The organism is Pelomonas sp. Root405, assembly GCF_001425165.1.
In the GTDB taxonomy this organism is placed as follows: Bacteria; Pseudomonadota; Gammaproteobacteria; order Burkholderiales; family Burkholderiaceae_C; genus Pelomonas.
On record NZ_LMDU01000001.1, the window covers coordinates 279,210 to 336,028 of the forward strand.

The 56,819-nt window shown below is 69.6% G+C and carries 51 protein-coding genes (2 of these 51 cut by a window edge); 30 read left to right on the forward strand and 21 right to left on the reverse strand.

All coding sequences use genetic code 11. The features are described from left to right. The 3 genes from ASC81_RS01300 to ASC81_RS01310 all read left to right on the forward strand — a co-directional run. A protein-coding gene (locus ASC81_RS01300; RefSeq protein ID WP_056261686.1) for a YgiQ family radical SAM protein crosses the window boundary here: on the forward strand, positions 1–70 show its 3' end. It extends 2,192 nt beyond the left edge of the window; 70 of the gene's 2,262 nt are visible here — the last part of the coding sequence; its start codon lies off the left edge, out of view; the stop codon is at positions 68–70. A 128-nt stretch (positions 71–198) separates the two neighbouring features. After that, on the forward strand, positions 199–2,415 hold the full coding sequence (locus ASC81_RS01305; RefSeq protein ID WP_056261689.1) for a bifunctional diguanylate cyclase/phosphodiesterase: 2,217 nt from the start codon (positions 199–201) through the stop codon (positions 2,413–2,415). A 215-nt stretch (positions 2,416–2,630) separates the two neighbouring features. Continuing rightward, on the forward strand, positions 2,631–3,848 hold the full coding sequence (locus tag ASC81_RS01310) for a 6-phosphofructokinase (RefSeq protein WP_056261693.1): 1,218 nt from the start codon (positions 2,631–2,633) through the stop codon (positions 3,846–3,848). 22 nt (positions 3,849–3,870) lie between these two features. Here the strand turns inward: ASC81_RS01310 and ASC81_RS01315 are convergent, their stop codons facing one another. Continuing rightward, positions 3,871–4,341 (reverse strand): YciI family protein, encoded by a 471-nt coding sequence (locus ASC81_RS01315; protein WP_056261695.1) that lies wholly within the window; start codon positions 4,339–4,341, stop codon positions 3,871–3,873. Positions 4,342–4,405: 64 nt separating this feature from the next. Between ASC81_RS01315 and ASC81_RS01320 the strand changes: the two genes are divergently transcribed. The 4 genes from ASC81_RS01320 (at position 4,406) to ASC81_RS01335 (ending at position 8,102) form a co-directional block, all read left to right on the forward strand. Then, the gene (locus ASC81_RS01320) at positions 4,406–4,858 is read left to right on the forward strand and encodes a glyoxalase/bleomycin resistance/extradiol dioxygenase family protein (RefSeq protein ID WP_056261698.1); all 453 of its coding nucleotides are present in this window, start codon (positions 4,406–4,408) and stop codon (positions 4,856–4,858) included. Between the two features lie 78 nt (positions 4,859–4,936). Then, positions 4,937–5,335 carry a BlaI/MecI/CopY family transcriptional regulator gene (locus tag ASC81_RS01325; protein ID WP_056261701.1) on the forward strand — a complete coding sequence of 133 codons (399 nt, stop codon included), beginning with the start codon at positions 4,937–4,939 and terminating at the stop codon, positions 5,333–5,335. After that, positions 5,332–7,608, forward strand: a complete 2,277-nt coding sequence (locus ASC81_RS01330) for a M56 family metallopeptidase (protein ID WP_056261704.1) — start codon at positions 5,332–5,334, stop codon at positions 7,606–7,608. The genes ASC81_RS01325 and ASC81_RS01330 overlap by 4 nt, the downstream gene beginning before the upstream one ends. Positions 7,609–7,679: 71 nt before the next feature. Beyond that, complete coding sequence (locus tag ASC81_RS01335; protein WP_162245841.1) at positions 7,680–8,102, forward strand: nuclear transport factor 2 family protein; 423 nt, start codon at positions 7,680–7,682, stop codon at positions 8,100–8,102. Here the strand turns inward: ASC81_RS01335 and ASC81_RS01340 are convergent. From ASC81_RS01340 to ASC81_RS01395, 13 genes are all read right to left on the reverse strand, one after another. After that, a complete protein-coding gene (locus ASC81_RS01340; protein ID WP_056261710.1) occupies positions 8,099–9,007 on the reverse strand; it encodes a hydroxymethylglutaryl-CoA lyase in 909 nt (302 codons plus the stop codon). The genes ASC81_RS01335 and ASC81_RS01340 overlap by 4 nt on opposite strands. Positions 9,008–9,014: 7 nt before the next feature. Continuing rightward, complete coding sequence (locus ASC81_RS01345; RefSeq protein ID WP_056261713.1) at positions 9,015–9,461, reverse strand: nucleotidyltransferase; 447 nt, start codon at positions 9,459–9,461, stop codon at positions 9,015–9,017. Next, complete coding sequence (locus ASC81_RS27325) at positions 9,406–9,603, reverse strand: hypothetical protein (RefSeq protein ID WP_162245842.1); 198 nt, start codon at positions 9,601–9,603, stop codon at positions 9,406–9,408. Before ASC81_RS27325 ends, ASC81_RS01345 begins: the two co-directional genes overlap by 56 nt. A gap of 10 nt (positions 9,604–9,613) precedes the next feature. Next, entirely contained in the window at positions 9,614–11,596 is a 1,983-nt protein-coding gene (locus ASC81_RS01350; protein ID WP_056261715.1) for an acetyl/propionyl/methylcrotonyl-CoA carboxylase subunit alpha, read from the reverse strand. A gap of 99 nt (positions 11,597–11,695) precedes the next feature. Beyond that, positions 11,696–12,739: a biotin synthase BioB gene (gene bioB / locus ASC81_RS01355; protein WP_056261718.1), complete on the reverse strand. Its 1,044-nt coding sequence runs from the start codon at positions 12,737–12,739 to the stop codon at positions 11,696–11,698. 2 nt (positions 12,740–12,741) lie between these two features. After that, a complete protein-coding gene (gene bioD / locus ASC81_RS01360; protein WP_056261721.1) occupies positions 12,742–13,413 on the reverse strand; it encodes a dethiobiotin synthase in 672 nt (223 codons plus the stop codon). Beyond that, on the reverse strand, positions 13,410–14,624 hold the full coding sequence (gene bioF, locus ASC81_RS01365) for an 8-amino-7-oxononanoate synthase (RefSeq protein ID WP_056261724.1): 1,215 nt from the start codon (positions 14,622–14,624) through the stop codon (positions 13,410–13,412). Before bioF ends, bioD begins: the two co-directional genes overlap by 4 nt. Then, a complete protein-coding gene (gene bioA / locus ASC81_RS01370) occupies positions 14,611–15,891 on the reverse strand; it encodes an adenosylmethionine--8-amino-7-oxononanoate transaminase (protein ID WP_056261726.1) in 1,281 nt (426 codons plus the stop codon). The genes bioF and bioA overlap by 14 nt, the downstream gene beginning before the upstream one ends. Beyond that, complete coding sequence (locus ASC81_RS01375; RefSeq protein WP_056261729.1) at positions 15,888–16,502, reverse strand: DUF4126 domain-containing protein; 615 nt, start codon at positions 16,500–16,502, stop codon at positions 15,888–15,890. Before ASC81_RS01375 ends, bioA begins: the two co-directional genes overlap by 4 nt. Positions 16,503–16,508: 6 nt before the next feature. Then, entirely contained in the window at positions 16,509–16,955 is a 447-nt protein-coding gene (locus tag ASC81_RS01380) for a hypothetical protein (protein ID WP_156391640.1), read from the reverse strand. A 60-nt stretch (positions 16,956–17,015) separates the two neighbouring features. After that, on the reverse strand, positions 17,016–17,804 hold the full coding sequence (locus tag ASC81_RS01385) for an enoyl-CoA hydratase/isomerase family protein (protein WP_056261735.1): 789 nt from the start codon (positions 17,802–17,804) through the stop codon (positions 17,016–17,018). Continuing rightward, the gene (locus ASC81_RS01390) at positions 17,801–18,328 is read right to left on the reverse strand and encodes a GNAT family N-acetyltransferase (protein ID WP_235533537.1); all 528 of its coding nucleotides are present in this window, start codon (positions 18,326–18,328) and stop codon (positions 17,801–17,803) included. Before ASC81_RS01390 ends, ASC81_RS01385 begins: the two co-directional genes overlap by 4 nt. 14 nt (positions 18,329–18,342) lie before the next feature. Beyond that, positions 18,343–19,950 carry a carboxyl transferase domain-containing protein gene (locus ASC81_RS01395; protein WP_056261741.1) on the reverse strand — a complete coding sequence of 536 codons (1,608 nt, stop codon included), beginning with the start codon at positions 19,948–19,950 and terminating at the stop codon, positions 18,343–18,345. Between the two features lie 160 nt (positions 19,951–20,110). On the opposite strand from ASC81_RS01395, the gene ASC81_RS01400 reads away from it, so the two are divergent. Continuing rightward, positions 20,111–20,809, forward strand: a complete 699-nt coding sequence (locus ASC81_RS01400) for a TetR/AcrR family transcriptional regulator (protein WP_056261743.1) — start codon at positions 20,111–20,113, stop codon at positions 20,807–20,809. Here ASC81_RS01400 and ASC81_RS01405 read toward each other — a convergent pair. Beyond that, on the reverse strand, positions 20,795–21,076 hold the full coding sequence (locus tag ASC81_RS01405) for a hypothetical protein (RefSeq protein ID WP_056261746.1): 282 nt from the start codon (positions 21,074–21,076) through the stop codon (positions 20,795–20,797). The genes ASC81_RS01400 and ASC81_RS01405 overlap by 15 nt on opposite strands. Before the next feature lie 86 nt (positions 21,077–21,162). Between ASC81_RS01405 and ASC81_RS01410 the strand changes: the two genes are divergently transcribed. The 6 genes from ASC81_RS01410 (at position 21,163) to ASC81_RS01435 (ending at position 34,748) form a co-directional block, all read left to right on the forward strand. After that, positions 21,163–22,791, forward strand: a complete 1,629-nt coding sequence (locus ASC81_RS01410; RefSeq protein ID WP_162245843.1) for a FecR domain-containing protein — start codon at positions 21,163–21,165, stop codon at positions 22,789–22,791. Between the two features lie 10 nt (positions 22,792–22,801). Next, on the forward strand, positions 22,802–25,183 hold the full coding sequence (locus tag ASC81_RS01415; protein WP_056261752.1) for a CHASE2 domain-containing protein: 2,382 nt from the start codon (positions 22,802–22,804) through the stop codon (positions 25,181–25,183). A 199-nt stretch (positions 25,184–25,382) separates the two neighbouring features. Next, positions 25,383–28,124: a TonB-dependent siderophore receptor gene (locus tag ASC81_RS01420; protein WP_056261753.1), complete on the forward strand. Its 2,742-nt coding sequence runs from the start codon at positions 25,383–25,385 to the stop codon at positions 28,122–28,124. A 111-nt stretch (positions 28,125–28,235) separates the two neighbouring features. Beyond that, the gene (locus ASC81_RS01425) at positions 28,236–31,991 is read left to right on the forward strand and encodes an ATP-binding protein (RefSeq protein ID WP_056261756.1); all 3,756 of its coding nucleotides are present in this window, start codon (positions 28,236–28,238) and stop codon (positions 31,989–31,991) included. Between the two features lie 65 nt (positions 31,992–32,056). Further along, positions 32,057–32,512: a (2Fe-2S)-binding protein gene (locus tag ASC81_RS01430; RefSeq protein ID WP_056261759.1), complete on the forward strand. Its 456-nt coding sequence runs from the start codon at positions 32,057–32,059 to the stop codon at positions 32,510–32,512. A gap of 10 nt (positions 32,513–32,522) precedes the next feature. After that, positions 32,523–34,748 (forward strand): xanthine dehydrogenase family protein molybdopterin-binding subunit, encoded by a 2,226-nt coding sequence (locus ASC81_RS01435; RefSeq protein ID WP_235533538.1) that lies wholly within the window; start codon positions 32,523–32,525, stop codon positions 34,746–34,748. Here the strand turns inward: ASC81_RS01435 and ASC81_RS01440 are convergent. Then, positions 34,745–34,960 (reverse strand): heavy-metal-associated domain-containing protein, encoded by a 216-nt coding sequence (locus tag ASC81_RS01440; RefSeq protein WP_235533539.1) that lies wholly within the window; start codon positions 34,958–34,960, stop codon positions 34,745–34,747. The genes ASC81_RS01435 and ASC81_RS01440 overlap by 4 nt on opposite strands. 28 nt (positions 34,961–34,988) lie before the next feature. Between ASC81_RS01440 and ASC81_RS01445 the strand changes: the two genes are divergently transcribed. After that, positions 34,989–35,543, forward strand: a complete 555-nt coding sequence (locus tag ASC81_RS01445) for an NADPH-dependent FMN reductase (protein ID WP_056261764.1) — start codon at positions 34,989–34,991, stop codon at positions 35,541–35,543. Then, entirely contained in the window at positions 35,540–36,442 is a 903-nt protein-coding gene (locus tag ASC81_RS01450) for a pirin family protein (RefSeq protein WP_056261768.1), read from the forward strand. The genes ASC81_RS01445 and ASC81_RS01450 overlap by 4 nt, the downstream gene beginning before the upstream one ends. Here ASC81_RS01450 and ASC81_RS01455 read toward each other — a convergent pair. After that, positions 36,439–37,458, reverse strand: a complete 1,020-nt coding sequence (locus ASC81_RS01455) for an STAS-like domain-containing protein (RefSeq protein ID WP_056914105.1) — start codon at positions 37,456–37,458, stop codon at positions 36,439–36,441. The two genes, ASC81_RS01450 and ASC81_RS01455, sit on opposite strands and share 4 nt — an antisense overlap. Positions 37,459–37,617: 159 nt before the next feature. Here ASC81_RS01455 and fba point away from each other — a divergent pair, with 159 nt between their 5' ends. From fba to ASC81_RS01490, 7 genes are all read left to right on the forward strand, one after another. Next, positions 37,618–38,682, forward strand: a complete 1,065-nt coding sequence (fba, locus tag ASC81_RS01460) for a class II fructose-bisphosphate aldolase (protein ID WP_056261775.1) — start codon at positions 37,618–37,620, stop codon at positions 38,680–38,682. A gap of 8 nt (positions 38,683–38,690) precedes the next feature. Then, positions 38,691–39,119, forward strand: a complete 429-nt coding sequence (locus ASC81_RS01465; RefSeq protein ID WP_156391644.1) for a gamma-glutamylcyclotransferase family protein — start codon at positions 38,691–38,693, stop codon at positions 39,117–39,119. Between the two features lie 96 nt (positions 39,120–39,215). Continuing rightward, positions 39,216–42,338, forward strand: a complete 3,123-nt coding sequence (locus ASC81_RS01470) for a PAS domain S-box protein (protein ID WP_056261777.1) — start codon at positions 39,216–39,218, stop codon at positions 42,336–42,338. Between the two features lie 3 nt (positions 42,339–42,341). Continuing rightward, positions 42,342–42,722: a response regulator gene (locus ASC81_RS01475; RefSeq protein ID WP_056261780.1), complete on the forward strand. Its 381-nt coding sequence runs from the start codon at positions 42,342–42,344 to the stop codon at positions 42,720–42,722. A gap of 11 nt (positions 42,723–42,733) precedes the next feature. Next, the gene (locus tag ASC81_RS01480) at positions 42,734–43,630 is read left to right on the forward strand and encodes a phosphoribosylaminoimidazolesuccinocarboxamide synthase (protein WP_056261782.1); all 897 of its coding nucleotides are present in this window, start codon (positions 42,734–42,736) and stop codon (positions 43,628–43,630) included. A gap of 14 nt (positions 43,631–43,644) precedes the next feature. Continuing rightward, entirely contained in the window at positions 43,645–44,760 is a 1,116-nt protein-coding gene (locus tag ASC81_RS01485; protein ID WP_056261786.1) for a hypothetical protein, read from the forward strand. A gap of 54 nt (positions 44,761–44,814) precedes the next feature. Further along, complete coding sequence (locus ASC81_RS01490; RefSeq protein WP_056261790.1) at positions 44,815–46,527, forward strand: serine/threonine-protein kinase; 1,713 nt, start codon at positions 44,815–44,817, stop codon at positions 46,525–46,527. Between the two features lie 22 nt (positions 46,528–46,549). On the opposite strand, the gene ASC81_RS01495 is transcribed toward ASC81_RS01490, so the two are convergent. Continuing rightward, entirely contained in the window at positions 46,550–47,506 is a 957-nt protein-coding gene (locus ASC81_RS01495) for a tetratricopeptide repeat protein (protein WP_056261793.1), read from the reverse strand. Between the two features lie 130 nt (positions 47,507–47,636). On the opposite strand from ASC81_RS01495, the gene purE reads away from it, so the two are divergent. Genes purE through ASC81_RS01515 form a run of 4 tightly spaced genes read left to right on the forward strand, consistent with a single transcriptional unit; the run spans position 47,637 to position 51,241 of the window. Further along, positions 47,637–48,101 (forward strand): 5-(carboxyamino)imidazole ribonucleotide mutase, encoded by a 465-nt coding sequence (gene purE, locus ASC81_RS01500; RefSeq protein WP_056264135.1) that lies wholly within the window; start codon positions 47,637–47,639, stop codon positions 48,099–48,101. Further along, the gene (locus tag ASC81_RS01505) at positions 48,098–49,261 is read left to right on the forward strand and encodes a 5-(carboxyamino)imidazole ribonucleotide synthase (protein ID WP_056261796.1); all 1,164 of its coding nucleotides are present in this window, start codon (positions 48,098–48,100) and stop codon (positions 49,259–49,261) included. The genes purE and ASC81_RS01505 overlap by 4 nt, the downstream gene beginning before the upstream one ends. Beyond that, positions 49,261–50,256, forward strand: a complete 996-nt coding sequence (locus ASC81_RS01510) for an L-threonylcarbamoyladenylate synthase (protein ID WP_056261799.1) — start codon at positions 49,261–49,263, stop codon at positions 50,254–50,256. The genes ASC81_RS01505 and ASC81_RS01510 overlap by 1 nt, the downstream gene beginning before the upstream one ends. 25 nt (positions 50,257–50,281) lie before the next feature. Next, a complete protein-coding gene (locus ASC81_RS01515; RefSeq protein WP_156391646.1) occupies positions 50,282–51,241 on the forward strand; it encodes an esterase in 960 nt (319 codons plus the stop codon). 28 nt (positions 51,242–51,269) lie between these two features. Here the strand turns inward: ASC81_RS01515 and ASC81_RS01520 are convergent, their stop codons facing one another. Together ASC81_RS01520 and ASC81_RS01525 are read right to left on the reverse strand one after the other, a co-directional pair. Beyond that, positions 51,270–53,021: a long-chain-fatty-acid--CoA ligase gene (locus ASC81_RS01520; RefSeq protein WP_056261805.1), complete on the reverse strand. Its 1,752-nt coding sequence runs from the start codon at positions 53,019–53,021 to the stop codon at positions 51,270–51,272. A 94-nt stretch (positions 53,022–53,115) separates the two neighbouring features. After that, positions 53,116–53,790 carry a hypothetical protein gene (locus ASC81_RS01525; RefSeq protein ID WP_056261808.1) on the reverse strand — a complete coding sequence of 225 codons (675 nt, stop codon included), beginning with the start codon at positions 53,788–53,790 and terminating at the stop codon, positions 53,116–53,118. Positions 53,791–54,089: 299 nt separating this feature from the next. Here ASC81_RS01525 and ASC81_RS01530 point away from each other — a divergent pair, with 299 nt between their 5' ends. Then, positions 54,090–54,956, forward strand: a complete 867-nt coding sequence (locus ASC81_RS01530; protein WP_082536173.1) for a triacylglycerol lipase — start codon at positions 54,090–54,092, stop codon at positions 54,954–54,956. On the opposite strand, the gene hppD is transcribed toward ASC81_RS01530, so the two are convergent. Continuing rightward, positions 54,908–56,047, reverse strand: coding sequence for a 4-hydroxyphenylpyruvate dioxygenase (gene hppD / locus ASC81_RS01535; protein WP_056261811.1), 1,140 nt, complete (start codon positions 56,045–56,047; stop codon positions 54,908–54,910). The genes ASC81_RS01530 and hppD overlap by 49 nt on opposite strands. A 118-nt stretch (positions 56,048–56,165) precedes the next feature. On the opposite strand from hppD, the gene ASC81_RS01540 reads away from it, so the two are divergent. Then, positions 56,166–56,648: an Lrp/AsnC family transcriptional regulator gene (locus ASC81_RS01540; RefSeq protein WP_056261813.1), complete on the forward strand. Its 483-nt coding sequence runs from the start codon at positions 56,166–56,168 to the stop codon at positions 56,646–56,648. A 43-nt stretch (positions 56,649–56,691) separates the two neighbouring features. Continuing rightward, positions 56,692–56,819: the 5' portion of an RNA polymerase sigma factor gene (locus ASC81_RS01545; protein WP_056261816.1), read on the forward strand. The gene runs 373 nt beyond the window's last position; the window shows 128 of its 501 coding nt (coding positions 1–128); it begins with the start codon at positions 56,692–56,694; the stop codon falls past the right edge of the window.

Genomic DNA, 56,819 nt, shown 5'->3' on the forward strand with positions numbered 1-56,819 from the left:
CCTTCCGCCGCGCGTCACGGGCGCGGCGCGCACCCCCGCCGCGCGTCCGGGCAAACCCGGTAAGCGTTGACGCGAACTGCGGGACATTTGCCCGCGCTTTTCGTGGCAGCCCCTGCGCGGATGCACTACGCTTGCGGCTCTTGACCGACGAGGCTGCCGCTGCCCTGGCTGGCGCCCGTGCCCGGAGTCCTCGCCCCCATGCAAGAAACGCCCGCCGCAGACGACGATCTGCTCGAATTGCTCGACGAGCCCGAGCACGCTGAAGGCGAACACCGCCCGCAGGATCGTCCCTGGCGCATCCTCATCGTCGACGACGACGGCGACGTCCACAAGGCCACCGAGCTGGCCATGCAAGGCCTGACCGTCGAAGGCCAGCCCCTGGTCTTCCTGCACGCCAGCTCCGCCGCACAGGCCCGACAGCTGCTGGCCAGCGAAGAAGACCTCGCCGTCGTGCTGCTCGATGTCGTCATGGAGAGCGAGGACGCCGGCCTGCAACTGGTGCGCCACATCCGCGACGAGTTGCGCATGAACGCTGTGCGCATCGTGCTGCGCACCGGGCAGCCTGGCTATGCGCCCGAGATCGAGACGGTGCAGGCCTATGACATCAACGACTACAAGACCAAGTCCGAGCTGACGCGCACGCGCCTGTACACGGTGCTCACCGCGGCCGTGCGCTCTTACCGCCAGATCTGCGCGCTGGAAGCCAACCGCCGCGGGCTGGAGATGATCGTCGAGAGCAGCACGTCGCTGTCGCGCATGCGCGGGCTGTCGCGCTTTGCTGAAGGCGTCGTCACCCAGCTCTGCGCGCTGCTGGGCATCCTGCCCGAGGGCCTGGTCTGCGCCCAGGTGGGCGGCGAGACCGGCGACGAGGTCCGCATCGTTGCGGCCGCAGGCCAGTACAGCGGCCTGATCGACCGACCGCTGGCCCAGGTCAAGATTGCCACCGTGCGTGACCGGCTAGAGCGCTGCCTGCAGGAGGAGCGCAACCTCTACGACGACGGCACCGTCCTCTACTTCGGCATGGGCCAGGGCCGCGCGATGGCGGCGTTGGTGGACGTCGGTCGCCAGTTGGACGAGCTCGACCAGCAACTGCTGCGCGCCTTCTGCTCCAACATCGCCGTCGGCTTCGAGAACGTGGTGCTGTACAGCCAACTGCTGGACCAAGCCTACAACGACCCGTTGCTGCGCCTGCCGAATCGCAACCGCTTCGTCGAACTGCTCGACAAGAACCTGAAGGACCCGGCCGGCGTCACGCTCGCGCTGATCGACATCGACGACTTCTCGGACATCAACGACGCCTTCGGCCACCACTTCGGTGACCAGGTCCTGCAGGCCGTGGTGCATCGCATGAGCGAGATGCTGGGCCTGAACACCGCGATGGCCCGCGTCGGCGCCGACACCTTCGGCGTGCTCGGGGAACACGCCAAGGTGTGTCCCGAGACCGTCAGCGGCGTCTTTGCCGAGCCCTTCATGGTCGCGGGTGAGCGCCTGCAGCTGTCGGCCACCACCGGCCTAGTTCGGCTGGGCGAATCCAAGGCCGTCGGCTCCGAACTGCTGCTTGATGCGCAGATCGCGCTCAAACGCGCCAAGCAGCAGCAGCGCGGCTCATCTCAGTATTTCTCGGCCGCCATGGGCAGCGATGCGCGCGAGCGCTTCAAGCTGCTCAAGGGCCTGCGCACGGGTTTCGAGGAGAGCCATCTTTTCGTCGTCTACCAGCCGCAGGTCGAGCTCAGCACCGGCCGCGTCATCGGCGCCGAGGCGCTGCTGCGTTGGAAGACGCTCGACGGCCGCTTCATCCCGCCCGACCAGTTCATCCCGCTGGCCGAGCAGAGTGGCTTGATCATTCCCATCGGCGAGTTCGTCATGCGCACGGCTTGCGCCCAGCTCAAGAAGATGCAGGCGCTGGGCCATGCCGACTTCCGCATGGCTGTCAATGTGTCGATGGCGCAGTTCCGCCACCCCGGCTTCATCGACATGCTGGACCGCTCCTTGGGCGACTGCAGCGTTGTCGGCGAGAACATCGAACTCGAGATCACCGAGTCGATGGCCATGGAGGATGCCGACCTCGTGCTGCGCGTGCTGGCCGACATCAAGCGCCTGGGTTTCAGCGTCGCCATCGACGACTTCGGCACCGGCTTCTCCTCGCTCAGCCAGTTGCGCCAGTTGCAGGTGGACCGCCTCAAGATCGACCGCGCCTTCGTGCAGGAGGCGCAGGCCTCTTCCGCCGGCTCGACCATCGCGCAGATGGTCATCAACCTGGGTCGCGGCCTGGGCCTGACCGTCATTGCGGAAGGCATCGAGACCGAGGAACAGCGCCAGTACCTGATCGGCCTGGGCTGCCACGAAGGCCAGGGCTGGCTGTTCGCCAGGCCCATGCCGGCCGATCAGCTCGAAACATTCATGGCAAGAACCTGAAACCCCTCGTCTGGTCACGCCGCGCTGAACGCGGGCGCACCCAGCCGGTCCCCGAGGGGACGGCGATGCTTGCGGCATTGAGCCGCGCGCACATCGCCAGACGGGCCGGCTTGGGAGCGGCCCGGCGCTCGGCCCACAAAGACCACTGAAGCCCTGATTGCGTCGTCGCGGTGGAGTCCTAAACTCCGCCGTCCTTTCGACTGCCAGGAGCGTTCATGAGTCTCGCCAAGATCCTCGTCGCCCAGGGTGGCGGCCCCACGGCCGTCATCAACCAGAGCCTCGTCGGCGTCGTGCTCGAGGCGCGCCGCCAGGCGGGGGTGGGCAAGGTCTATGGGGCGCGACACGGCGTGCGCGGCATCGTCAACGAGGACTTCGTCGACCTCACGCAGGAGACCAGCCACAACCTGGAGCTGGTGGCCAGCACGCCATCGTCGGCGCTGGGCTCCACGCGCGACAAGCCCGATGCCGCCTACTGCCACGAGATCTTCACGGTGCTGAAGGCGCATGGCATCACGCACTTCTTCTACATCGGCGGCAACGACTCGTCCGACACCGTGCGCATCGTCTCTGAAGAGGCGCAGGCCGCAGGCTATCCGCTGCGCTGCATCCACATCCCCAAGACCATCGACAACGACCTGGTGGGCAACGACCACACGCCCGGCTATGCCTCCGCCGCGCGCTTTGTCGCCCAAGCCTTTGCCGGCGCCAACCTCGACAACGCGGCGCTGCCCGGCATCTACGTCGGCGTCGTCATGGGCCGCCACGCCGGCTTCCTGACGGCCGCTGCGGCCCTGGGAAAAAAGTTCGACGACGACGGCCCGCACCTCATCTACCTGCCCGAGCGCCACTTCGACACCGAGCAATTCCTGCGTGACGTGAAGGCCACCTACGAGCGCTACGGCCGCTGCGTCATCGCCGTCAGCGAGGGCATCCACGACGCGAGCGGCACGCCCATGCTGTCCAAGCTGGCCGGCGACCTGGAGCGCGACGCGCATGGCAATGTGCAGCTCAGCGGCACCGGCGCGCTGGCGGACCTGCTGTGCGAGGAAATCAAGACCAAGCTCGGCATCAAGCGCGTGCGTGGCGACACCTTCGGCTACCTGCAGCGCAGCTTCCTTGGCTGTGTCAGCGACGTGGACCAGCGCGAGGCCCGCGAGGTCGGCGAGAAGGCCGTTCAATACGCCTTCCACGGCGACCGCGACGGCTCCGTCGCCATCAAGCGCGTCGGCTACTACTCGGTCGACTACGCGCTGCTGCCGCTGACCGACGTGGCCGGCAAGACGCGCACGATGGAAGACCACTTCATCACCGACAGCGGCACCGACGTGACCGACGCCTTCCGCCTCTACCTGCGCCCGCTGCTGGGCTCGGGCATGCCGGATGCGTTCAGGCTGCGGCCGAATCCGGTGGCCAAGGTGCTCAAGCGCGGCTGACGGACTGGGCGCGCCCAGGGCTTCATGGCTTGGGCTTCACCAGCCGCGGATGCCACTCGTTGACCGCCAGCAGCGCCGCCGAGCCCATATGGCGGTGCAGGTCAGCCACCATCTCACCATTGACGATGACGGGGTCGGTGTCCACCGCCTTGCGTGCGGCGTCCATGTCGGACGTCGCCAGGATGAACAGCCCGCGCAGGCCCTCCTTGCCGTCCAGCGGGCCGGCATACACCAGCAGCCCTTCCTTGGCCAGACGCGTCATGTTGGCGAAATGGCCCTTGAACATCTCGTCGCGGGCCGGGCCTGCGGCCATCGGCTTGGGGCCGGTCTTGAGCAGCACGAACACGTAGGACCGCAGGCCCTGGTCGCTGGCGCCCCAGGCCTGGGCCTTGGCGGCGTCGTAGGCGGCGGGCGTTTCCTGGGCATGGCTGGGCAGGGCGCTCAGCAGCGCGAGCAGGCACGCGGCGAGCTTGGCAAAACCTACGGTGTTCATGGTGTGGCGGTGCAGGAGTCGGAATGCGAGGATTGAACCGCACCCCAGCTCTGCGGAGACCGCGATGAAACCCACCCCACCCGGCTGGCCGCGCCTGGCAACGGCGCTTTACTGCGACGACGCGCGTGAGGCCATCGCCTGGTATGCGCAGGCCTTCGGCTTCGAGGTCCGGATCATGGTGGACGGGCCCGGCGGCAGCGTCGCGCACAGCGAACTCAGCTATGGCGAGGCCGTCATCATGGTGGCCGACAGCAGCGCCGAACGCGACGCCCGTTTCGGCGCCGCCGGCCGCAGCCCGCGCGACGTGGGCGGCGCCAACACGCAGAGCCTGATGCTCTATGTCGACGATGTCGACGCCCATTGCGCGCGCGCCCGCGCGGCCGGCGCACGCGTGACCTACGAACCGGCCGACAGCGACCACGGCCCCGAGTACTGGTGCGACCGCACCTACGCCTGCGTGGACCCCGACGGCCATCTGTGGTGGTTCAGCCAGCGGCTCAGAGACCCACCCACCTGACCCCTGCCGAAAGCCACTTGTGCCACTGCAGTTCGTTCAACTACATTTGTAGTACGACAACTGTAGAAGACGCAAGAAATGGACGACGACACCGGCAGCGGGGACGTGTCGCTGAGCGAGCTGCAGCTCAGCCTGATGCGCGTGTTGTGGGCGCGCGGCGAGGCCAGCACGGCCGACGTGGCCGAGGCGCTGCGCGGCGAGCGCGACCTGGCCCACACGACGGTGGCCACCTTGTTGACGCGGCTGGAGAAGCGCGGCCTGCTCAGCAGCCGCCGCGACGGCCGGGCGCTGCTGTACACGCCGCGAGTCAGCCAGGCCGACGTGCAGCGCTCCATGGTCGGCAGCCTCGTCGACAGCCTGTTCGCCGGCCGCGCCAGCGCGCTGGTCAGCCATCTGCTGGATGCGAAGGGGGTTGACGCCAGCGAGCTGGCGGAGCTGCAGGCGCTGCTGAAGCAACGCAAGGGAGAGACACGATGACCGATGGGCTGTTGACCTGGCTGTGCAGCTATCTGCTGCACAGCAGCTTGTTGATCGGCGGCCTGTGGGCGGCGGAGCGTGCTCGTCTGCTGGTGAGGCTGGCCACGTCGACGCAGGAGACGCTGTGGCGCATAGCGTTGCTGGGCGGCTTGCTGAGCGCCAGCCTGCCGCTGTTGCCGGCGCTGCCGCTGCCGCATTGGTCTGCCGACATCGCACGGCCGCAATTCGCCGCGCAAGGCCTGGCCCCGACGTCGGTCAATGCAACGTCCACGCTCATCGAGGCGCCTGCTGCAGCGCGACCCGCGGCGCAACTGGGCGCGCTGCCGCTGGCGACGGGCATCGTGTCGCAGGCGCAGGACATCGCCATCGGCTTCGTCGCGCTGTGGCTGGTCGGTGCGGCGGTGATGCTGGCCGCGCTGGCGCTGCAATGGGCCTGGCTGGGCCGCACGGTACGCCGCCTGCCCGAGTTGGCCGATGCGCGCTGGCGCCGCCTCGCCGCGGCGCTGGCCGCCGACCTGGGCCTGCCGGTGCCGGCGCTGCGCCATGCCCGCGTCGGTTGGGCCAGCCCCCTGATCGCACCCGGCCGCGTGCTCTGCCTGCCGCGCTGGTGCCTGGACCTGCCCGACGACGAGGCCAGAGCAGTGCTAGGGCATGAGCTGGCCCACCTGCATCGTCGCGACCCTGCGTGGCGGCTGCTGACTGCGACCCTGCAGGCCCTGCTGTGGCCGCAGGTGCTGAACCGCGTTGCGCTGCGGCGCCTGGACCTGCTGGCCGAGCTGGCTTGCGATGCCGCCGCCGCGGCGCCGGGCGGCCAACGCCTGGCACTTGCGCAGAGCCTGCTGCGTTGCGCCGAGGCGCTGAAGCTGCAGGGCGCCGGTCATGGGCCGGCTTTGGCCTGCGGCGCGGCCAGCGCGGGCTCGCCGTTGCTGACCCGCGTGCGCCGCCTGCTGAAGGCCGATGGCGATGCGCCGCGCGAACGCCGCGGTGTGCGCTGGGGCCTGGTGGCCGTCATGCTGGCGGCACTGGTCGCGTTGCCGGCCGTGGTCGTCAGCAACACCCATGGCGGCGGGCTGCTGGAGCGCCTCGAATTGGGCGGTGTCGCCGATGCCATCGACCTGCCCGGCTTCGTCAACAAGAGCGGTTCCAAGCGCGTCTACAGCCGCTATCCCGGTGGCAGCTTCGCCATCACGCTGGACGGCAGCGTCAGCTTCAACGACGCCGAGGACGACGTGCAGGCGCTGTCCGGCAAGCTGCGGGTGCGCGAGCGCGAAGGCGGCGTGACGCACGAGATGACGCTGACCTCCCTGGGCGAGGGCCGCATCCAGCGCGACTACCGCCCGGGTAAGGAAAGTCGGCCGATGGACGACGCGGCACGCCAGTGGTGGGCCCGCGCCGCGGCACGCATGGCGGAGCACCTGGCCGACCCGCTCGTGCGCGCGCAGCGCCTGTTTGCGCGTGGCGGCGTGGATGCCGTGCTGGCCGACATGGAACGCGCGAGCGACGACTTCCCTCGCCGCCAGCGCGTGGAGGCGCTGATGCGTCTGAATCAGACGTTGCCGGCGGCGGCGCAGGACCGCCTCATTGCCGTGGCCGGCCGCATCGGCGGCGCATTCGAGCGGCGCCAGGCGCTGCAGGCCATTGCCGGCCAGGTGCTGGCCGAGCCGCAGCAATTGGCCTGGCTGAAGGCCGCGGGCGGCATCGACGGCGACTTCGAGCGCCGCGAGGCCCTGGGCGCGCTCGCCCCGCGGCTGTTGACCAGCCCCGACGTGCTGGCGGCCTGGCGTGACGCGCTGGGCCGCATCGGCGGCGACTTCGAACTGCGTTCGGCCATCGAGGCGCAGGTGGCCGCCACGCCGCAGCCCGCCGTGCTCGGCGCGGCGGTGCAGGCCGCCAGCAGCATTCGGGGCGACTTCGAGAAGCGTGAGGCACTGGGCGCCATCGCACGCAGGCTGCAAGGCGACGAGGCCGCGCTGGTTGACGCCTATGCGCGCGTCGCCAGCGGCATCTCCGGCAGCTTCGAGCGGCGCGAGGCGCTCAACCAGTTGCTGGAGCGGCCCAGGCTGGGCGCGGCGGGCCTGGAGCGTGTGCTGGCCAGTGCCGAGAGCATGGAGGGCGGCTTCGAGCGCCTGCAGGTGCTGCTGCGCGTGGCCGAGCGCCTGGGCCAGGCCAGCCCGGTGGACGCCGCCCTCATCGACCGGCTGCGCCGTGCCGGGCGTGGCATGAGCGAGCAAGAGCGCGGGCAGATCGAGAACGCGCTGGACCGCATCACCTAGCCGAAAGTCACTTCCCTGCCGATGGCCTTGCTGCGATGCTGCGCGCCGTTCCACCGGGATCGGAGCCCATCTTGCAAAGACGAATCTTCATGGGCAGCGCCGCGCTGGCGGCTGCCACGGCGGCTGCCGCCGCCGAGCCCGAGGCGGCGGCCATCGAGACCTGCGCGCGCGACTACATCGAGGGCTGGTATGCCGGCGACGCAGCGCGCATGGAGCGCTCGCTGCACCCCGAACTGGCCAAGCGCATCGTCAAGCGCGGGCCGGACGGCCGCGGTGAGTTGCACAACATGGGCGCGATGGCGCTGGTGCAGCACACGCGCGCTCGCAGCGGCAAGCCAGAGGCGGGCAAGCGCGCCGACGTGAAGATTCTCGACGTCTTCGGCCGCACCGCCAGCGTGCGCGTCGATGCCGAGGCCTGGATCGACTACATGCACCTGGCCCAGGCCGACGGCCGCTGGCGCATCGTCAATGTGCTGTGGGAGCTGCGCGGCTAGCCGACGCGCTTTGCGAGCACGGCCCGCGCCACGCGCGACACCGGCGGGCGGCCGAGCACGCCGGAGATGAAGGCACCGGCATCGACCAGCTTGTCGAGGTCGATGCCGGTCTCGATACCCAGGCCGTTCAGCAGGAACACGACGTCTTCGGTCGCCACGTTGCCCGTCGCGCCCTTGGCATAGGGGCATCCGCCCAGCCCGGCCACGCTGGCGTGGAAGCTGTGGATGCCCAGCTCCAGGCTCGCGTACACGTTGCTTAGCGCCTGGCCGTAGGTGTCATGGAAGTGCCCCGACACCTCGGCGAGCGGAAAGTGCTTCAGCGCCCGCTCCATCGCGGCCTGCACCTTGCGCGGCGTGCCGACGCCGATGGTGTCGGCGATGTCGATGGCGTCCACGCCCAGCTCGCGCAGCGGCTTGACGACGCGCTCGACCTGATCGGCGGTGATCTCACCTTCATAGGGGCAACCCAGTGAGCACGACAACGCCGCGCGCACCTTCACGCTGGCGGCATGCGCACCCGTGATGACGGGCGCAAAGCGCTCCAGGCTTTCGGCGATGGAGCAGTTGATGTTCTTCTGCGTGAACGCCTCGCTGGCCGCCGTGAACACGAGGATCTCGTCGGGCTTTGAGGCCAGCGCCGGCTCCAGCCCCTTGAGGTTGGGCACCAGCACCGAATAGCGGACACCGGCGCGGCGGGCGATGGCCGCCATGACGGCCGTGTTGTCGCCCATCTGCGGCACCCACTTCGGGCTGACGAAGCTGGTGACCTCGATCTCTTTGAGCCCGGCGTCCTGCAGCATCGCCACGAGCTGCGCCTTGTGCTCGGTGGCGACGTTCTCCTTCTCGTTCTGCAGCCCGTCGCGCGGGCCGACGTCGAGGATCTTGACGTTGGTGGGAAGGGTCATGACGGGCTTATGGCTGCGGAGGATCCAGGGCTTCCAGATCGACCTGATCTTTCAGTCTGCCGCTGGCCTTCTTGTTGGCGATGAAATCCGTCAGGCCTATGACGTTGAGCGGCACGCCGCCCAGTACGGCTGACTCGCGGCGCTCGAAGCAGGCGTCGAAGTCCACACCGTCGATGGCCGTCAGGATGTCGATGCGCCGAGGGGGCTGACCAAGCTGGAGGATGGTGTCGTGGTCGAAGTCATGCACGTTCAGGCCCAGTGAAGCAAAGCCAAACACCTGTAAAGCGTCAAGCAAACGCTGGACATTGTCGTGACCGAGGCGAATCCAAAAATCGATGTCGCCGGTGTAGCGCGGGTGTCCGTGCGCAGCCAACGCGTAGCCGCCGACAACCAGGTACTCAACGCCGTGTGCGTTGAGTAACTCTGCAAACTCTTTGAAGTCTTGGTTCAGCATCGCCGGACTCGTGCGGAGGCAATAGTTGCTGGCGCAGCGCTTCCACCGCAGCGATGCGTTCAGCCATGGGGCGCGAACGCCAGAAGGCCAGATCGTCGGCGCCCTGGCTCTTGCGGTTGGTGATTTTCATCGTGCGCAGCATGGCCAGATTGTCAGGCTTCCAGCTTCAAAAGCTCGGCCCCGTCGCCGACTTGATCGCCCACCACGAACAGCAGCTCCGCCACCTTCCCGTCGCGCGGCGCGCTGATGGTGTGCTCCATCTTCATCGCCTCCATGACGGCCAGCGGCTGGCCCTTGGTGACGGTGTCGCCGGCCTGGGCGAGGAAGGCGATCAGCTTGCCGGGCATGGGCGCGGTCAGGCGGCCGCCTTCGCTGGGTGCGTCGCCGGCGTGGGCGATGAGGTCGACCTCGGTCAGCACGGCGGAGCCGTTTGCGCCAAAGACCGCGACGCGCTCGCCCTGCGCATAGGTCTTCACACGGACGCGGGCCGTGCCGAGGAAGAGTTCGTGCGTCTCCGCATCGCTGGACTGCACGGCGAACTCGATGGCCTCGCCTTCCACCGTCAGCGTCATGCCGCCGCGGTGGTGGCGGGACAGCAGCACCTCGTGATGCGTGCCGCCAGCTTCCAGGTCGAAGCGCCGCGTGGCGGAGCCGAACAGGCGGAAACCGTCGCGGGCGCTCCACGGGTCACGGCCCTGCGTGGCGCCTTCGACGGCCAGCGTGTGGGCGACGACGGCGGCGGCGCTCACTCGCAGGGGCAGGCCGGGCTGGTCGAACAGCGCGGCCTTTTCACGCTCGATCAGGCCGGTGTCGAGGTCGGCGTTGGCGAATGAGTCCGTCGCAGCGCAGCGGCGCAGGAAGGCGACGTTGGTCTGCAGTCCGACGATGTGGGTGTCGCGCAGCGCGAGGTCCAGCCGGGCCAGCGCCTGGGCGCGGTCCTCGCCCCAGACGATGAGCTTGGCGATCATCGAGTCGTAGTAGGGGCTGATGGCATCGCCCTCGCGCACGCCGGCGTCGATGCGCACGTTGCCGCGCTCGAAGCTCACATGAGCGGGCCAGCGCGCCACGTCCAGGCTGCCTGTCGCGGGCAGGAAGCCGGCGTCCGGGTTCTCGGCGCAGATGCGGGCCTCGATGGCGTGGCCGTGCATGCGCAACTCGTGTTGCTTCAGCGGCAGCGGCTCGCCGGAGGCCACGCGCAGCTGCCACTCGACCAGGTCCTGGCCGGTGATCGCCTCCGTCACCGGGTGCTCCACCTGCAGCCGCGTGTTCATCTCCATGAAATAGAAGCGACCGTCCTGCTCGGCGATGAACTCGACCGTGCCGGCGCCGACATAACCGACCGCCTTGGCGGCGGCCACGGCCGCCTCGCCCATCTGCGCGCGGCGCTCGGCCGTCATGCCCGGCGCCGGCGCTTCCTCCAGCACCTTCTGGTGGCGGCGCTGCACGGAGCAATCACGCTCGAACAGGTAGACGCAGTCGCCGTGCGAGTCGCCGAACACCTGGATCTCGATGTGGCGCGGCTTCTGCACGTAGCGCTCGATCAGCACCGCGTCGTCGCCAAAGCTGTTGATGGCCTCGCGCTTGCAGGAGGCCAGCGCGGCGTCGAACTCGTCGGCGTTGTAGACCGCGCGCATGCCCTTGCCGCCGCCACCGGCGCTGGCCTTGATGAGCACCGGGTAACCGATGCGCTCGGCTTCGCGCTTGAGCAGCGTCGGGTCCTGATCGGCGCCGTGATAGCCCGGCACCAGCGGCACCCGGGCGGCTTCCATCAGCCGCTTGGACTCGGCCTTCAGGCCCATCGCCTGGATGGCGCTCGGCGGCGGGCCGATGAAGGCGACGCCGGCATCGGCGCAGGCCTGGGCAAAGGCTTCGTTCTCGCTGAGGAAGCCGTAGCCGGGATGCACGGCCTGCGCACCGGTCGCCTTGGCGGCTTCGAGGATGCGCTGCCATTGCAGGTAGGAGTCGCGCGGCGCCGGGCCGCCGATGTGGACGGATTCGTCGCAGGCCTGCACATGCTGGGCTTGCGCGTCGGCGTCGGAATAGACAGCCACTGTTTGAATACCAAGGCGGCGCGCGGTCGCGGCAACACGGCAGGCGATCTCACCGCGGTTGGCGATCAGGATCTTCTTGAACATGGGTTTATCTCCTCAGCCGTCTTCTTGTGGATTCAGGATCGGGGCGCGTCGCGGACCTGTGGGTCGCTGCGTCGCTTGGTCGTCAAGGTGGCAAGGCGTTCAATGCGCCCGGCACACCTCGACCTTGGCTGCCGCGTCGGACGGCGTCAGCGCCGCCTCGGTCGAGCAGCGCATCCCCAGCCGCTCCAGCAGGGCGCGGTCCTTCTCGGCCTGCGGGTTGCTCGTCGTCAGCAGCTTGTCGCCGTAGAACATCGAGTTGGCGCCGGCCAGGAAGCACAGCGCCTGCATGGTTTCGGGCATCTCCTCGCGGCCGGCGGACAGGCGCACCATGGCGCGCGGCATGGTGATGCGGGCGACGGCGATGGTGCGGATGAACTCCAGTGGGTCCAGCGGCGCCACACCCGCCAGCGGCGTGCCTTCCACCTGCACGAGGTTGTTGATAGGCACGCTCTCTGGGTACGGGTCGAGGTTGGCGAGCTGCGCGATGAGCCCGGCGCGCTGGCGGCGCGTCTCGCCCATGCCGACGATGCCTCCGGAGCAGACCTTCAGCCCCTGCTGGCGCACGCGCTCCAGCGTGTCCAGGCGGTCTTGATACGTGCGCGTCGTGATGATCTGGCCGTAGAACTCGGGCGCGGTGTCGAGGTTGTGGTTGTAGTAGTCCAGGCCTGCGCTCTTCAGCTGCTCGGCCTGGCCGTCTTCCAGCATGCCGGCGGTCAGGCAGGTCTCCAGTCCGAGCGCCTTGACCTCGGCAATCATCTCGCCGATGGCCTCCAGATGACGCGGCTTGGGGCTGCGCCAGGCGGCGCCCATGCAGAAGCGTGTCGCGCCGTTCTGCTTGGCCGCGCGGGCGGCTTCCATCACCTCCTGCAGCGGGATCAGCTTCTCGGCCTTCAGGCCGGTGTCGAAGTGGGCCGACTGCGGGCAGTAGGCGCAGTCTTCCTCGCAACCGCCCGTCTTGATGGACAGCAGCGTGGACAGCTGCACCGCGTTGGCGTCGAAGTGCTCGCGGTGCACTTGCTGCGCGCGGAACAGCAGGTCGTTGAAGGGCAGCTCGAACAGCGCCGCGATCTCGCTCACGGTCCAGGGCTTGGCCTGGCGGCGGTCGGCGTCGGTCGTCGGGGTGAGGGTCTGGATCTGGTTCATGTTCAGAGCAGCGGAGAAAGATCGAGGCTCGCCGGCGCAGCCAGCGGGTCGGACAGTCGGGGCAGATGGCCCAGGCAGGGCGCCTTCAGGCCGGCCTGCAGAAAGGCCAGATTGTCAGCGACGTGGGTTTGGTGCGGGTCCACCGTGTTGGCCACCCACGCGGCCAGCGTCAGGCCGCGTGCGCGGATGGCCTCGGCCGTCAGCAGCGCGTGGTTGATGCAGCCCAGGCGCAGGCCGACGACGAGGATGATGGGCAGGGCCAGGTCGACGGCGAGGTCGGCGGTGTCCCAGCTGTCGATCAGCGGCACGCGGAAGCCGCCGACCCCTTCGACCAGCGCGATGTCGGCCTTGGCAGCGGTCGCCCGGATGGCGGCCAGCAGCGGTTCGCGCTCGATGCTGCGCCCTTCGAGGCGCGCGGCGATGTGGGGCGCGCAGGGTTCGCGGAACTGCAGCGGGCCGACCTCGGCGTCGGTCAGGTCCAGGTTCTGCGCGGCAAGCAGCGTGGCGACGTCCTCGTTGACCCATCGGCCGTCGACGAATTCCTGGCCGGCGGCGAGCGACTTGATCGGCGCCACGCGGAGGCCGCGAGCGGCCAGCGCCCGCGTCAGCGCCGCGGTGACGAAGGTCTTGCCGATCTCGGTGTCGGTGCCGGTGATGAAGAAGCCCCGCGTCATGCGGCCCGCTCCTGTGCGGCGGCGGCGCGTTCCAGCGCTGCCAGCAGCATGTCGACGTCGGCTTGGGTGTGCGTCGCGCACAGCGTGATGCGCAGCCGCGCCGTGCCGGCCGCGACGGTCGGCGGGCGAATGCCGGGCACGCGCAGGCCGGCGGCTTCGAGCGCCGTTGCCAGCGCCATCACTTCGGCATTGCCGCCAACGATCAATGGCTGGATGGGCGTGGCGGAATCGGTCATCGTCCAGCCCAGGCGCGGATGCTGGTCGATCAGCGCCAGCAGGCCGTCGCGCAGCCGGGCCTGCAGTGTGACGAGGTTGGCGCGCCGCGCAACGCCCACCGGTCCGTCGATCAACTCGAAGCTGGTCAGCAGCGCATGCTCGATGGCCGGTGGGGAGGCGGTTGAGAAGATGAAGTTGCGTGCCGACTGCAGCAGGTAGTCGACGATGGTGGCGTGGGCCGCGACAAAGGCGCCTGAAAGGCCTGCGGCCTTGCCCAGCGTACCGACGAGGATGAGGCGTTCGCTGCAGAGGCCAAAGTGTTCGAGCGAGCCGCGACCCTTCTCGCCCAGCACGCCAAAGCCGTGCGCGTCGTCGACGATGAGCCAAGCGTCGAAGGCCTCGGCCAACGCCAGCAGCTCGGGCAATGGCGCCAGGTCACCGTCCATGCTGAAGACGGCGTCGGTGACGATGAGCTTGACCTTGGCGGTGCTGGCCGCCAGCAGCGCGCGCAAGGCCGTCACGTCGGCGTGGCCGTAACGGGTGACCTGGGCCTTGGCCAGCCTCGCGGCGTCGATCAGCGAAGCGTGGTTGAGCTGCTCCGAGAAGATCTCGGTGTGCTCGTCGCCGAGCGCCGTCACGACGGCCAGATTGGCCATGTAGCCCGTGCAGAAGCCGAGCGCGCGCGCCTGCGGGATGTAGGGCGCATACCAGCGCGCCAGCGTCTCGGTGACCGCCTCATGCGCGGCGCTGTGGCCGCTGACCAGCGGCGAGGCACCCGAGCCGCCGCCCCATCGCCGCGCGCCTTCGGCAATGGCCTCGGCGATGGCCGGTTCGGCAGCGAGGCCCAGGTAGTCGTTGGAGCAAAACATCAGCAGCTCGTGGCCGTTGATGCGTTGACGCGACGCGGTGCCGTTGTCGGCGCGGCGCAGGCTGCGGGTCAGGCTCTGCGCCGAGATGGCGTTGAGCTTGGCGCTCAGGTGATCAAGCAAGGACATCGTTCAACGTCGCCGTCACGGCGTGGGCCAAAAAGGCCGCGGTCGCGTCGTCGATCAGGTAAGGGGGCATCAGGTAGACGGTCGATCCGATCGGGCGGATCAGCAGTTCGTGCTCGCGCGCCTTCAGGTGGAAGGCCTCCGCGAAGCGCGGGGGCGCTTCTGGCACATCGAAGGCCAGGATCATGCCGCGTTGGCGCAGATGAGTGACACGCGGGGCCAACGGTGCAAAGGCGCGGGTCAGGCGCTCGGCCTGCACGCGGTTGGCGTCGAGCTGGCCGGCGTCGAAGCGGTCCAGCACGGCATTGGCCGCCGCGCAGGCCAGCGGGTTGCCGGTGTAGGAGTGCGAGTGCAGGAAGCCGCGCGTGACGTCCTCGCTCCAGAAGGCGGCGAATACATCGTCCGTCGTCAGCACCAGCGACAGCGGCAGCGTGCCGCCCGTGATGCCCTTGCTCAGCAGGATGAAGTCCGGCCAATCCGCGCCCGTCTGTTCCCACGCAAAGAAAGAGCCCGTGCGCCCGCAGCCCACGGCGATCTCGTCGGCGATCAGGTGGACGCCGAACTCGCGCGTCAGCTCTCGCAAGCCCTTCAGATAGGCCGGCGAATACATGACCATGCCGGCCGCGCCCTGGATCAGCGGCTCGACGATGACGGCGGCGATATGGTCGTGGCGATCGGCCAGCAGCATCCGCATCGCGGCGAGCGCCTCGGCCTCGTTGCCCAGCCGCCCGTCCGGCGACGCGATGATGTGCGCTCGCATCAGCAGCGGGTCGTAGGCGTCGCGGAAGACCTGCACGTCGGTCACGCTGAGCGCCCCCAGCGTCTCGCCGTGATAGCTGTTCTTCAGGCAGACGAACTCGCGCTTCTCGGCCCGGCCGCGGTTCTTGAAGGAATGGAAGCTCTGCTTCAGCGCGATCTCGACGGCGCTGGCGCCATCGCTGCCGAAGAAGGCGTGGCCCAGCGCGCCGTCCGTTCGGGCGGACAGCCGCTCGGCCAGGCGCACGGCGGGCTCGTGCGTGCAGCCGGCCAACATCACATGCGGCAGCGTGTCGAGTTGCGCCTTGATGGCGTCGTGCAGCGGCTTGTCGCTGTGGCCGAACAGGTTCACCCACCAGGACGAGTTGGCGTCGAAATAGCGCCGACCGTCGGTGTCGAACAGCCAGGGGCCGTCGCCGCGGGCGATGGGCAGCGGCGGCACTTGGGCCAAGCGCGCCATTTGCGTGCAGGGGTGCCAGACGGCGGCGCGGCTGCGGTCTTGAAGGGAGGTCATGCGGAGGCGGGGCGTCGCACGCGGCGCACGAGCGCTCGCACAAACTTGAAGCAGAACCAGGTCAGCACGGCCATGACGGCCAGCGCCGTCACCAGCAGCGGGAAGAAGATGAAGGGGTGCGCCCAGGCCAGCCACAGCATCGTCGGCACGGCCACGTCGCCCGCCAGCGACAGGCCGATGTTGGAGAAGGGCTCGGGCGAGGTGTTGGCGGCCGCGCGCGTGCTGGCCTTGGCCGTGTGCGCCGCTGCGGCCAGGCCGCCGCCGAACAGGGCGGCGATGACCGTCCAGGCCTGGCCCTGGTCACCCGCCCAGCCGCTGGCCAGCCCGGCCACCAGCGCCGCACCGGCGGGGATGCGGATGAAGGTGTGCAGCGCATCCCAGGCGCTGTCGACGAGCGGGATCTTGTCGGCCAGGAACTCAACGCAGGCCAGCGCGGCGGCGCAGCCCATGACCAGCGGCGAGGCCAGCACCTGCAGGCCGGGCGGCAGCGCGATCCAGCCCCAGTGCCCTGCCATGCCGACCAGCAGCACGGTCAGGTACAGGCGCAGGCCGCTGGCCCAGCCGAGGGCGGCGGCAAGGGCGATCAGCTGGAGGGCGTCGAGCTGGGGCATGGGATGTCAGGGCAGGCGCGGCTTGAAATGCGAAACTGTGGCGTTGAACAGGGCCACCGCGGCGGCGCGGTCCGGGGCGCAGAACATGGCGAAGTGCATGATCTTGCGCGCGCTGACGTAGCCCAGGCAAAGCTGCAGATGCTCGTTTGCGGCCTCTGCGATGAAGGACAGCTCCAGCGCCTTGCCGTTGGTGTGCGGCCGGATCTGCTGCTGCAGCACCTGCACCGGCGCCGTGCCGGCTGTGCTCATCGCGGCGATGCGACGGGCGATCACATGCTCGGCCATGGTCTGTAGCTGGTCGGGCGGTGTCTGGATGAAGTCCACCGAGACGATGAGCGCGGCATCCGCCGTGCTGTCGTGAAAGCTCAGCGTGTTGTCCTCCGTGTTCGGCTGGGGCTGCCATTGGGGTGGCAGGTCCAGCGTGAACTCCGAGTAGACGTGGGCGAGCGTCACGGCCGGCTCGGCCTGTGCGCCGGTCGGGGTCAATGAGACGCTGTAGCGGTAGACCACGGCTCAGCCCGGCAGCCAGCTCGGCTTGCTCTTGTTCAGAAAGCTCTGAACGCCTTCGCGCCCTTCAGCGCTGGCGCGGATGTCAGCAATGCGCCGCGCCGTGTCGTCGCGCAGCGCAGCGGTGATCTCGCGGCCGGCCACGTCCTTCACAAGCTGCTTGCAGGCGCGCACGGCGGCAGGGCCGTTGGCGGTGATGGCGGCGACGACTTCGTCGACCTTGGCATCCAGCGCGTCGGCCGCGACAACTTCGTGCACCAGGCCATGCACCTTGGCATCGGTGGCGCTGAAGCGCTCGGCCGTCACGAAGTAGCGCCGCGACGCCTGCTCGCCCAGCGCCTTGACGACATAGGGCCCGATGGTGGCGGGCAGCAGGCCGAGCTTGGCTTCGCTGAGGCAGAAGCCCGCCGCATCCACAGCGACGACGACGTCCGCGCAGGCCACCAGGCCCACGCCACCGGCATAGACGTCGCCCTGCACGCGTGCGATCACCGGCACGGGGCAGCTGTAGATGGCCCACAGCATGTCGGCCAGCTTGCTGGCGTCGGCGTGGTTCTCGTCCCAGCTGTAGCCCGCCATCGCCTTCATCCAGTTCAGGTCGGCGCCGGCGCAGAAGGCCTTGCCTTCGGCGGCCAGCACGATGGCGCGCAGGTCGTCACGCTCGCCCAGCACATTGAACGTGCCCGTCAGCTCGGCGATCAACGTTTCGTTGAATGCATTGCGAACCTCAGGGCGGTTCAGCGTGACGCGGGCAACAGCCCCGTGGATGGAGACGGTCAGGCAGGTGGTGGTCATGGCAAGGCGGGTGTGGGTTGCACGGCGTGCAGTGGCTTGCACATCAGCACGGAGCGGTAGGTCTTGCCCTGCCATTGCACGACGCCGACCTCGGCGTAGCCGCGGCGGGCGTAGCGGTTGCGCAGTGCGGCGGCGGGCTCGGCGGTGTCCAGCGCGATCTGGTGCAGGCCCTGGGCAGCTGCCCAGGTCTCGGCGGTGTCGATCAAGCGCTCGGCGACCCGCTGGCCGCGCCAGTCGGGATGCACCCCGAGCTGCGACAGGATGGCCGTGCCGGGCGTCGTGTAGAGCGGCGGTGGCGGGTCGGCGATGTAGGTCTCGCCGGCCGGTTTCGGGCCGCGGATGGCCACGGTGCCCACGATCTGCCCCATCGCCACGGCGACGAAGGCCTGCGCGTCGTACAGCCGCTGCCGCGTGACCTCAACGGGCTGGTCGACGGCCGTGAAGTTCCAGCCCCGCGCGGCCAGGCTGGCGTAAGCCGCATGCAGCAGCCGGGTCAGGTCGTCGAGCGAATCGCTCGCTTGCAAGGGGCGGATATCCATCACATGCGGAACACGCCGAACTTCGTGTCCGGGATCGGCGCGTTCAATGAAGCCGACAGGCCCAGCGCCAGCACGCGGCGCGTGTCGGCCGGGTCGATGACGCCGTCGTCCCACAGCCGCGCGGACGCGTAGTAGGGGTGGCCCTGGTCCTCGTACTGCTGACGCAGCGGCGCCTTGAAGGCTTCCTCCTCTTCGGGCGACCACGCGCCGCCCTTGGCTTCGATGGCATCGCGGCGGATGGTGCTCAGCACGCTGGCCGCCTGCTCGCCGCCCATCACCGAGATGCGTGCGTTCGGCCACATCCACAGGAAGCGCGGGCTGTAGGCGCGGCCGCACATGCCGTAGTTGCCGGCGCCAAAGCTGCCGCCAATGATGACGGTGAACTTGGGCACCTGGGCGCAGGCCACGGCCGTCACCATCTTGGCGCCGGCGCGGGCAATGCCGTCGTTCTCGTACTTGCGGCCCACCATGAAGCCGGTGATGTTCTGCAGGAACACCAGCGGAATCTTGCGCTGGCAGCACAGCTCGATGAAGTGGGCGCCCTTGTTGGCGCTCTCGGCGAACAGGATGCCGTTGTTGGCGACGATGCCCACCGGCATGCCCTCGATGTGGGCGAAGCCGCAGACCAGCGTGGCGCCGTAGCGGGCCTTGAACTCGTCGAACTCGGAACCGTCGACGATGCGGGCAATGATCTCGCGGATGTCGAAGGGCTTGCGCGTGTCGGTCGGGATCACGCCGTGAAGCTCGGCCGGGTCGTGGGCCGGCGCCTTCGGTGCCTGCATCGCCAACGGGTTCGGCTTGGTCCAGTTCAAGCGGCCGACCGACTGGCGGGCAATCGCCAGCGCATGCGTGTCGTTGTTGGCCAGGTGGTCGGCCACGCCCGACAGCCGCGTGTGCACGTCACCGCCGCCCAGGTCCTCGGCCGTGACGACCTCGCCAGTCGCGGCCTTCACCAGCGGCGGGCCGCCCAGGAAGATGGTGCCCTGGTTCTTGACGATGATGGTCTCGTCGCTCATCGCCGGCACATAGGCGCCACCGGCCGTGCAGGAGCCCATGACGACGGCGATCTGCGGGATGCCGGCGGCGCTCAGGTTGGCCTGGTTGAAGAAGATGCGCCCGAAGTGGTCGCGGTCGGGGAAGACCTCGTCCTGATTCGGCAGGTTGGCGCCGCCGCTGTCCACCAGGTAGATGCAGGGCAGGCGGTTCTGCTGCGCGATCTCCTGCGCGCGCAGATGCTTCTTGACCGTGATCGGGTAATAGGTACCGCCCTTCACCGTGGCGTCATTGCAGACGATGACGCAGTCGACGCCCGACACGCGGCCGATGCCCGCCACCACGCCGCCACCGGGCGCGGCGTTGTCATACAGGTTCAGCCCGGCCAGCGGGGCCAGTTCGAGGAAGGGCGTGCCGGGGTCCAGCAGCATCTCGACGCGGTCGCGCGGCAGCAGCTTGCCGCGGGCGGTGTGCTTGGCGCGCGCCGCATCGCCGCCCCCCTGGGCGATCTGGGCGAGCTTGGCGTTCAGGTCGTCGATGAGGCCGCGCATCGCCTCCGCATTGGCCTTGAAGTCGGCCGAGCGGGGGTTGAGCTGTGTGTTCAGAACCGGCATGGAGTCTCCCGCGAGCCCGGCCTGGTGAAGATTAAGCAGGGCTCAACTTGATCGTTGGCGGCCTTGTGAGCCGCGTGAGGCGCGCCAGAATAATCCAGGGCGAACATGGATGCAATCGCCACTTGAGTGATCCTCAATAAATGCGCAGAATGCGCCCCCGATGACTGCCCCTGCCACCGCCACGCCTCAACGCCGCTCGCCCGCCGGACCCAAGGCCGAGCAGCGCGTGCGCGACATCCTGCGCGTGGGCCGCGAGGTGTTCGCCGAGCGCGGCTACGAGCGCGCAACGACGACCGAGATCGCCCAGCGCCTGGCCATCTCCGAGGCCACCGTCTTCACCTATTTCCGCGGCAAGCGCGAGCTGTGCATGCGCGTCATCCAGGACTGGTACGACGAGATCATCGCCGCCATCGAGGCGGGCCTGCCGCGCGAGGCTTCGGTGCGCGAACAGCTGGAGTTCGTCGTCTTGACCCATCTGCGTCTCTTCCTGATCCAGGGCACTGGGCTGTGTGCGTTGGTGCTGTCGGAAGGCCGGACCAAAGGCCAGGACCTCGGCGAAGGCTTCGTCGAACTGCAGCGCCGCTACACCGCGCCGCTGATGGACCTGCTGTCACGCGGCCAGGAGGCCGGCGACGTGCGGCGCGATATTCCGCTGCGTCTGCTGCGCTCGCTGGTGTTCGGGCCGATGGAGCACATGCTGTGGGAGGTCGTCATTACGGGCCGCCAGATCGATGTCGAGGCCAGCGCCCGCGATCTCGTCGCGCTGCTGTGGCCGGCCCTGCAGGCACCTGACCAGGAGCTGCACAAGCTGCGCCGCCTGCGCAGCCAGCTGCAGCAGGCGCTGTCAGCAAGTGAATGACTGCACCAGCACCGTCTCGCAGACCTTGAACATCAGCCAGGCGGTCATCGCGCCCACGGACGAGATCGTCAGCTCCAGCAGCTGACGCAGCCCGCCGTCCTGCAGCGCCTGCCAGCCGTGTTCCGACAGCAGCGCCGCATTCGCGCCCACCAGCCGCACCAGGTCCAGCGTTAGCAGGCCGAAGGCCATGAAAGCCAGCACCATCAGCCCGAAGCAGGCGAGGCGGTGCCGGCGCAGCCAGCGCGTGAAGCTCGAAATCGTGAACATTGCGCGCGCTCCTCCGGTGTTCGGCCGTGTCCGGCGTGGCTAGTATTCGACATTCCCGCCAGGGAAGGGAGGCTGCAATGAAAGCAATGAGAGTGTGGCTCGCCATGGGCCTGCTGCTGCTGGGTTGTGCCGGCGCGCGTGCGCAGGCCGAAGGCGCCGACGCCGATTGGCGCTACCGCATCCAGCCGGGTGACACGCTGATCACGCTGACCGAAGCCTGGCTGGCGCCGCCCAGGACCTGGCGCGACCTGCAGAAGCTCAACCGCGTGCCCGACCCGCTGCGACTGATGCCCGGCTCGACGCTGCGCATGCCCGTGGCCTGGCTGAAGCGCGAAGCCAGCGTCGCCGAAGCCGTGTTCGTGCGCGGCCAGGTCACGCGCCAGCGCGGCGCCGCCACCGAGGCGCTGGCGGCAGACAGCAAGCTGCAAGGCGGCGACCGCATCCGCACCGGCGCCCAATCCAGCGCCAGCCTGCGCTTTGCCGACGGCTCGCGGTTGCTGATCCCGCCTGACAGCGACGTCATGCTGGAGCAGTTGTTGGTGCTCGGCCGCGGCGCCATTCCGGCGGTGCGCATCGGCGTGCAGCAGGGCGGTGCCGACAGCCGCGTCGCGCCGAACTCGCAGCGCGTGCCGCTGTACGACGTGCGCACACCGCATGTCAACCTGGGCGTGCGCGGCACCGAGTTCCGCGTTCAGACGGCTGGGGCGCAAAGCCGCATGCAGGTGCTGTCGGGCGCCGTGCAGGCCGACGGCCTTGGCGCCGCCGTGGCGGCAGGCCAGGGCCTGCTGGCCGAGGGCGCGGCGCGCAACGTTGCGCCGCTGCTGGCGGCACCCGATCTGTCGGGCCTGGTCGGTGTGGCGGAGCGGCTGCCGCTTCACCTGAGCTGGGTCGGCGGGCCGACCGGCGCGGTCACCTGGCGTGCCCAGCTCTATCCGCGCGGCGACTTCGACCGCCTGCTGCTGGACGCGACCGTGGGCGAACCGGCGGTGACCTGGCCCGAGGCTCGCGAGCTGGCGGACGGTGACTACATGCTGCGGGTGCGCGCCGTCGATGCGCGCGGCCACGAAGGCGCGGCGGCCGATGCGGTCGTGCGCCTGCAGGCCCGCCCCGAGCCGCCCTTCATCCAGGCGCCGGCCGCTGGCGCCGTCAGCTACACCGGCGGCATGGGGCTGGCGTGGACGCGCAACACCGCAGCGCCCGCTGTGCGGCTGCAAATCGCGCGCGATGCCGGCTTCAAGGACCTGGTCTTGCAGCCGCCCCCCATCGACGCAGCGACCCATGAGGCCAGGCTGCCGGACGGCCTGTATCACTGGCGCATCGCCGCCGTCGAGGCCGGTGGCCGCGCCGGACCGTTCAGCGACGCGCAGACGTTCGAGCTGAAGCCGCCGCCGCCCGCCCCGCCGCCGGCCGAGCCGGAGGTCAGCGGCGACCAGTTGAAGCTGCGTTGGCGCGCCGACGCGGGCGTCGTGCGCTACGAGCTGGAGTGGTCCAAGGCAGACAGCTTCGACCGTATGGAAGGTAGCGACCTGCAGCGCATCGCCACCGACAAGCCCGAGGTGACGTTGCCCAAGCCCTCGCCGGGCAAATACTTCCTGCGGGCGCGCGCCTTCAACGCGGCCGGTGCAGCCGGCCCCTGGGGGCAGACGCAGATGATCGAAGTGCCCTATCCGCGCTGGCTGTGGCTGCTGCCGCTGCTGCTTGTCCCGCTGCTATGAAACCCTTGCCTTGAAACGCTGGCCCTGGCTCGCCCTGCCCGGCGCCTTGCTGCTGTGGGCGCTGCTGAACCTGACCGGCGCCCAGGCGCGCATCGACCGCGCCATCGGCGACCTGCTGCTGCGCACCGCGGCGCCACCGCCACCGGCCGTGGCCGCCAGCGTCATCGTCGACATCGACGACGCCTCGCTGCGCGCGCTGCGCCAGCCGCTGGGCGAGTGGCCGTACTCCCGCGAGGTCTACGCGCTGATGCTGGACTACCTGGGCCAGGCGGGCGCCCGCCTCGTCGTCGTCGACATCGTGCTGGCCGGCCCGCGCGAGGGCGACGCGCGGCTGGCCGCGGCGCTGGTGTCCGGCCCGCCCACGGTGCTGGCCGCGGCCGGCCTGGCGCCGCGCCAGCGCGCCGGCGTCGAGCTGGCGCCTGCCAGCGCGGCGGAGCAGCGTGCGCTGCAGCGACTGGGGACGGCGCGTGCGCCAGGGCTCGATTGGGACGCGCTGACGGCGCCGGCCGATGCGTTGCTGGACGCGCTCGTCGAGCCGGCCAGCCTGGGGGTCATCTCGGTCACGCTGGACGACGACGGCCTGCTGCGCCGCCTGCCGTTGCTGCACCGCGTGCAAGGCCGCAGCCTGCCCAGCCTGGCATTCGCCGCGCGGCTGCGTGCGGATGGTGCCCTGGCGTGGCGGCGCGAGGGCCACGAGCTGGTGGCCGGCGCGCGCCGCTGGCCGGTAGACGAGGCGGGCCAGCTGCGCTTGCGCCTGCCGCTGCAAGGCGGCGCGCTGCCGCGCGTCAGCTGGCAGCGCTTGATGCGCGCGGCGCTGGGCGAGGTCGATGACGCTGAGCTGGCACGTCAGCTGGCGGGCCGCAGCGTCTTCGTCGGCAGCAGTGCCTTCTTTGCCGACGACGTCATGACGCCCGAGGGACGGCTGTCCGGCGCGGCCTTCAACGCGGCGGTCTTCGAGGCCCTGGGGAAGGCGCCGCTGCCACGGCTGCAAGATCGTGGCGCTGCTGTGTGGGGCGTGAACGCGCTGCTGTTCGTGGCGGGCGCGCTGCCGCTGCTGCTGCGCCGCCAGACGCTGGCGGCCGGTATCGCGCTGGCGGTGCTGGCGCTGGGGTCGTGGATCGCGGTGCTGGCCGGCTTGCTGCCCACGCCCGCGCCGGGCCTGTACCTGCTGGTGCTGGCGCTGCTGCTGACGGCCATCGAGCACGAGCGCCATACCCGCGAGCGTGAACGCGAGCTGACGCGCGAGCGCGAGCTGGCCGAGGCGCGCAGCCGCGCCAAGACGGAGCTGCTGGCCCAGGTCAGCCACGAGATGCGCACGCCGATGAACGCCGTGCTCGGCTTCTCCGACATCCTGGCGCGCTCGCCGCTGCAACCCGAGCAGGCCCGCTATGTCGAGGTGCTGGGCCATGCCGGCCGCCAGGTGTTCGCCCTGATCAACGACCTGCTCGACAACGCCCGCATCGAGAGCGGCCGCCTGGAGCTGGCGGTGCATCCCTTCAACCTCGCCGAGCTGGTCGAGCTGCAGCTCGAACTGCTGCGCGCGCGGGCCCAGAGCCAGGGCCTGTGGCTGCGCGTGTTCGCACGCCCCGAGGCACCGGGCTGGGTGCTGGGCGACGCGCAGCGCGTCGCGCAAATCATCACCAACCTGGTCGGCAACGCCATCAAGTTCACCAAGACCGGCGGCGTCACCGTCGAGCTGTCGCGCAATGCAGCTGGCCGCGTGCTCGTCAGCGTGCAGGACACCGGCATCGGCATCCCGGCCGAGCGGCTGGAGCGCATCTTTCAGCCCTTCGCCCAGGCCGACGCTTCCATTGCCGAGGAGTTCGGCGGCACGGGCCTGGGCCTGGCCATCACGCGCAGCCTGGCACGGCTGATGGGCGGCGATGTCAGCGTGCACAGCCGGTCCGGCGAAGGCAGCCGCTTCGAGGTCAGCCTGGACCTGCCGGCCACGGCCACGCCGCCGACCGCACTGGCGCAGGGCGACGTCCGGCGCGCAGAACGCATCGCGCCCACACGGTCGCTGACGCTGCTGCTGGCCGAGGACAACGAGGTCAACGTGCTCGTCATCGAGGGCATGCTGGCGCCGCTGGGCCACCGCATCACCCGGGCGCGCGACGGCGCACAGGCGCTTGCCGCGCTCAACGATGGCGACTTCGACCTGGTGCTGATGGACATGCTGATGCCGGGCCTGGACGGGCTCTCGGCCACGCGGCAATGGCGGGCCATTGAAGCGGCGGAGGGCAGGGCGCGCACGCCCATCGTGGCGCTGACGGCGAACGCCTTCGACACCGACGTGCAGCAGTCGCTGGCCGCCGGCTGCGACGCCCACCTGACCAAGCCCATCAGCCTGGCCGCATTGCTGCAGGCACTCGCGACCCACGCGCGCCCTTGAGGCCGATCGGCCCACGCAGCCCTGTGCGGGAAGTCAGCCCCTAGTTCGGCTGCTGCGATTGCGCCACAGCCTGACTTCCCGCAGGGGCGGTCGCGGTGAGGGCGGCTCAAAACTTCTTGGCGTCAGGGCAGAACAGCCGCGCCGCGGCAAGGGTCGGGGGCGACCTTGAGCGACAGCCCCAACGCAACGAGGAGCAACCATGCAGAACAACCGCCACACCCGCCTGGCGCTGGCCTTGCTGGCCGCCGGCATCGCCGGCCCGGCGCTGGCCCAGCAGCAGCTCGACCGCATCTCCATCACTGGCTCGTCGATCAAGCGCGTCGAGTCCGAGACGGCCCTGCCCGTCACGGTGCTGACTCGCGACCAGATCGAGAAGACCGGCGCCACCAATGTCGAGGACATCCTGCGCCGCATCGGCGCCAACGCGGCGCTGCAATCGGACACGACCCAGGGCGCGGGCTATGCGCAGAGCTTTGCCAACCTGCGCGGCCTCGGCCCCAACTCGACGTTGGTGCTGCTCAACGGCCGCCGCCTGGCCAACTTCGCCTTCGGCTCCATCGGCGGCAACTCGTCGGTGGACCTCAACAGTATTCCCTTCGCGGCCATCGACCGCATCGAGGTGCTGCGCGATGGCGCCTCGGCCGTCTATGGCACCGACGCCGTCGGCGGCGTCATCAACTTCATCACCCGCAAGGACTATGAAAAGGGCTCGCTGACGCTGAGGTATGGCGAGCCCGAGGAGGGTACCGGCGGCAAGGAGAGCGGCGCCTCCATCGCCTTCGGCATGGGCGGCCTCAAGACCGATGGCTACAACCTGCTGCTGACCGCCAACGTCAAGAAGCAGACCAAGCTCAGCGCCATCGACCAGAAGTGGTATCTGCGCGGCCTGACCGAGATCCCGGGCTCCGACCCGCCGACCTCGGGCCGCTCCTTCCCGGGCCGCCTGGTCGACTTCAACATCACGCCGGGCGCCTACGCCAATGCGGGCGCAGGTTTCAGCCCCTGTGACCCCGACTTCAACACCATCCAGACGCTGGCCGCGACAACGCCCAACGGCACGCCGATCAAGCGCTGCCGCTTCATCTATCCGGCAATGCAGGAGAACCTGCCCGACTCGAAGAAGGCCGACGCCTTCGGCCGTCTGACCTTCGACATGGGCGGCGAGTCGCAGCTCTTCTTCGAGGGCAGCTATGCGCGCAGCGAAGGCATCGGCCGCACGGCTTCCGTGCCCATCGACTCGACCGCCGGCCACGTCAAGCCCGATGGCACCTACCCGTCCTTCGCGCTGCCCATCTCCAGCAAGTATTTCCCCGCGGCGCTGCTGACCAGTCTCGGCTACACGCCGGCCCAGTTCGACACGCTCGGCGGCGGCTTCACCGAGATCGCGATGCGCTCGGTGCCGCTGGGCCCGCGCACCAACAACACGCTCAATGAACAGACCCGCTTCGTCGCCGGCGCCAGCGGCGTCTTCGACCGCTGGGACTATGACGTCGGCCTGACGGTGTCGCAGGCCAAGGGGACGCTGGACTACTTCAACTACCTGCACGAAGGCCGCTTCATCACCGAGCTTGCCTCGGGCGTCATCAACCCCTTCGGCCCGCAGGACGCCGCGGGTCTGGCAGCGCTCGACCGCGCCCGCATGGAAGGCCCGATGCGCCGCTCCAAGAGCACCACCTATGCCTTCGATGCCAAGGCCAGCCGGGAAGTGATGAGCATGGCCGGCGGCCCGATGATGCTGGCCCTCGGCACCGACCTGCGCAAGGAAAAGGCCAAGGACCGCGCCGTCAACCCCGACTACGAGCAGGGCCTGCACATCGGCGGCGAGGGCACGGTGCCCAACACCACCGCGTCGCGCAGCATCTATGCCGTCTTCGGCGAGGTGGCGATGCCCTTCGCCAAGGGCTGGGAGGCGACCGTCGCCGCCCGCTACGACCACTACAGCGACTTCGGCAGCACCTTCAACCCGCGGGCGGCGCTGCGCTTCCAGCCCAGCAAGGCGGTGCTGTTGCGCGCCAGCATGGGCACGGGTTTCCGCGCGCCGACGCTGTGGGACGTCAACAGCCCGACGGCCTTCACCAACACCGCCAATTCCCTGGTTGACCCGCAATGCCCGCCCGGCCAGGCCGGCGACCCGCGCTGCGAAACGCAGTTCAACGTGCGCCTGTCCAGCGACCCGACGCTCAAACCCGAGAAGTCGCGCCAGTACGCCGTCGGCGCCGTCTTCGAGCCCGTGCGCGACCTGTCCATCGCTCTCGACTACTGGCACATCCAGAAGAAGGACCAGATCGGCGTCATCGGCGGCGACGCCATCATGGCCGACGCGACGCTCTATCAGCGCTACCTCGGGCGGGTCAATCGCCAGGCCAATGGCTTCATCAGCTTCATCGAGACGCCCGTCGAGAACCTCGGCGAGCTTCAGACGAACGGCATCGACGTCGATGTGAAGACCAGCTGGAACTTCGGCAGCCTGGGCCGCCTGGGCGCCAGCTTTGCCGGCACCTATGTCAACGAGTGGAAGCAGCAGAACGGCAAGGGCACGCCCTTCGTCTCCTATGCGGGCACGGCCGGCGACGGTGCGGGCGTCCAGCCGGTGCCCGAGTGGCAGCACACGCTGGGTCTGGACTGGAACCTGGGCAACTGGAACGTCACGCTGGAGAACGTCTACATCAAGGGCTGGACCGAGTCGGCCGGCTTGGTCGAGGCCAATGTCGGTCCGGCCGTCGAGTACAAGGTCAAGGACAGCAGCCGCTGGAACATGGCGGTGGGCTGGAAGCCCATGCCGGCACTGGCGTTGCGCGTCGGTGCGCGCAACCTGCTCGACCAGGACCCGCCGTTCACCGCGGTGTCCAGCTACGGCTCGCATGTGACCGGTTATGCCGGCTCCTTCGTCGACCCGCGCGGGCGCTTCTGGTACCTCACCGCCAGCTACCAGTTCAAGTAGGCGGGGCGCGGCGCGCGTACATCGATCAGGGGCTCCGCAGAGCCCCTTTTTGCTGCCGTCTTGGCGGGCAGTTATCGTTTGCCCTCAACTGCCGAACCGAACGCCTGCCGCATGACCGAGCCCATCCACGCGCCGCGAGATCTCGACACGTCGTTCATGGCTGGCGGCGGCGGCTTGGGCGCCCTCATCCGCGCCCACGACTGGGCGGGCACGCCGCTGGGCGAGCCTGCCGGATGGCCGCGCAGCCTCAAGACGGTGGTGCGCATCATGCTCACGTCGCGCCAGCCGATGTGGATCGGCTGGGGCCCCGAGTTCATCAAGCTCTACAACGATCCCTACAAAGCCATCATCGGCGGCAAGCATCCGCATGCGCTGGGCCAGCCGGCGGCGACGGTCTGGCGCGAGATCTGGAACGACATCGGGCCGCTGCTCAACGGCGCGATGACCGGGGACGGCAATTTCCAGGAAAGCCAGCTCCTCATCATGGAGCGCAACGGCTACCCGGAGGAGACCTACTACACCTTCTCGTACAGCCCGATTCCCGGCGACGACGGCGTGCCGGCCGGCATCGTCTGTGCCAATACGGATGAGACCGTGCGCGTCATCGGCGAACGCCAGTTGACGCTGCTGCGCGAGCTGGCCGCGCGCACGGCCGATGCACGCTGCGTGGCCGATGCCGTGCAGCGTTGCACGGCGGCGCTGGAGACGGACCGCAAGGACGTGCTGTTCGCCCTGGTGCTGCTGCGCGCACAGGGTGCATCGGCCTTCGAGCTGGCGGGATCTGCGGGCGGCCAGGGCGACTGGGTTGCCGCGGCCGGCGCCCTCGATGCCCGCGAGCAGCCCTGGTGCGCCGACGAGGTGCTGGCCACCCAGCGGTCGCATCTCGTGGCGGCGCTGCCCGCCGGCATCGCCTGGCCCGGCGGCGACTGGAAAAGCTGCCCCCGCCAGGCCATGGTGCTGCCCATCCGCCCGTCGGGTGATGCCGGCCGCGAAGGCGTGCTGATCGTCGGCCTCAACCCCTACCGCCTGGCCGAGGGGCGCTACACCGACTTCCTGGGCCTGGTGGCGCAGCAGCTTGCGGCGGCCATCGGCAACGCCGAGGCCTACGAGCTGCAGCAGCAGCGCACCGACGAGCTGGCGCGCCTGGACCGCGCCAAGACGCAGTTTTTCTCCAACATCAGTCACGAGATCCGCACGCCGCTGACGCTGATGCTGGGCCCGCTGCAGGACGCGATGGGCCACCCGCAGCTGCCACCCGCGGCACGCAACCGGCTGCGGATGGTGGAGCGCAACACGCTGCGCCTGTCCAAGCTCGTGAATGCGCTGCTGGAGTTCTCGCGCATCGAGGCGGGTCGTGCGACCTCGGTGTTCAGGCCAGCCGACCTGGCCTCGCTGACCGGTGAGCTGGCCAGCAGCTTCCGTTCGGCGATGGAAGCGGCCGGCCTGGCCTTCCGGGTGGCCTGCGCGCCGCTGCCGGCGCCGGTCTATGTGGACCGCGACCACTGGGAGCGCATCGTGCTGAACCTGTTGTCCAACGCGCTGAAGTACACGCTGCAGGGCAGCGTGGCGGTGCGGGTCAGCGCGCAGGACGGCCAGGCCGTCGTCGACCTCGAAGACACCGGTGTCGGCGTGGCCGAGCACGAACTGCCGCGACTGTTCGAGCGCTTCCACCGGGTCGAGGGTGTGCGGGCGCGCACGCACGAGGGCAGCGGCATCGGCCTGGCCCTGGTGCAGGAGCTGATGCGCCTGCACCGCGGCAGCATCGAGGTGCGCAGCCAGCTCGGCCAGGGTACGCGCTTCACGCTGCGCCTGCCCTTCGGTCACGCTCACCTGCCACCGGAACAGGTCCGGCACGACCGGGCCGAGCCGCACAGCGCCAGCCTGGCGTCGTCCTATGTGCAGGAGGCGCTGCGCTGGCTGCCCGACGAGCCGGCCGCGGTCGAGGGTGCCGACGGCGGCGCCATCGACGCGGTGGAACAGATCGGCGAGCGCTACCGGGCCACGCTGGGTGCGCACATCGTCATCGCCGACGACAACGCCGACATGCGCCAGTACCTGCGCGGCCTGCTGGCGCCTTACTACCGCGTCGAGGAAGCGGCGGACGGCGAGCAGGCGATGGCAGCGGTGCGCCGCGAGCGTCCGGCGCTGCTGCTGTCCGACGTGATGATGCCCAGGCTCGACGGCTTCGAGCTGGTGGCCGCACTCCGGGCCGACGAGCGCCTGCACACCCTGCCCGTCATCCTGCTGTCGGCCCGCGCCGGCGAAGAGGCGCGCATCGAGGGCCTGGGCGCCGGCGCCGACGACTACCTCATCAAGCCGTTCACGGCGCGGGAGCTGCTGGCGCGCGTGTCCGCGCTGATCGAGCTGGATCTGCAACGCCGCGCCGGTGAGCAGCAGCTGCGCCTCTTCCTTGCGAACGCGCGCATGTTCAGCTGGGAGGTCGAGCTGCGCACGCAGCGGCTGGCGCTGTCGGACAACGCCGTCGACGTGCTGGGTGCGGTGCCGCGCGATGTCGACGAAGGCCTGGCCCTCGTCCATGGCGACGACGTGCCGGCCCTGCGCGAGGCCATGGCCGCGGTGGTGCGCGACCGGAGCGGCTTCACGCTGGAGCTGCGCATCGTGCGGCCTGACAACGGCGATTTGCGCTGGGTGGAGGTGCGCGCCCAGACGCTGTGCGACGCGGCCGGCGAGCCGCTGCGGCTCTCCGGCATCTCCTTCGACATGACCGAGCGCAAGCGCATGGAGGAGTCGCTGCGCGATGCAGACCGGCGCAAGGACGAGTTCTTGGCCATGCTGGCCCATGAGCTGCGCAACCCGCTGGCGCCGATACGCAATGCCGCCGAGCTGATGCTGCGCACGACGGCGCCGGGCGCGACCGAGCGCCGCGCCGTGGAGATCATCAACCGCCAGGTCAAGCAGATGACGCGCATGGTGGACGACCTGCTGGACGTGTCCCGCATCACCCACGGGCGCATCGAGCTGGAGCACACGCCCGTGGCACTGGCGGCCATCGTCGCGTCGGCGGTGGAGGCCGTGGCGCCGGCGATGCAGGAGCGCCGCCACCGCCTGAAGGTGGTTGAGGGCCCGCCGCTGACGGTGCGGGGGGATGCCGCGCGGCTGCAGCAATGCCTGGTCAACCTGCTGTCCAACGCGGCCAAGTACACCGACCCCGGCGGCGACATCGCCGTGGAGCTGGCGCGCGAGGGCGACGAGGCCGTTCTGCAGGTGCGCGACAGCGGCGCCGGCATCGCGGCCGACATGCTGCCCGTCGTCTTCGACCTGTTCGTGCAGAGCTCGCGCACGCTCGACCGTGCCCAGGGCGGGCTGGGCATCGGGCTGTCCGTGGTGCGCCGCCTGGTCGAGATGCATGGCGGCCGTGTCAGCGCCCGCAGCCCGGGCGTGGGCAAAGGGGCGAGCTTCGAGATCCGCTTGCCGCTGTCGATGCAGCTGGCCTGGGCCGAGCTGCCGCCGCAGCCGGCTGCGCACCCGCCGCGCCGTGTGCTGCTGATCGACGACAACGTGGACGCTGCCGAGTCGCTGGCCATGATGCTGCGTGCTGACGGCCACGAGGTACGCACCGGCTTCAGCGCGCCGGATGCGCTGGCGATGGCCAAGGACTGGCTGCCCGATGTCGCCTTGCTGGACATCGGCCTGCCGGGCATGGACGGCTACGAGGTCGCCCGGCGGCTGCGCGCCGAACTGGCCACCGCGCCGCTGCGCCTGGTGGCGCTGACCGGCTACGGCAGGCCGGAGGACATCCAGCGCTCCGCCGACGCCGGCTTCGACGGCCATCTCGTCAAGCCGGTGGGGCTGGACGCGCTGGCCCACGCCATCCAGCCCACGTCGCCGGCCGGCGGCAAAGCCTGACTGATGTACTGGACGACCGCTTCTCGCTAGAGTCGCTCGCTTCCCACCCCCTGCCAGGAGCTCCCATGATCAACATGACCGTCAACGGTCGCGCCGTCTCGCTGGACGCCGACCCCGACATGCCCCTGCTGTGGGCAGTGCGAGAGGAGCTGCAGCTGACCGGCAGCAAGTTCGGCTGCGGCGCGGCCCAGTGCGGCGCCTGCACCATGCATGTGGCCGGTGCGCCGGTGCGCAGCTGCCTGACGCCGATCTCGTCGGTGCAGGGCCCCGTGACCACCATCGAGGGCATCGCCACCGACAAGGTCGGCCAGGCGGTGCAGGCGGCCTGGGTCGAGCATGACGTGGCCCAGTGCGGCTACTGCCAGAGCGGCCAGGTCATGAGCGCCGTTGCGCTGCTCAAGGGCAACAAGAAGCCCACTGACGCGCAGATCGACGCGGCCATGGCCGGCAACATCTGCCGCTGTGGCACCTACACCCGCATCCGCGCCGCCATCCATGCGGCCGCGGCCAAGATCGCTTGAGGAGGCTGCCATGCTGAATCCCCGTCGCATCGACCAAGTCATTACCGGTGGCCTCTCCCGCCGCGCTTTCGTCACCACCACCGTCGGCGGCGCCGTCGGCCTGGCGCTGTTGCCCGGCGTCGTCACGGCGCAGGGCGCGCCTGCCAAGCCCGGCGCCAAGCCGACCGAGCAGCCGCTGGCCTTCGTCACCATCGCCAAGGACGGCACCACCACCATCCTGTGCAACCGCATGGACATGGGGCAAGGCATCGAGACCGGCCTGGCCATGATCTGCGCCGAGGAGTTGGACGCCGACTGGAGCAAGGTGCGCACCGGCTTTGGCGACCAACGTGGCGAATACGTCGACCCGCTGTTCGGCATGCACCTGACCGGTGGCTCCAACTCGGTGAAGAACAGCTACCAGCAATACCGCGAGCTGGGCGCGCGCAGCAAGGCCATGCTGGTGGCCGCTGCGGCGCAGGCCTGGGGTGTGCCGGCGGCTTCGCTGAAGGCGGAGAACGGGGTCATTTCGGGCGGCGGCAAGAGCGCCGGCTATGGCGAATTCTTCGACGCGGCGATGAAGCTGCCGGTACCCGAGGCCGTCGCGCTGAAGGACCCCAAGACCTTCAAGCTGATCGGCCAGCCGACGACGCTGGTCGTCGCCAAGGACAAGAGCACCGGCGCCCAGGCCTACGGCATCGATGTGCAGCTGCCCGGCATGGCGGTGGCCGTCATCCAGCGCCCGCCGGTCTTCAACGGCAAGATCGCCAAGCTCGACCTGGCCGAGGCGATGAAGGTCAAGGGCGTCAAGGCCGTGGTGCCGGTCACGCTGGACCGCGGCGGCCAGGGCGTGGCCGTCGTGGCCAGCGGCTACTGGGCGGCCAAGAAGGGCCGCGATGCGCTGAAGGTCGATTGGGACCTGGGCGGCGTCGCCAAGGCCGACACCGCGGCGCTCACCAAGCAATACCTGGCCCTCGCCAAGACGCCCGGCACGCCGGCACCCAAGCCCGAGTTCCAGGCCGACGTGAGCGGCTGGAGCAAGGCGCCGAAGAAGATCACGGCCGACTTCGTCTTCCCCTACCTGAACCATGCGCAGATGGAGCCGCTGGCCTGCACGGTGGACCTGAAGGCCGACCGCTGCGACGTCTATTACGCGGCGCAGATGCCCGGCCTCGACGCGATGGCCATCGCCAAGACGGTGGGCTTGAAGCCCGAGCAGGTGCAGATCAACGTGCAGATGGCCGGCGGCGGCTTTGGCCGGCGTGCGACACCCGCGAGCGAATGGCCGCGCGAGGCGGCCGCGGTCGCTGTCGCGCTGGCGCAGGCCGGCCAGCGCATGCCGGTCAAGGTGATCTGGAGCCGCGAGGACGACGTCAAGGCCGGCTACTACCGGCCGATGACCGTGCACCGCGCCGAGATCGGCTTCGACGCAGCCGGCAAGGTGGCCGGCTGGCAGCACCGCATCGTCAGCCAGAGCATCCTGAAGGGCTCGCCGCTGGAGGGCTTCGGCTACCAGAAGGGCGTGGACGGCACGACCACCGAGGGCATGCGCGACCCCTATGCCATCCCGATGAACCTCAGCGTGCACCACCCCGACGTCAACGTGCCGGTGCTGTGGTGGCGCTCCGTGGGCGCCACGCACACGGCCTATGTCATGGAGACGCTGGTCGACGAGATCGCCTTCGCCACCAAGCAGGACCCGGTCGCCTACCGCATGAAGTTGATGGACGGCAACGCCAAGGCCGACCGCCACCGCGCGGCGCTGCAGGCCGCCGTCGACAAGAGCGGTTATGGCAAGCGCAAGCTGAAAGCCGGCCAGGCCTGGGGCGTGGCCCTGCACGAGAGCTTCGAGTCCGTCGTCGCCTATGTCGTCGTGGCCAGCATGAAGGGCAAGGGCAAGGACCGCCAGCCGGTGCTGCAGGAAGTGCATGCCGGCGTGCACTGCAACCTTTGCATCAACCCGCGCGCCGTCGAAACCCAGGTGCAGGGCGCCGCCATCATGGCGCTGGCGACGACGATGCCCACGCACCATGTCACCTTCAAGGACGGCGTTGTCGAGCAGAACAACTTCTACGACATGGCCATGCCGCGCATCACCGATGCGCCCAAGGTGATGACGGTCAGCGTCGTGCCCAGCAACGACCCGCCCAAGGGCATGGGCGAGCCGGGCCTGCCGGCGCTGGCACCGGCGCTCGCGAATGCGGTCGCTCGGCTGACAGGCAAGCGCCAGCGCGAGCTGCCGTTCAGCTTCGCCTAGTCTTGTCCAGGGGCCGGCGTATAGCCGGCCTCGATCAATGCGGCGACCAGCGTCTCGCGGGGCAGGGCGCTGTCGACCGCGGCACTGCGGGTGGGCAGGTCGATCTCGACGCCGGCCCGTGAATCGGCCGCCTTCAGCGCGTCGGTGATGGCGGCCACGCAGTGGCCGCAGCTCATGTCGGGCAAGGTGAAGTGGTGCATCGCTGGCATCATGCCCTCATCCTCTCCTGCGGTACCCGCCATGCACATCATTGCCCTCAGCGGCGCGCTGCGTCGCGCCTCCTACAACACCGCCCTGCTGCGCGCGGCCATCGCGTTGGCGCCCGAGGGCGTGACCATCGAGCTGCGCACGCTGCACGGCATTCCGCTCTACGACGGCGACGTCGAGGCCGTCGGCATCCCCGAGGCCGTCACGACGCTGCGCGAGGCCATCCGCGCCGCCGACGCGCTGTTGATCAGCACGCCCGAGTACAACAACGCCATTCCCGGCGTTTTGAAGAACGGTTTGGACTGGCTGTCGCGCCCGAGCGGCGAGGGCGCCAAGCTGTTCGGCGGCAAACCCACTGGACTGATGGGCGCCACGCCCGGCGGGTTCGGCACCGTGCAGTCGCAGGACGCGATGCTGTCGGTGTTTCGTACTTTCGGCAGCGATTTCTGGATGGGCGGGCGGCTGATGGTGTCCAAGGCGGGCACCGTGTTCGACGCCGACGGCCAGCTCGTCGACGAGAAGGTGCGCGAGCAATTGCAGCGCTTCGTGCATGGCTTCGTCGACTTCGTGAAGCGGAGGCAAGCATGAGCGTCCTGGTCGAACGCATCACCAGCCACGTCGGCGACGTCGGCGGCCTGCCCATCCAGCGCGTGCTGCCGAACAAGGCCCGCCGCTCCGTCGGCGCCTGGTGCTTTGCCGACCACGCCGGCCCGGCCACACTGCCGCCCGAACGGCGCATGAACGTCGGCCCACATCCGCACACCGGCCTGTCAACCTTCAGCTGGATGATCGAAGGCGAGATCCTGCACCGCGACAGCCTCGGCTCCGAGCAGGTGCTGCGCGCCGGCCAGGTCAACCTGATGACGGCCGGCCACGGCATCTCGCACAGCGAGGAGTCGCTGTCCGACCGCATCCACCTGGCGCAGCTGTGGATAGCGCTGCCGGATGCCGAGCGCGAGCGGGCGCCCAGCTTCCAGCACTTTCCCGACCTGCCGCATGCCGCCCTCGGCGACGGCTGGGACGCCACCGTGCTGGTCGGCGAACTTGCCGGCCAGCGCTCGCCGGTGCCCAGCTTCACGCCGCTGCTTGGCGTCGACCTTGCAGCCACCGGCCCGGCCTGTGCGACGCTGGCGCTGGATGCCAGCTTCGAGCACGGGCTGATGCTGCTGGAGGGCGAGGTCGATATCAGCCCCGCCGGCCATGGCGCGGTCGAGACGGTCACGCCCGGTACGCTGCTCTACATCGGCCCCGGCTGCGAGGCGGTCGAACTGCGCTGCGCGGCATCCACGCGCCTGCTGCTGCTCGGCGGCGAGCCCTGGGCGCAGCCGCCGCTGCTGTGGTGGAATTTTGTCGGCCGCGAGCCGGTGGAGATGCAGGCCTGGGCGCTGGACTGGTCGCGCGAGGATGGCGGGCGCTTCGGCGCCGTGAAGGGCTACAAAGGCCCGCGCATCCCGGTGCCGCCGGTGCCGGCGCTGCGCAGGCCCTAGCCGGCCCGGGCGCTCCTCACCAGCGCCTCGATGCGCGGGCTGGTGTTCACGGGCACCAGCTCGATCTGCGGGTTGGCCTTGGCGAACACGCGGAACAGCTCGTCCGTGAAGCCGTGGCCGACGTCGGTCACGCCGTCGAAGTCGATCTCCGCGCGCCTGAACGTCGACAGCCGTGAGCCCACGCGGCGGGCGGCGGCGCGGGAGTCCAGCGCCTGGCCTTCGGTCGTCAGCAGGCGCAGCTGCACGCGCGTCTGGTCGAACTCGATGCCGTCGCCCTGGATGCTCCATGCCTGCATGATCCCGTCGAGCGTGCGCGTCGTGTTCAGCGCGATGGCCATGTAGATGCTGCTGCCCTGGCGCGGCAGCGCGCGGCCTTTCTTCCAGCCGCTGCTTTCCCAGGCGCGGCGCTGGTAGGCGGTGTTGTTGGCGTGGATGTCGAAGACGTCGGCCAGTTGGCTGCTGAAGAACAGCCCGCGGCCGGTGTGCGCGTCCGGCGCGCTGGTGAGCCGGCCCTTGCTCAGCTCCAGCATCGCGTGCTGGGTGTCTTCGAGCTGGAAGGCGGTGCAGATCTTGTCGAACACGCCGCAGCCGTCGTCGCTGACCAGCAGTTGCACATGGGTGGGTGTCTGGCGCAGCGACACGGTGACGCTGCTGCCGCCGCTGTGGTCGGCTGCGTTGTTGACCAGCTCGGTGAAGCCGTGCTGCACCATGCGCTCGACGTGCTTGGGCAGCGCGAAATGAGGCGCGAAGTCGCGTTGCCAGGGCAGGTCTTCCTGCAGGCCGTGAAGCGTGTAGCAGCGCACGACCTGACGCAGCGCGCCTGGCGCAAAAACGGGCCGGCGCGAGGTGCCCGAGCGCGCCAGCCAGCCGGCCTCGATCAGCCGCTTCAGGGCGGCAAGCGTCGCGCGGTGGCTGGCCCCGGTGCGCTCCTCGATATGGCCGGCCAGATCGTGCGAATGCTCGCTGGCGGCGGCCGTGATCCAGTTGGTGAGGTGGTCGAACACCAGTCTTGTCATGAGCGCGCATTGTGCTGATTACTCTCATCCATGGGGGTGGGGCATGCCCGACAAGCCTGTCACTGTCCATAGAATCCCTAGCCAGTTACGGCGCGGTTACGGCCTAGTGTGCGTATCGCAGTCGGCCCAGATTTCTCAACTCCACCCGGGGAAATTCCCATGCCTCTCGTTTCCATGCGCCAGTTGCTGGACCACGCCGCCGAAAACGGCTACGGCATCCCAGCCTTCAACGTCAACAACCTGGAGCAAGTGCAGGCCATCATGTCTGCGGCCGACGAGGTCGGCGCACCGGTCATCCTGCAGGCCAGCGCGGGCGCCCGCAAATACGCCGGCGAGCCCTTCATCAAGCACCTGATCCAGGCCGCCTGCGAGGCCTACCCGCACATCCCGCTGGTCATGCACCAGGACCACGGCACCAGCCCCAAGGTCTGCGCCGGCGCCATCGACCTGGGGTTCGGCTCCGTCATGATGGACGGCTCGCTGATGGAAGACGGCAAGACGCCGGCCTCGTTCGAATACAACATGGAAGTGACCCGCAAGGTCGTCGAGATGGCGCACCAGGTCGGCGTCACCGTGGAAGGCGAGCTGGGCTGCCTGGGCAACCTCGAAACCGGTGAGGCCGGCGAGGAAGACGGCATCGGCGCCGAAGGCAAGCTGGACCACAGCCAGATGCTGACCGACCCCGAGGAAGCCGCCGTCTTCGTCAAGGCCACGCAGCTGGACGCGCTGGCGATTGCCATCGGCACCAGCCACGGCGCCTACAAGTTCAGCCGCAAGCCCACCGGCGACATCCTGGCCATCGGCCGCGTGAAGGAAATCCACGCGCGCCTCCCCAACACCCACCTGGTCATGCACGGCTCGTCCAGCGTGCCGCAGGAGCTGCTGGCCATCATCAACCAATACGGCGGCAAGATGAAGGAGACCTTCGGCGTGCCGGTCGAGGAGATCCAGGAGGCCATCAAGCATGGCGTGCGCAAGATCAACATCGACACCGACATTCGCCTGGCGATGACGGGCGCGGTGCGCAAGTTCCTGGCTGAGAACCCCGACAAGTTCGACGCCCGCGAATGGCTCAAGCCCGCCCGCGAGGCCGCCAAGGTCATCGCCAAGCAGCGCTACATGGAGTTCGGCTGCGAAGGCCAGGCCGGCAAGATCAAGAGCCGCACGCTGGCCGACATCGCCGCCGCCTATGCGCGTGGCGAGCTGGCGCAGAAGGTGCAGTAAACAGCGCTGTGACGGCCCACGTCTTCGCCTACGGCTCGCTGATGTGGGCCGACATCATGGCCCGCGTCTGCGGCAGTGAGTTCACCAGCGAGCCCGCCTCGCTGTCCGACCACACGCGTCGCCCCGTGCACGGGCAGGACTATCCCGGCCTGCAGCCACTGCCCGTCGGCGTCGTGCCGGGGCGGCTGTATCGCGACGTCGATGCCGTCGCCCTGGCGCGGCTCGATGTCTTCGAGGGCGACGAGTACGAGCGCATCGGCGTGATCGTGACCCTGGCCGACGGCAGCACGCTGTCGGCCCAGGTCTACCGCTTCCGCGCCGGGTTCGCGGACCGGCTTTTGCCGGGGGACTGGGACGCCGAGGCCTTCGGTCGTGAAGGGCGGGCGCGCTTTGTCGCACGCTATGTCGGCTTCGACCTGATCGAGCCGCTGGCCTGATCCCGGCAATACGCCACGCCGCTGGGCAGTATTCCCCTGCCTGCAGGTCCACAATGCCCGGCATAACCCCTTGGTCGTTGGGGGCGGGAGGGTGGGATGGACGAGCTGACCGGCATCGTCGCGCGCGCAGGGTTCCTGCCGCACGGCTACTGTTTTCAATGGTCGCCCGGCCTGCTCTGGACGATGGTGAGCGCCGACGTCGCCATCGCCCTGGCCTATTTCTCGATCCCTCTGGTCATCGCCCGCTATGCGCGCCAGCGGCCGCAGGTCAACCTGGGCAGCCTGGCGACGCTGTTCGCCGTTTTCATCTTTGCCTGCGGCATCACGCATCTGCTGGATGTGTGGACGATCTGGCGGCCCGACTACGAGCTGCAGACGGCCGGCAAGGTCATCACGGCCGTGGCTTCGGTGATGACCGCGGCCGTGGCGTGGCGGCTGATGCCGCAATTGCTGGCCGTGCCGTCCGTGCAGGAGATGCGCGTGGCCAACGAGGCCCTGCGCCACGAGGTCGACCGTCGGCACAGCGCCGAGGACCATTTGCTGGAAACCGAGCAAAGCCTGGCGGCCACTTTGTCGACCATCGATGCGGGCTTCATCACGACCGACGGTGACGGCCGCGTCACGCGCATCAACACAGTGGCCGAGCGCATCACCGGCTGGCCGGCTCGCGAGGCCCTGGGTCGCCCGGTCTGGGAGGTCTTCCAGCGCGAGGGCATGCCGGCCGACCTGAAGACGCGCAACCCCATCGACGTGCTGCGCGAGCGCGATGGCGAAGGCGCTTTCCGCCGCCAGGCTGTCTGCGTCGCGCGCGACGGCAGCCTGCGCCCCATCGAGGTCCAGGCCGACCTCACCCACCATGCCGACGGCCGCGTGCGTGGCATCGCCATCGTCTTTCGCGATGTCGGCCGCCTGACCGAGGCGGAGGCCGAAGTGCGCCGCCTGGCCGCCGTCGTCGAGTCCACGGCCGACGCCATCATCGTCAAGTCGCTGGACGGCCGCATCACCAACTGGAACGCGGCCGCCGAGCGCATGTTCGGCTACACGGCCGACGAGGCCGTGGGCCAGCCGGTGCAGATGCTGATCCCGCCCGAGCGGGAGGCCGAGGAGATGCGCATCGTCGCCAACCTCGCCCAGGGCCAGCAGATGCCGCCCTTCCGCACCGTGCGTATCGCCAAGGACGGCCGGCGGCTGGAAATTTCCGCCCAGGTCTCCCCGCTGCGCGACGCGGCCGGCCGCATCATCGGCGGCGTCAAGTCGGCGCGCGACCTGACCCACCAGCGCCAGATCGAGGCTGCTTTGCGCCAGAGCGAGGCGCGGCTGCGTTTCGCGCTTGAATCCGCGGCCATCGGCGACTGGGAACTGGAGCTCGACAGCGGCCTCATCCACCGTTCGCGCCGTTTTGACCAGTGCTTCGGCCTGCCCGATTCCGTCGACGCCTGGGATCGCGAGCGCATGCTGGCGGCCGTGCATCCCGACGACCGGCTCCAGGTGGCGAGCGGCCTGAATGCCTTGCTGGCCGCCAGCGAAGGCCAGCTGCCCTGGCATGCCGAGTTCCGCGTCGTCTGGCCGGACGACAGCCTGCATTGGCTGCGCCTGGACGCCCGTGTCACGCATGACGACGCGGGTGCGCCGCGCCTGGTCGGCATCGTCGCGGACGTGACCGCCATGCGCACCGCCGAGCAGGCCCGCCAACAGGCCGTCTGGCTGGCCGCCGAGAACCGCCGCGTGCAGGAATCCAGCCGGCTCAAGAGCCTGTTCCTGGCCAATATGTCGCACGAGTTGCGCACGCCGCTGAATGCCGTCATCGGCTTTGCCGACCTGCTGACGATGAGCCAGCAACCGCTGGACTCGGCGCGCCAGCGTGAATGGCTGCAACACATCGCCAGCAGCGGCCGCCATCTGCTCAACATGATCAACGATGTGCTGGACCTGTCCAAGATCGAGGCCGGCAAGATGGACTTCCACCCCGAACCCGTCGAGCTGCAGCCCATCGTCGACGACGTGATGGCCACCGTGGCGGTGCTGGCTGATCAGCGCAGCCTGAACCTCAGCGCTTCGGTCGCCCCCGACCTGCGCGACCTGGTGCTCGACCCCGCGCGGCTCAAGCAGGTGCTGCTGAATTACCTGTCCAATGCCATCAAGTTCACGCTGACCGGCGGGCGCATCGAGCTGCGCATGGTGGGCGAGGGCCCGCGCCTGTGGCGGCTGGAGGTCGAGGACAGCGGCATCGGCATCCCGCCCGAACGCACGGGTCAGCTCTTCGTCGAGTTCCAGCAGCTGGACGATGGCCTGACCAAGCGCCATCAGGGCACGGGCCTGGGCCTGGCGCTGACGCGCCGTCTCGTCGAAGCCCAGGGTGGCCGGGTCGGCGTCTACAGCGATCCTGGGCAGGGCAGCCGCTTCTACGCGGTGCTGCCGCGCCAGCCGCTCGGCGTCGCCACCGAGGCGCCGCGTTCGGCCCAGCTGATCGCGCTGCGCGACCACCCGCTGCGCGACGGCCTGGCCCGCGAGCTGTCCCAGGCCGGCGTGGCGGCCGACACCGCGGCCACCGCGGCCGACGTGCTGCGCCTGACGCGCGCGCGCCGCTATACCGAGTTGGCCATCGACATGGGCCTGCAGGATTCGCCGGGGCTGTCCCTGCTGGCCGCGTTGCGCAGCGGTGGGCCGTCCATGCATGCAGCCGTGAAGGCCTTGGCACTGACGCCGCCATCAGGCGCCGGCGTGGCCTTCCCGGTGTCGGAGGTCCTGGCCAAGCCACTGCGCCGGCCGGCGCTGGCCCGCGCCCTCGTGCCGCTGCGCGACCGCCTCGGTCCGGGCCGGCCCGTGCTCGTTGTCGATGACGAGGCGTCGTCACGCGAACTGATGTGCGCCGCGCTGCAGGCCGCCGGTATCGAGGCGGTCGCCGTGGCCAGCGGCGCCGAGGCGCTGCGGCGCCTGCCCGCGCTGGAGCCCGGGGCCGTGGTACTCGACCTGATGATGCCCGGCATCGACGGCTTCCAGGTGCTGCATGAATTGCGCAGCGACCCGCGCTGGGCTGAACTGCCCGTCATCGTCTGGACGGCGCTGTCGCTGACCGCCGAGGACATCGAAGCCCTGGTGCGCTCGGCCACGGCCATCGCCAATGCCGGCGAAGCTCAACCCCTGGCCGAGGTGCGCGACGCCCTGCTGCGCGCCGCCCGCCACGACCGCCGCGGCCGCCGCCGCGATGGAGAGGGCTGAACCATGGCCGCCTTGCGCGTCCTCGTCGTCGACGACAACCAGCTCAACCTCGAACTCGCCCAATACGTGCTGGAGGCCGACGGCTTCGTCGTCGACCTCGCGCTGGATGTCGACGCAGCCTGGGTGCGGCTGCGTGCCTGCCGGCCGGACATCGCGCTGGTCGACATCCAGCTGCCGGGTACCGACGGCTTGAGCCTGGTGCGCGCCATCAAGGCCACGCCCGACCTTGCCGACCTGCCGGTGATCGCCTTCACGGCGTTTGCGATGCAGGGCGACGAGCTGCGCTTTCGCGCAGCCGGCTGCGACGGCTATCTGACCAAGCCCATCGACGTGCACAGCTTTGCTGCCGCGGTACGAAGCCATCTGGCTGGAGGCGGCACCTAAAATCGCCGCCCATGCCCCAAGCCCTTTACGAATCCAGCCTGACCTCCCTGCCGCTGCTTGGCCGCGGCAAGGTGCGCGAGAACTACGCCGTCGGCGACGACCGCATCCTGATGGTCGCCAGCGATCGGCTCTCGGCCTTCGACGTCATCATGGGCGAGCCCATCCCCGGCAAGGGCGCGCTGCTGACGAAGATGGCGCTGTTCTGGTTCGACAAGCTGCAGGGCATCGTCCCCAATCACCTGACCGGCGAAGACCCGCTCTCGGTCGTCACGCAGCAGGAAGCCGAGCAGCTGAAAGACCGCACGATGCTGGTCAAGCGCCTCAAGCCCCTGCCCATCGAGGCGGTCGTGCGCGGCTACTTGGCCGGCAGCGGCTGGGCCGAATATCAGGCGAGTGGCAGCGTCTGCGGCGTCAAGCTGCCGGCGGGCCTGCGCAATGCCGACAAACTGCCCGCACCCATCTTCACGCCCGCCACCAAGGCCGAGATGGGCGACCATGACGAGAACATCTCGTTTGAGCAGGCGGCCGACATCATCGGCACGGAGCTGGCCACCCGCGTGCGCGACATCTCCATCCAGCTCTACCAGCGGGCCGCCGACTTCGCGCTGACCAAGGGCATCATCATTGCCGACACCAAGTTCGAGTTCGGCCTGGACGCCGACGGCACGCTGACGCTGATGGACGAGGTGCTGACGCCCGACTCCTCGCGCTACTGGCCCGTCGAAAGCTATGCACCGGGCAGCAACCCGCCCAGCTACGACAAGCAGTTCGTGCGCGACTGGCTGGAGGCCGCGCGCATCGACGGCCAGCCCTGGGGCAAGACCGCACCGGCGCCCGCGCTGCCGGCCGAGGTCATCCAGCGGACCGTGCAGAAGTACGAAGAAGCGCTGCAGCGGCTCACCGCATGAGTGCAACCGGGCCGGTGAAGCTTCGCAGCCGACTGGCCCAGCGGCTGGACGGCGAGATCGCCGCCGTCGCCTCCATGCCGGCGCGCGCAGCCGTGCTGCAGGCCCAGCGCGCCATCCTGTGGCTGCGCCATGGCCGCGAGGCCGAGGCCCGCGAGGAGCTGAACCGCCTGCAGGCGCGCGCCCTCGTGCATCCACGCATCGAGCTGGCGGCGTGGCTGCATCTGGCCGAGGGCCTGACGGCTTATTTCAGCGCCTTCGGCGGGGGTGCCCGCGAGCGCGTGCGCCGCGCCCACGTCATGGCCGGCGCTGCCGGGCTGCGCGCGCTTCAGGCGCTGTGCGACGCCTGGCTGGCCCAGATGGCCTTTGTCGACCGCGACATTGACCGCCTGGTCGCGCATGCCGCCGCCGTGCTTGCGGCGCCGCCGGACAACGCGGCCGCCTGTCGGGTTGCGTCGTCACTGGGCATGGCCTGGGACCTCGCCAATGACCAGGCAGCCGCGTCAGCCTGGTATGCCTGGGGCCGCCGCGCCGCCAGTGCCGATGGCGACGATGCCGGCCTCGCGGCGCTGCTCTACAACCAGATGCAGATGCGCGCGTTGCGCATCCGCCATGCCGCGCTGGCCGGCGAGCCCGGCGAGGCGCCCGCCGTGCTGCTGGGCGTGGACTCCATCGGCCATTTCGACGACGCCGTCGGCGGTTCGGCCCGTGCCGACCTGACGCCGCTGCTGCGCGCCCAGCTGCTGACCGTGCAGGGCGACTTCACTGCCGCGGCCGCGCTGCTGGAGGCCCATCTGCCCGAAGCCATCGCCGCCGGCCTGGCGCGCACCGGCGGCAGCCTGCTGGCCGACCTAGCCTGGTGCTGGGCCAACAACGGCGAGGCCCTGCGCGCCCGCGCGCTGGCCGACCAGGCCGCCGTCGAGGTGCAGGCCGAGGATGCGGCCCACTGCGACCTGGACGAATGCGCCGCCCTGCACGCCCGCCTGGCGCAGGTCTACGCGCGCCTGCACGAGGACGCGCTCTCGGCCCGTCATGCCGACGCCGCCCAGGCCGCCTGGGCTGAGGACGCCGCGCAGCGCCGCCTGTGGGCCGGGCGCCTGGGTTCGGCCGGTTTGGGCACTCCGCCACGCTAACCGGGCTTTTTCCGGGCTCTCGGTACGGCGGGGCTGCGTTACCCTCGCCCGCCTATGACCGCCGACGCTCGCGACGACGAAGCCATCAACGCCTTGCCCGCGGGCACCCGCTTTGGCGAGCTGGAAATCCTGGGCACGCTCGGCGTGGGCGGCTTCGGCATCGTCTACCTGGCGCGGGACCACTCGCTGGAACGCGAGATCGCGATCAAGGAATACATGCCCAGCCAGTTCGCCTCGCGCGACGGCCGTTCTCAGGTGTCGGTGCGCTCGGTGTCGATGAAGGAGACCTTCGAGCTGGGCCGGCGCAGCTTCGTCAACGAGGCCAAGCTGCTGGCCCGTTTCGACCATCCCTCGCTGCTGAAGGTCTACCGCTTCTGGGAAGCCAACGGCACCGCGTACATGGCCATGCCGCGCCTGGTCGGCCAGAACCTGCGCGAGGCGCGCAAGACCCAGCCGACACCGCCGCCCGAGGCCTGGGCGCGGCGCGTCTTCGACGCCGTGCTGGGCGGCCTGGCCATCCTGCATGCCCAGCAGGTCTGGCATCGCGACGTGGCGCCCGACAACATCTTCATGCCGGCCGATGGCAGCCCGCCCATCCTGCTGGACTTCGGCGCCGCCCGACAGGCCATCGGTGACCGCACCCAGGTCTTCACGGCCATCCTCAAGCCCAGCTTCGCGCCCATCGAGCAGTACGCTGAATCGTCGGCCCTGCGCCAGGGCGCGTGGACCGATTTCTATGCGCTGGCCGCGGCCATGCACGAGCTGCTGACTGGCCGCCCGCCGCCACCGGCCACCGCGCGCGCCATGGGCGACGAGCTGGCGCCGTTGCAGGTCGAGGGCTACTCCCCCGCCTTCCTGGCCGGCCTGGACTGGGCGCTGCGCATGCCGCCCCACCAGCGCCCGCAGACCGCCGCCGCCTGGCGTGAGGTGCTTGATGGCCGGGCCGATGTGCCCGCCGCCCAGCCGGCGCCGCCGCGGATCACGCTGGCACCGGCGCCCGCGCCCGCCGAGCCGCTGGACCTCGCATTCGCCGACACCGTGCAGGGCACGCCGTCGCAACTGGACGACCTCTCGGCCACTGTCGTCGTGCCGCTGCGCAAGAAAGCTGCACCGCCTCCGCCGCCCACGCCCAAGCCGCCCGCCAAGCCCGAGGCCGCCGCACCGCGCTCCCGGCAAGGCCCGGCCGTCATCGGCGGCGGCGTGCTGGCGTTGGTGCTGCTCGGCCTGTTCGTCCTGCAGTTGCGCCCGCAGACCACGCCGCAGGTGCTGCCCGAACCCGCCGCCTCGGCCGTCGTGTCGGCGCCGCCCCCCGCGCCGCCCGAAGCGCCGGCGGCTTCGGTGCCGAGCGCCGAGGTGGTGTCGCAGGCGTCTGCACCATTGCCCGACCCCGTCAAACCAGTGCCCGTGGCGGCCACTCGGCCGGCGTCAGCCCCCGCCATGACAGCGCCGCGCCGCGAGGCGGCGCCCAAGCCGGTGCTGACCGAGAAGGCCGGTGATTTCCGCCCTGTGGCGCGCAGCCCCGTCATCGCGGCCCCCGAGCCGGCATCGCCGGTCCGTGCAAGCAATACCGCCGCCAACAAGACCGCGCCGGCCTCCGCGGTGCCTCCGCCCGTGGAGCCGCGCTCGCCCGCCGAGGCCTGCGGCAGCCGCGTGCTGTTCGCGCGCGCCTGGTGCATCGACCGGCAGTGCGAAAAGCCCATCTACCAGAACGACCCCGAGTGCGTGAAGCTGCGCGAACTGCGCAGCAACCGCGGCGGCGTGCCCTGAAGGAACGCCGCTCAAGCAGCGGTCAGAACAGCGCCATCGACAGCTTGCGCCGGTAGCTGTCGATCAGCGGGTCGCTGTGCCCGACGGCCGCCTTGCCGGTCAGCTCCAACGCACCCGCCTTGGCTTCGGCGGCGGGCTTGGGCGCCGGCTTGGTCAGCAGCTCGAGGATGGCGACATAGGTCTTGCGCGCGGCCTCGCCGTTCCAGGCCTTGTCACGCATGATGATTTCCAGCAGCTCGTCCATGGCCTCGGTGAAGCGCTGGGCGGCGAGATGCGTCTGGGCCAGCGTGAAGCGGGCATCGAAGTCGCGCTTGTTGGCCGCAATCGCCGCCTTCAGCGCGCCGGGATCGGCGGCTTCGGCGGCATCGAAGGCGGCCAGCCAGATGGCCAGGGCCGCCAGCCGGGGCGAGGGCGTCAACGTGTCGGCTGCCTTGACGGCCACTGGCGCGAAGGCTTCGCGCGCTTCTGCCACCAGGCCGAGTTCCAGCAGCGCCTTGACGTAGTCGAAACGCGCGGCGTCGTTGGACGGGTCGGTCTGTACCGCATGCGCGAGCTTGCCGAGCGCGGCTTCAAGGTCGCCCTCGGCCATCAGTCCTTCAGCCTCGGCCACGTCGGCGTCGGCTTCGGCTTCGAGCATTTCGCCGGGCGGCACATGCTTGTCCAGGAACTCGCGGATCTGCGCCTCGGGCAGGGCACCGACGAAGCCGTCAACCGGCTGGCCGTCGATGAACATCACGCAAAAAGGGATGGAGCGCACGCCGAACATCTGGCTCAGCTGCGTCGCGATCTCGGGCACCTCGTCGCTGTTGAGCTTGGCGAGCGCGAAGCGGCCGGCGTAGGCGGTCTCCAGCTTCTCCAGGATGGGGCCGAGCGTGCGGCAGGGGCCGCACCAGGGCGCCCAGATGTCCAGCAGCACGGGCTGGTTCCGGGAGGCGGTGATGAGTTCGGCTTCGAAGTTCTGGAGGGTGATGTCGATCATGGCGGACAGGAGATTGGGCCCGAGTGGGAGGTTGAGCCTCGGCTTCTACAATTCAAGGCTTTCCTGAGCCCCGGAGCGCGCTTTGTCCACGTCAGCCCCTTTGAACCCAGACGCCGTCATCGGCATCGTCATGGGCTCCAGCAGCGACTGGGAAACGATGAGACTGGCGGCCGAGATTCTGACCGAGTTCGGTGTCGGCTTCGAGGCCAGGGTCGTGTCGGCCCACCGCATGCCCGACGACATGTTTGCTTACGCGGAAAGCGCCGCCACCCGTGGCTTGAAGGCCATCATCGCCGGCGCGGGCGGTGCGGCCCACCTTCCGGGCATGCTGGCCGCCAAGACGACGGTGCCGGTGCTGGGTGTGCCGGTCGCCAGCCGGCATCTGCAGGGCGTCGATTCCCTGCACTCCATCGTGCAGATGCCCAAGGGCATCCCGGTCGCGACCTTCGCCATCGGCAATGCCGGTGCCGCCAATGCGGCGCTGTTCGCGGTGGCGATGCTGGCGACCGGCGACGCGGCGCTGCTGGACAAGCTGAACGCCTTCCGCGCCAGGCAGACCGAGGCCGCCCGCGCGATGAGCGAGGAGCTGCGTTGAGCGCGCTCCTGCCGGGCGCCGCGACGCTGGGCGTTTTGGGCGGCGGCCAGCTCGGCCGCATGTTCGTCCACGCAGCCCAGGCGCTGGGTTATCGCTGCGTCGTGCTGGACCCGGACGCCATCAGCCCCGCTGGCGTGGTGGCCGAGCAGCATGTGAAGGCCGACTACCTGGACTCTTTCGGCCTGGCGCAGCTGGCACGCGACTGCGACGCGATCACCACCGAGTTCGAGAACGTGCCGGCGCTGGCGCTGGAGACGCTGGCGGGCATGCGCATCGTGGCCCCGTCGGGTGCGGCGGTCGCCGTCTGCCAGGACCGCGCCGTCGAGAAGGCGCATTTCGAGGCGGCCGGCGTGCCCTGCGCGCCGCACGCCGTCATCAGCAATGAGATCGAGCTGGCCGCCGTGGACCCAGCGCTGCTGCCGGGCATTCTGAAGACCAGCCGCATGGGCTACGACGGCAAGGGCCAGGTGCGCGTGGCCACCGCCGCCGAGCTGGCGGAGGCCTGGAACAGCCTCAAGCGCGTGCCCTGCGTGCTGGAGCAATTGCTGCCGCTGAGGGCCGAGCTGAGCGTCATCGTCGCGCGCGGCGCGGACGGGCAGCTTGTCAACTACCCCGCGCAGCAGAACCTGCACCGCGGCGGCATCCTGGCCGTCACCGAGGTGCCGGCGCCTGACATCCCGGTCGAGGTGGAGAAGCTGGCCATCGCCGCCGCCCGCCAGGTGGCCGAGGCGCTGCGCTATGTCGGCGTGCTGTGCATCGAGTTCTTCTGGCTCGACGACGGCCGCCTCGTCGTCAACGAGATGGCGCCGCGGCCACACAACTCCGGCCACTGGACGATGAACGGTGCCGACGTGTCGCAGTTTGAGCTGCAGGTGAGGGCGCTGGCCGGCCTGCCGCTGCCGATGCCGCGCCAGCATTCGGCCAGCGTCATGCTGAATCTGCTGGGCGACCTGTGGTTCACCGAGGCCGGCGGCCCGACCCCGCCCGCCTGGGACCGCCTGCTGGCGCTGCCGGGCACGCATCTGCATCTCTACGGCAAGGCCGAGGCGCGCCATGGCCGCAAGATGGGCCACCTGAACATCACGGCCGAGACGCCGGCGGCGGCGCATGCCGTCGCCATGGATGCCGCAGCGATTCTGGGTCTGCCCACCGACTTCTGATGCTGCTGCTTCCTGGCAACGATCCCGGCGCGGTGCAGGCCGCTGCGCGCCGCCTGGCCGATGGCGAACTGCTGGGCCTGCCCACCGAGACGGTCTACGGCCTGGCAGCGCGGGCCGACCGCGACGAGGCGGTGGCCAAGATCTTTACCGCCAAGGGCCGGCCGAGCGACCACCCACTGATCGTCCATGTGCTGGACGCCGCTGGCGCGGAGCCGTTTGCCGATCATCTGCCGGCGAGCGCGCGCCGCTTGATGGCCGCCTTCTGGCCCGGGCCGCTGACGGTCATCGTGCCGCGCAAGAGCGGGGTGGCCGAATCCGCCGCCGGCGGGCAGGCCACGGTGGCCCTGCGTTCGCCCGCTCACCCGGTCGCGCGCGCCGTGCTGGCCGCCGCGCGTGAGCTGGGCGTCAATGGCGTGGCCGCGCCCAGCGCCAACCGCTTTGGGCGTGTCAGCCCGACGCTGGCCCGGCATGTCGTCGAGGAATTCGGACCGGAACTGATGGTGCTGGACGGCGGCGCCTGCGAGGTGGGCATCGAGTCCAGCATCGTCGACTGCAGCCGAAGTGACAGTCATGGCCCTGCGCTGCTGCGCCCCGGGCTGATCAGCCGCGCCGCGATTGAGGCCGTGCTCGGCGAGCGGCTGGCCGAGCCCGACGCCGCGGCGCCCAAGGCCTCGGGCACGCTGGCCGCGCACTACGCGCCGAGCGCCCATGTGCGCCTGCTTGCATCCGAGGCGCTGGCTTTACGTCTGGCGACATTGGCCGCCAGCGGGGGCGTCGAAGGGGTGGCGGTATATTCACGCGCCCAGTTGCCGGCCTGGCGTTGGCAGCCGCAGCCGGGCGACCCGGCGGCGGCGGCCCACGAGTTGTTTGCGGTGCTGCGGGCCCTGGATGCGGCCGGCGCCCGCGAGATCTGGGTCGAGGCGCCACCGCGCGACCCTGCCTGGGACGGTGTGCGGGACCGGCTCAGCCGGGCCGCCGCTGCCTTCACCGATTGAGTTTTCCTGTCCTGAGTTGATCGTCATGCAACGTGTTGTCTCCCAGAAATTGAAGCGCGGCCTGGCCCTGGCCGCGGTGGCGGCGGCAGCGCTGATCGCCGGTTGCGGCGGAGGCGGCACCGCGCAGATCGACCCGTTTGCGCCGACACGCGTCATCGCCTTCGGCGACGAAAACGGCGTGATCCTCAGCAGCGGCAAGAAGTACACCATCAACGGGCTGAACGCCGACACCAAGCAGGTCGACTGCCGCTTGAGCCCGGGCTGGAGCCAGATCCTGGCCAGCGGTTTCGGCTTCGTCTACCCGCAGTGCAACAGCGACTTCGTCGCGCTGCCCCAGGGCATCATGTACGCCTTCGCCGGTGCCAAGGTGGCGGACGTGCGTGACCGCATCGACCAGCACCTGTCCAACGACCGCTTCGGGCCGAAGGACATCGTCGGCGTCCTGGTCGGCGTCAACGACATCGTGGAACTCTATCGCCAGTTCCCGGCGCAGAGCCGCGACTCGCTGATCAACGAAGCCAAAGCACGCGGCAAGCTGCTGGCCGACCAGGTCAACCGCATCGCCAACGCCAACGGCCGCGTGGTGGTGGGCACCATCTTCGACGTCGGCCTGACGCCCTTCGGCCAGAAGGAAAGGCAGCAGCAGACGGACATCGACCGCGCCATCTTCCTGGACGACCTGAGCGTGGCCTTCAACACGGCGCTGCGCCTGAACCTGCTCAACGATGGCCGCCTCATCGGCCTGGTGCTGGTGGATGAAACCGTCCAGCAGATCGCCCGCTTCCCCGGGGCCTTCGGCTATTCCAACGTGACGGAGGCCGCCTGCCGCAGCGACGTCGCGCCGCAGGATTGCACGACCGAGACGCTGGTGCCCAACGCGAGCCCCACGCAATGGCTGTGGGCTGGCGACACCTTGCTGGGGCCGAACGCGCAACAGCGCATCGGCACGCTGGCGCTGAGCCGCGCGCGCAACAACCCCTTCTAAAGGCGCTGGCCGCCGCCGGGCGGCCGCCTCAGGCCGTCGCCGAGCGCAGTTCGCGACGCAGGATCTTGCCGACGTTGCTCTTGGGCAATTCGTCGCGGAACTCGATGAACTTGGGCCGCTTGTAGGCCGTCATCTGCTGGGCGCAGTAGCTGGCCAGGTCTTCCTCGGCCAGGGCGGGGTCGCTCTTGACGACGAAGAGCTTGACCGCCTCGCCGGACTTGGCGTCCGGCACGCCGACGGCGGCGCACTCCAGCACGCCGGGGTGCAGATTGACAACCTGTTCGATCTCGGTCGGGTACACATTGAAGCCGCTGACCAGGATCATGTCCTTCTTGCGGTCGACGATGCGCACATAGCCGCGCGTGTCCATGATGCCGATGTCGCCGCTCTTGAAAAAGCCGTCGGCATACATGACGTTGGCGGTCTCGTCAGGGCGCTTCCAGTAGCCGGCCATGACCTGCGGCCCGCGGATGCAGATCTCGCCGCGCTCGCCAATCGGCACGTCACGGCCGTCGTCGTCGCGAATGGCAATTTCTGTCGATGAAATCGGCAGGCCGATGCTGCCGTTGAAGGCGCGCTGGTCCAGCGGGTTGATGGTGGCGGCCGGGGCGGTCTCGGACAGGCCGTAGCCCTCGACGACCGGACAGCCGGTGACCTTGAGCCACTTCTCCGCCGTGGCCTGCTGCACGGCCATGCCACCGCCGTTGCAGATGACCAACTCGGAGAAATCGAGGCGCGAGAAGCCGGCGTCGTTGGCCAGTGCGTTGAACAGCGTGTTGACGGCCGGGAAGATGTGGATCTTGTGGCCGCGCAGCGTCTCGATGAAGCCGGGAATGTCGCGTGGGTTGGGCACCAGGATGTTGAGGTGGCCCATGCGCGCGCCGAGCATGAAACAGGCCGTCAGCGCGAAGATGTGATACAGCGGCAGCGCGCAGACATTGGTGAACTGCTTGTCCTGCGGCAGCTTGGCCAGCATGGGCTGGAACCAGGCCTCGACCTGCAGGATATTGGCGACGATGTTCCGATGCAGCAGCGTGGCGCCCTTGGACAGGCCGGTCGTGCCGCCGGTGTACTGCAGGAAGGCGACGTCGTCGGCTCCGAGATCGGGCTTCTTCAGGTGCAGTCGCTCGCCATGGGCCAGCGCCTCGTTGAAGCGCACGACGGTGCGCCCCTCGCCCGTCCCAGACGTGAGTTGCAGGCGGAACTCCGGCACCATCTTCTTCAGGTGCCGCACCGCGAAGTTGATCAGCGGGCCCTTCCACCAGTTCAGCAGGTCGCCCATGGACGCCAGCACGACGTGCTTGATGTCGGTGGCGTCGATGACCTCGGCCAGCGTGTGCGCGAAGTTCTCCAGCACGACGATGGCGCGGGCGCCCGAGTCCTTGAGCTGATGCTCCAGCTCCCGCGGCGTGTACAGCGGGTTCACGTTCACGACGACGAAGCCGGCGCGCAGGATGGCCGAGATGGCCACGCCGTACTGCAGCAGGTTGGGCATCATGATGGCGACGCGGTCGCCTTGCTTGAGCCCCTGGGCCTGCAGCCAGGCACCGAGTTGCGTGGACAGCTGGTCCATCTCCGAGAAGCGCATGCGCTGGCCCATGCAGACGGCCGCGTCCCGCTGGGCGTGCTTGCGGAAGGCCTCGTTCAGCAGGTCGACGAGGGAGCCATACACGCTGGTGTCGATCTGTGCCGGCACGCCGGCCGGATAGCTGGCCAGCCAGGGCTTGTCTCGGGTGCTCAGGACGGGTGCTTCATCAAGGGCGGCAACGGCGGCGGTCATCAGCGGGCCTCGGCGAAAGAAGGTCGCTGATCTTGGATTCGGTCGTGTTACACGCCTAGGGGGGTTGCCCTACGTCGCCGCCGTGACAGCGCACTCAGGCGCTGAACAACTCACGCGCCAGGGCTTCTTCGCGCTGCTTGACGGTGGCGAGGAACTCGGTCGCGCCACGCATCGCGCGGAAGGTGTCGAAGCCGGTCTCCAGGAAGTGCTGCAACGCCCCCAGCCCTGCCATCTGGGCCGGGCCACGCATCAGCTTGAGCGTCTGGCGCAGCAGGGGCTTGCGCGTCAACCTGTCCAGCGATTCGCCGACGGCCATGGTCAGGTCGATCTGCTGCTGGCGCGAGGCCGGCTCGCCGCAGGCGCGCCAGGCAATGGCGTAATCGGCGAGCGTGATGTCGGTGCTGGGCATGTGCTCGGCCATGCGCGTGTCAAGGTGCTCGGACAACGCGTGCAGGCGCGCCAGCTTGGCAACGGTGTCAACCACTTCGGCCGGGAACAAGCGCGTCAGCGTCGGGACCACGCGGGCGAACTGCGCATCGCGCTGGCGGTAGTCGCCGGGACCATAGAGCTCCTGCAGGAAAAAGCGCGTTGCGGCCTCGTAGCGTGGGTGGGCCAGCAGGTCAGCATAGGTGTTGGCAAAGCGGCGCTGCTGCCAGGCCTTGAGCGCGTGCACGCGCGCCTGGAGCGCCGGGTCGGCCGCGCGGCGGGCGCGTTCGGTGTCGACGGCACGCAGCTCTTTCAGCAGGGATTCGGCGCTCAGTTCGTCCATGGGGCAGGGGTCTGTGAGCACTATGGCAGCAGGCCGCGTTGTGGCCAGAAAGGCCGCGAGCAAGGCGCAAACCGCAGCCGGGTTGGACACCCGGCGAGGATTTGCAACGCCGCGCGCGACCTTTCTGGCCACAACCCGGAGGGAAGGCCCGCCGCCAGGGGCCACTCTGCGTTGCACCGCTTGCCCGCATATCAATGCGGGCGGCGCGCTGCGCCTTGGTTGGCCCCTGGCGGCGGGCCTTCGCGGCCTACTGCCGTAGTGCTCACAGGCCCCCCATTTTGCCCGCTTAGACTGGCGCGATGAATGGGCGGCTTCAGCGCATCTGGGTCCTTGTGCGGCTGGCCGTGGCGCTCAGCGTGGGTTGGCAGGTCGGCTGGATCTGGGGCCTCCTGACACTGGGTCTGCATGCCGGCGTCCTGTGGCTGGGCTTCGTGCAGCTGCGCTGGGTGAACCGGCCGCCACCCACCTGGCGGCAGCTGCTGCGCGCCTGGGCGGGCGAAGTCGTCGCCAGCGAGCTGGCCTTCTCCTGGCGCCAACCCTGGCGGGAATGGGCCGAGCCGGATCACCTGCCCGCGGGCGCTCGGGCCGGCGTGCTGCTGGTGCACGGATTCGGCTGCAACCGGGCGCGCTGGAACGGCTGGATGAAGCGCCTGCGCGCGCAGGGCGTCGCCTTCGTCGCACCGACGCTGGAGCCGGCCTTCGGCAGCATCGACGACTACGCCGACGACATCGAGCGCGGCGTGCGGCGGCTGGAGGCCGTGCTCGGCCGCCCGCCGGTGCTGGTGGCGCATAGCATGGGCGGCCTGGCGCTGCGGGCCTGGTGGCGCGCGCATGGGGCCGGGCACGCGGTGCCGCCGCGCGTCATCACGCTGGGGTCGCCGCATGGCGGCACCCGCATGGCGCGCTTTGGCCAGGGGCACAACGCCCGCCAGATGCGCCTGCGCAGCCCGTGGGTGACCGAGCTGTCGCTGCTGACCGACGTGGACTGCTTCTGGACACCCTGCGACCAGATCGTCAACCCGGCAGAGACGGCCATCCTGCCGGGCGCGCGCGCGCACCGGCTGGATGGCGTCGGGCACATGGGGCTCGTCCATTCGGACGAAGCCTGGCAGTGTCTTCAGACGGCCTTGGCCGGCTCGTCCTTGAGCACACCCCGGCGGATCTGATCCAGCTCGATGCTCTCGAACAGCGCCTTGAAGTTGCCCTCGCCGAAGCCCTCGTTGCCCTTGCGCTGGATCAGCTCGAAGAAGATCGGCCCGATCACTTCCTTCGTGAAGATCTGCAGCAGCAGTTCGTTGTCCACGCCCAGGTGGGTCGCGCCGTCGATGAGGATACGCAGGCGGCGCAGCTCGTCGACGTTCTCGCCGTGGCCCGGCAGGCGCTTGTCGATCAGGTCGAAGTAGGTCTCGATGGTGTCCTGGAACTGCACGCCGGTGCGCTTCATGCCTTCGACCGTGCCGTAGATGTCGGTCGTGCCGAGCGCCACGTGCTGGATGCCCTCGCCGTGGTACAGGTCCAGGTACTCGGCGATCTGGCTCTTGTCGTCGCTGCTCTCGTTGATGGGGATGCGGATCTTGCCGCAGGGGCTGGTCATGGCCTTGCTCTTCAGGCCGGTCAGCTTGCCCTCGATGTCGAAGTAGCGCACCTCGCGGAAGTTGAAGAAGCGCTCGTAGAACTCGGACCATTCCTTCATGCGGCCGCGGAAGACGTTGTGCGTCAGGTGGTCGATCTCGGTCAGGCCGTGGCCGACCGGGTTGGGGTCGACCGGCTGGCCTTGCGCGTCCAGCACGGGCACGAAGTCCACGTCGTAGATCGAGATGTTGCCGATGGCACCCGCCGCCGCGCCGCCCTTGCCCTGCCAGCGATCGACGAAGTAGATCAGCGAGTCGCCGATCCCCTTGATGGCCGGGATGTTCAGCTCCATCGGGCCGGCCTTGTTGTCGAAGCCCCAGGCGCCCAGCTCCAGCGCGCGCTTGTAGGCGTGGCCGGCGTCCTGCACGCGGAAAGCGATGGCGCAGATCGACGGGCCGTGCAGGCGCGCAAAGCGCTGCGCAAACGAGTCGCTCTCGGCGTTGATGATGAAGTTGACGCCGCCCTGGCGATACAGCGTCACGTTCTTGTGGCGATGCTTGGCCACGGCGGTGAAGCCCATGGTCTGGAACAGCGCGCCCAGGCCGGCCGGGTCGGGCGCGGCGAACTCGATGAACTCGAAACCATCGGTGCCCATCGGGTTGTCCCAGGGGGTGAACTTGGCCATGCTTGCCTCGCTTGCAATGCGTTGAAGCCGGAAATTCTGCGGCGCGGCAGGCGCAGGTTTCATGCAATCACGGGCGTCGTTTCGGTCTGACGCGCAGGAAACCTGCAAAATCATTGGAATGGACGCTGCCATTGAACTTGACGCCATCGACCGCCGCATCCTGCGCGCGCTGCAGGGCGATGGCCGCCTGACGTATGACGCGCTGGCCGCCGAGGCGGGCCTGTCGTCCTCCGCCGTGCTGCGCCGCGTGCGCCGGCTGGAAGAGGCGGGCGTCATCGCCAGCTACGTCGCGCTGGTGCCGCCCGAGCGCGTCGGCCTTGGGCTGACCGCCTACCTCAACGTGCGCCTGGAAAAGCAGACCGACAACCCGCTGCGCAACCCGCGCGACCTGTTCCGCGCCGCCGTTCAGACCTGGCCCGAAGTCGTCGAATGCGCCGCGCTGACCGGCGAGATGGACTACCTGCTGCGCGTGCTGGTGCAGGACATGCAGCACTACGCCCGCTTCATCAGCGACACGCTGCTCAAGCATCCCAGCGTGCAGGACTGCAAGACCAGCTTCGTGCTGGAGCGGCTGAAGAACACCACCGCGGTGCCGGTCTAGCGCCGGTTTGAACCTCCGCGCCCGCCGGTGGCATTCACCGGCCATGGCTGTCGCCGACCGTTCCTTCACCCCTGCTGCCTATCCCGACGCGGCCGAGCTGCTCGCCGCGTTGCCGCGGCTGCGCCGCTACGCCCGGGTGCTGCGCCGCAACCGCGAGGACGCCGACGACCT

Coding starts and splice junctions, on each gene's coding strand:
- ASC81_RS01345 (WP_056261713.1), bottom strand. CDS start 9,461: ATGCTGAACCAAGACTTCAAAGAGTTTGCAGAGTTACTCAACGCACAC.
- ASC81_RS01410 (WP_162245843.1), top strand. CDS start 21,163: ATGAGAGTGTGGCTCGCCATGGGCCTGCTGCTGCTGGGTTGTGCCGGC.
- ASC81_RS01455 (WP_056914105.1), bottom strand. CDS start 37,458: ATGACAAGACTGGTGTTCGACCACCTCACCAACTGGATCACGGCCGCC.
- ASC81_RS01540 (WP_056261813.1), top strand. CDS start 56,166: ATGGACGCTGCCATTGAACTTGACGCCATCGACCGCCGCATCCTGCGC.
- ASC81_RS01395 (WP_056261741.1), bottom strand. CDS start 19,950: ATGCCGGTTCTGAACACACAGCTCAACCCCCGCTCGGCCGACTTCAAG.
- ASC81_RS01420 (WP_056261753.1), top strand. CDS start 25,383: ATGCAGAACAACCGCCACACCCGCCTGGCGCTGGCCTTGCTGGCCGCC.
- ASC81_RS01495 (WP_056261793.1), bottom strand. CDS start 47,506: ATGATCGACATCACCCTCCAGAACTTCGAAGCCGAACTCATCACCGCC.
- ASC81_RS01435 (WP_235533538.1), top strand. CDS start 32,523: ATGCTGAATCCCCGTCGCATCGACCAAGTCATTACCGGTGGCCTCTCC.
- ASC81_RS01490 (WP_056261790.1), top strand. CDS start 44,815: ATGACCGCCGACGCTCGCGACGACGAAGCCATCAACGCCTTGCCCGCG.
- ASC81_RS01530 (WP_082536173.1), top strand. CDS start 54,090: ATGAATGGGCGGCTTCAGCGCATCTGGGTCCTTGTGCGGCTGGCCGTG.
- ASC81_RS01310 (WP_056261693.1), top strand. CDS start 2,631: ATGAGTCTCGCCAAGATCCTCGTCGCCCAGGGTGGCGGCCCCACGGCC.
- ASC81_RS01480 (WP_056261782.1), top strand. CDS start 42,734: ATGCCCCAAGCCCTTTACGAATCCAGCCTGACCTCCCTGCCGCTGCTT.
- ASC81_RS01425 (WP_056261756.1), top strand. CDS start 28,236: ATGACCGAGCCCATCCACGCGCCGCGAGATCTCGACACGTCGTTCATG.
- bioB (WP_056261718.1), bottom strand. CDS start 12,739: ATGAACCAGATCCAGACCCTCACCCCGACGACCGACGCCGACCGCCGC.
- bioA (WP_056261726.1), bottom strand. CDS start 15,891: ATGACCTCCCTTCAAGACCGCAGCCGCGCCGCCGTCTGGCACCCCTGC.
- ASC81_RS01445 (WP_056261764.1), top strand. CDS start 34,989: ATGCACATCATTGCCCTCAGCGGCGCGCTGCGTCGCGCCTCCTACAAC.
- ASC81_RS01350 (WP_056261715.1), bottom strand. CDS start 11,596: ATGTTCAAGAAGATCCTGATCGCCAACCGCGGTGAGATCGCCTGCCGT.
- ASC81_RS01385 (WP_056261735.1), bottom strand. CDS start 17,804: ATGACCACCACCTGCCTGACCGTCTCCATCCACGGGGCTGTTGCCCGC.
- purE (WP_056264135.1), top strand. CDS start 47,637: ATGGGCTCCAGCAGCGACTGGGAAACGATGAGACTGGCGGCCGAGATT.
- bioD (WP_056261721.1), bottom strand. CDS start 13,413: ATGACGCGGGGCTTCTTCATCACCGGCACCGACACCGAGATCGGCAAG.
- ASC81_RS01450 (WP_056261768.1), top strand. CDS start 35,540: ATGAGCGTCCTGGTCGAACGCATCACCAGCCACGTCGGCGACGTCGGC.
- ASC81_RS01305 (WP_056261689.1), top strand. CDS start 199: ATGCAAGAAACGCCCGCCGCAGACGACGATCTGCTCGAATTGCTCGAC.
- bioF (WP_056261724.1), bottom strand. CDS start 14,624: ATGTCCTTGCTTGATCACCTGAGCGCCAAGCTCAACGCCATCTCGGCG.
- ASC81_RS01340 (WP_056261710.1), bottom strand. CDS start 9,007: ATGACCCTTCCCACCAACGTCAAGATCCTCGACGTCGGCCCGCGCGAC.
- ASC81_RS01525 (WP_056261808.1), bottom strand. CDS start 53,790: ATGGACGAACTGAGCGCCGAATCCCTGCTGAAAGAGCTGCGTGCCGTC.
- ASC81_RS01440 (WP_235533539.1), bottom strand. CDS start 34,960: ATGATGCCAGCGATGCACCACTTCACCTTGCCCGACATGAGCTGCGGC.
- ASC81_RS01330 (WP_056261704.1), top strand. CDS start 5,332: ATGACCGATGGGCTGTTGACCTGGCTGTGCAGCTATCTGCTGCACAGC.
- ASC81_RS01475 (WP_056261780.1), top strand. CDS start 42,342: ATGGCCGCCTTGCGCGTCCTCGTCGTCGACGACAACCAGCTCAACCTC.
- ASC81_RS27325 (WP_162245842.1), bottom strand. CDS start 9,603: ATGCTGCGCACGATGAAAATCACCAACCGCAAGAGCCAGGGCGCCGAC.
- ASC81_RS01375 (WP_056261729.1), bottom strand. CDS start 16,502: ATGCCCCAGCTCGACGCCCTCCAGCTGATCGCCCTTGCCGCCGCCCTC.
- ASC81_RS01515 (WP_156391646.1), top strand. CDS start 50,282: ATGCAACGTGTTGTCTCCCAGAAATTGAAGCGCGGCCTGGCCCTGGCC.
- fba (WP_056261775.1), top strand. CDS start 37,618: ATGCCTCTCGTTTCCATGCGCCAGTTGCTGGACCACGCCGCCGAAAAC.
- ASC81_RS01400 (WP_056261743.1), top strand. CDS start 20,111: ATGACTGCCCCTGCCACCGCCACGCCTCAACGCCGCTCGCCCGCCGGA.
- ASC81_RS01405 (WP_056261746.1), bottom strand. CDS start 21,076: ATGTTCACGATTTCGAGCTTCACGCGCTGGCTGCGCCGGCACCGCCTC.
- hppD (WP_056261811.1), bottom strand. CDS start 56,047: ATGGCCAAGTTCACCCCCTGGGACAACCCGATGGGCACCGATGGTTTC.
- ASC81_RS01315 (WP_056261695.1), bottom strand. CDS start 4,341: ATGAACACCGTAGGTTTTGCCAAGCTCGCCGCGTGCCTGCTCGCGCTG.
- ASC81_RS01325 (WP_056261701.1), top strand. CDS start 4,937: ATGGACGACGACACCGGCAGCGGGGACGTGTCGCTGAGCGAGCTGCAG.
- ASC81_RS01510 (WP_056261799.1), top strand. CDS start 49,261: ATGCTGCTGCTTCCTGGCAACGATCCCGGCGCGGTGCAGGCCGCTGCG.
- ASC81_RS01520 (WP_056261805.1), bottom strand. CDS start 53,021: ATGACCGCCGCCGTTGCCGCCCTTGATGAAGCACCCGTCCTGAGCACC.
- ASC81_RS01430 (WP_056261759.1), top strand. CDS start 32,057: ATGATCAACATGACCGTCAACGGTCGCGCCGTCTCGCTGGACGCCGAC.
- ASC81_RS01470 (WP_056261777.1), top strand. CDS start 39,216: ATGGACGAGCTGACCGGCATCGTCGCGCGCGCAGGGTTCCTGCCGCAC.
- ASC81_RS01320 (WP_056261698.1), top strand. CDS start 4,406: ATGAAACCCACCCCACCCGGCTGGCCGCGCCTGGCAACGGCGCTTTAC.